Origin of the sequence: Bacillus sp. GMs2/2, from assembly GCF_050172095.1 — a bacterium.
Classification (GTDB): Bacteria; Bacillota; Bacilli; order Bacillales; family Bacillaceae_G; genus Bacillus_A; species Bacillus_A cereus.
Genome location: NZ_JBNLYE010000015.1, coordinates 1 through 43,856, shown reverse-complemented (window position 1 = coordinate 43,856; position 43,856 = coordinate 1). Strand labels below are relative to the sequence as shown.

Here is a 43,856-nt window from a genome sequence, read left to right as displayed (position 1 = left end):
TTCAAAAAATGTTAAGAAATCCTTTGACTTCTTAATAAAAATAATGTAAATTATCCTATGGACGAACATTTTTGATTAATAAAAATAAAATATTCGTATTTTAGGGGTGTAAATGATGGAAAACGTATTCGACTATGAAGATATTCAATTAATTCCTGCAAAATGTATTGTAAATAGCCGCTCTGAATGTGATACAACTGTCACTTTAGGAAAACATAAATTTAAATTACCTGTCGTACCTGCAAATATGCAAACGATTATTGATGAAAGAATTGCAACTTATTTAGCTGAGAACAACTACTTTTATATCATGCATCGTTTCCAACCAGAGAAACGAATCTCATTCATTAGAGATATGCAATCACGTGGATTAATCGCTTCTATCAGCGTTGGTGTAAAAGAGGACGAATATGAATTCGTACAACAATTAGCTGCTGAGCAACTTACACCTGAATATATCACGATTGATATCGCACACGGTCATTCTAATGCTGTGATCAACATGATTCAACATATTAAAAAACATTTACCAGAGAGCTTCGTTATCGCTGGAAACGTTGGAACTCCAGAAGCGGTAAGAGAATTAGAAAATGCTGGTGCCGATGCAACAAAAGTTGGTATTGGACCTGGTAAAGTTTGTATTACTAAAATTAAAACAGGCTTCGGAACTGGTGGTTGGCAGCTAGCTGCACTTCGCTGGTGTGCAAAAGCTGCAAGTAAGCCAATTATCGCTGATGGTGGTATTCGTACACACGGCGACGTAGCTAAATCTATTCGATTTGGGGCAACTATGGTCATGATCGGTTCTCTATTCGCTGGTCACGAAGAGTCTCCAGGGGAAACAATTGAAAGAGATGGCAAACTTTATAAAGAATACTTCGGTTCTGCTTCTGAATTCCAAAAGGGTGAGAAGAAAAACGTTGAAGGTAAGAAAATGTTCGTTGAGCATAAAGGTTCTTTAGAAGATACGTTAATCGAAATGGAACAAGATCTTCAATCTTCTATCTCTTACGCTGGCGGAACAAAATTAGACGCTATTCGTACTGTAGATTATGTTGTCGTGAAAAACTCGATTTTCAATGGTGACAAAGTATATTAATTCTTAAATTAACTCGAAGGACAAGCATTTTCATGCTTGTCCTTCTTTTTTGTATATAAAAATATAAAATATTTTAATTTAACTGAATTTTCTAGTATCATGTGTTTAGATAGTCTTAATAAGGAGGAGATACGACTTGAAAAATGTAATGGAAAATCGCCTTAATCGCGCAGAGGTACCTGCTGAACTAACATGGGATTTATCCGATTTGTATAATTCTGATGCCGAATGGCATGCTGCATTAAACGCATTGGAAAATGATATACAGAAACTTGATTCATTTAAAGGGCATTTACATACTAGCTCCCACACTTTATTAAATTGCCTACTTTTAGAAGAAGAGCTTTTAATGACGTTAACAAAACTATACTCATATGCAAATTTAAAAGAATCTACTGATCGTACAAATCCAAGTATTCAAGCGAACTCTTCCAAAATTTCTGCTTTATGGACGAAAGTACATACTGCACTATCCTTTATTCATAATGAAATCCTCTCATTCGACGAAGGAACAATTGAAAAATATTTAACTGAAGAAACAAAACTCGAACCTTTCCGTAAATCGTTACTAGAAATACTACAAAAAAGACAGCACACACTCTCTCCTGAAACAGAAGAAGCACTTGCTGCACTTGGCGAAGTTCATAGTTCTCCATACAAAATTTACGGCATGACTAAATTGGCCGATATGGATTTCACTTCTATACAAGACGAACAAGGAAACGAACTTCCTGTTTCATTCTCATTAGTTGAAAGCAAATATGAATTTTCTCCAAGCACATATATACGTCGAAAAGCATATTCATCATTTGTTTCCACACTAAAACGATATAAAAATACAATTGCCACAACATATGCTACTGAAGTAAAAAAACAAGTAACACTTTCTCGTTTACGTAAATATGAATCCGTTACCCATATGCTATTAGAACCACAAAAGGTTCCACTTGAAATGTATAACAACCAACTTGATATTATTTATAAAGAACTAGCACCTCATATGCGCCGTTTTGCAGATTTAAAAAGGAAAGTATTAGGACTCGATCAAATGCTTTTCTGTGACTTACATGCACCTTTAGATTCCGAATTTAATCCGTCGATTACTTATGAAGACGCAGGCACGCTCATTCAAGATTCTTTAAAAATATTAGGCGATGAATATAGTTCCATAATCGAAAAAGGATTCAAAGAAAGATGGGTAGATCTTGCAGATAACGTAGGTAAATCAACAGGAGCATTTTGCTCAAGTCCATACGGCTCTCATCCCTATATTTTAATTACATGGCAAAATACGATGCGCGGATGCTTTACATTAGCACATGAATTTGGACATGCTGGTCATTTTTATTTAGCAAATAAAAATCAACGTATTATGAACGTACGCCCATCTATGTACTTTGTTGAAGCACCATCAACTATGAATGAATTACTATTAGCTCAGCATTTACTAGCGACTACTGACGATAAGAGAATGCGCAGATGGGTTATTCTGCAACTACTTGGCACATATTATCACAACTTTGTTACTCACTTACTTGAGGGTGAATATCAACGTAGAGTATATGCTCTAGCAGAAGAAGGACAGGCCCTTACAGCTACAACTTTAACTGAAATCAAAACGAATGTCCTATCGACATTCTGGGGAGATTCTGTAGAAATCGATGAAGGTGCAGGCTTAACTTGGATGCGTCAACCTCATTATTATATGGGTCTATATTCTTATACATATTCCGCAGGCCTCACTGCATCCACTGCAGTAGCTCAAATGATTAAAGAGGAAAGACAACCTGCTATTGATCGCTGGTTAGATGTGCTTCGTGCTGGTGGTACAATGAAACCACTTGAACTAATGAAACATGCCGGAGTAGATATGTCAAAACCAGATGCAATCCGTAAAGCTGTTTCTTACGTTGGTTCATTAATTGATGAATTAGAGCATTCTTATCAAGAATAAAAAAATAAGCCCTCGCTTTAATGAGGGCTTATTTCATATTTACTTCCCAAACCGTTTGCGATATCCACATTTCCTGCAAAGTTCTTCAACCGCAACTCTTTTCGAAAATCCATCGACAATGTTTGTTGCTCTTTCACCTTCAATAATGTTAGAAAATGAATCATTATTAATATTCCCAAGGTTAATAATCCCTTCACCATCTAAACAACAAGGAATAACTGTTCCATTCGCTAAAATACCCGCTTGATTACGAAGTCCATGGCAGAATCCTTTCCCATCATCCTCTTCCTCATGTAATGCTGGCCACTGGAATTCATAGTCTTGATTAATAAAGACACGTTCTGCAATTTTTATACCTTTTCCTGGTGTAAGCTTCTCTTCAATTTGATAAGATAGATCAAATTCATTTTCAATTATAGATAATAACTCTCTATTTTTCTGGATTTCAGCATTTGTTTTATTATCCTGAGTTAAATTCCATAACCTTAACGATACAATTAAATCTGATTGACTTGTCGCTTCCCTAATGAAGGAAAGTATACTCCTTACATAGCCCTCTTTATCTTGCGAACCTGGATGTCCATCAAAACTATGCAGTGAAAAATTCATTTGTCTTAACGCAGGCTTATTTAACAGCCTATGTCTTCTCTTATTAATTAACGTTCCGTTCGTTGTAATATTAACTTTAAACCCTTTTTCATGACTTAAGTCTAATAGTTGATCTATTTTCGGATGGAGCAACGGCTCACCCTTCACGTGCAAATAAATGTAGTCTGTGTGAGGTTTAATTTGGTCTAATCTTTTAGCAAAATCCTCCACAGAAATGAATTGCTTCTGCCTTTCCGTCGGCGGACAAAAGCTACACGCAAGATTACATACACTCGTAATCTCCAAGTAAAACTTCTTAAACTTCTTCACCTTTAATTCCTCACTTCTCTAACTACTTATACTTTTTCCTCTTCATATTACAGCATATTTTTATGGAAATAGAAACATACTTATTTTAGGAAATCTACATACCATCTAATGATATTTAAAAGACCATCGGTAATTTTTGTCCAATGGTCTTTTTATCCTTTTATATGCAAAGAATAAATTTATTTATGATACGGTTCACCGTAACTATTCTAAATAAGGTTATTTTTTATTATTTTCATAATTAAATTTAACAAAAAAGGTAGTGCCTTCCGATCCTGTTTGAATTTCTATTTTTGCATTATGGCGGGCAGCAATGGCATAACATACACCTAGCCCCAATCCAGTTCCATTATCTTTGGTCGTGTAAAACGGCGTACCCAGTTTCTCTAATACTTCAGGCCTTATACCTTTTCCTTGATCCCGCACTGCAAGCACCACACAATTTTGACCTTCCTTGTAAGTGCTAATGGTTAGAACTTTCCCTGTATTCATCGCTTCTAAGCCATTACGATATAGATTCATTAATAATTGCCGTATTTCATTACGATTTAAAAGTAATTCTGGAATGTCATTTGTATCGACTTGAATATATTTATTTTGATTGTACGTATCAATCTTTATTAAAGGAATAATATCGTGGATAATTGAATTTAAATCTAACATCTGCAAATCCGATTTCCTTGTATTACCCATTGAGAGAAATTCAGTAATAATAGAATTGGCACGGTTAAGTTCTTCAATCATTAAATGAAAGTACTTATTATGTTTCTCATAGGTATTCTCTTCTTTTAATAACTGTAAAAATCCTAGTACTGTTGTCATTGGATTTCTAATTTCATGGCTGATACCTGCTGCCATTTGCCCTATTAAATCTATGTTGGATAATCTTTTCAATTCCTGTTCATATTTCTTTTTTTCCGTTATGTTTTTAAAAATACAACAAATACCATCATCATACGGGTATGCAATAACTTCGTGCCAATATTCATCTGCAGTAGAAAGAAATTCGAAATGAACTGTAGTTCGCTCTGACATCGCACGATGAAATTCCTTATACATAACTGTGTCGATTTCACTCGGGAAAACATCCCATATATTCTTTCCTAATACATCTTTTGCTGTTTTTCTTTTCGGAAAATATTGGTGCTTATTTACGTACGTAAATTCCCATTTATTATTTAAAATAAAAAATCCATCCGTAATACATTCAATCACACTTGTAACTTTTTCATTAGCAGCAGCTAGCTCTCTCGTTCGCTCTTCCACTATGCTTTCTAGTTGATCCATATATGACAAATTCGAAAACGTAGGGGCTGTGGCATCAACGATAGATTTTGCTAGTTGAAGTTGAGAATGATCATAATTGTGAGCTTTTCCTTCTTTGCCAACGACGATTACCCCTAATACTTCTCCAATTGAAACCAATGGAATCATCAATAGACCCTTATTATCTATATTTTTTGTTTGAATAACTTCTTGAATCTTGGCTTCATAGCTTTTCTCTGTCCAATGACAGCCCTTACTTAATTTCGTTGTTTTAATTGTTGTTTTATCTAGCGGATCTAGAAGATGGGCAGTCATATTTTTACTCTCTAAAATCTGTTCTAGGTAAAAAAAGCATTTATCAAAACTCTCCTGTATCGAGGAACACATTGATAAATCACGTGTAACATTTAGTAACAGCTGCTTCTCAGCAATAAGGTTTTCCTTTTGTTTTAAATTATTTGTGTTTTGAATTGCAACCGCAGCCATATTTACATAAGCTTCAACACTTTGAATTTCTGAATCTGTTAAGTTCATCGGAATTCCATAATCAAATAAAAAAACTAGACCAAATAACTCTTGCCCAAATGAGATAGGCAGAGCTAATAAGGAATTAATTTTGAATGCATTAACCGGTCTCGGATCTGGTCGATGATCCTTTGAGGTATCAGGAATATAGATGGTTTTTTTCGTTTCAATAACCTCTTTTGCCAGTAAGTCTATTTCAGGATCAATTACTTGAGTATCGAGCGTTACGCCATTTATAGTCTCTGGTTTTCCTGCAAACCCTCTAAATGTTCCATCTTCCTGGGGTAAATAAATTCCAACAGCATCGCACCTAACAATTTCCTCTGATATCGCCATTGTCACACGCTGCAATACGTCACGTAGTTCTAATTTCGTATTTATTATTTTTGTTATATTTGCGAGTCTAGAATATCTCGTCTGATCACTTACCATTCACATAGCCTCCAATTATAGGCATAATAAAATAAATATGATAATATCAGTGTTTTACATAGAATACATTACTTATGATACGGTTCTCCACGATTAATCCGAAACGCTCTATACACTTGCTCAAGCAACACTAATCGCATTAATTGGTGTGGCAATGTCATCTTTGAAAAAGAAAGTGATTCATTTGAACGCTTCATCACTTCTGAGCTTAGTCCAAGTGATCCACCAATTACAAATGCGACTTTACTCTTTCCGTATGTAGCAAGGCGATCTAGACTTACCGCAAATTCTTCTGATGACTTTTGCTTTCCTTCTATAGCTAATGCAATCACATGCGTGTCATCAGAAATTTTATCGAGTATACGTATACCTTCTTTTTCCTTTACAATTAACATTTCTGCTTCACTTAAATTTTCTGGCGCCTTTTCATCAGGTAATTCAATTACTTCTACTTTTGCGTATGCAGATAATCGTTTTAAGTATTCTGCTATACCTTGTTTCAAATATTTTTCTTTTAATTTCCCAATTGAAATAATCGAGATATTCACACGTATCCTCCACCTTACAAACATGTTATCCACAAAACTTATCCACATATCCACAAATACTACCCACATATTGTGTGAGAATCTGTGTTCGATACAACATATGTCGCCTCATTTTGACAAAATTCACATGTTTTTTTCTCTTTCCCTGAGTTATCCACATTGTTGATAACTGGTGCAACTTCACACTCATCCACAATAATATCTAACGCTAATTCAACATGTTCTAAACAACAAGGTAAATTCATTTTCTACACCTCACTTTTCTACAATAGAAAACAGGAGGTAGGCCCTCCTGTTTTTAATACTTTTGAATGCCTAATTTCACTGTTGTTGTTACTCTTTTTGTACCACGATAAAACGTAAGAGTCATTTTATCATTAATTTCCTTATCATATAAGGCCGTACGGAATCCAATAATATCGCGAATCGGTTTTCCATCTACTGCCACAATAACATCATGTTCTCTTAAACCAGCATCCGCACCTGGCGAAGGACTTTTCACATCCAAAATACAAACGCCCTCTGTTACAGTACCTGGTAAATGTAATGTTTTTGACCAATAATAGTTTGGGATTTCATTTAATGACCTAAGTTCAATCCCAACATACGGTCTTCTTACTTTTCCATACTTCTCAAGTTCATTCATAATCGGAACAGCTCTAGTCACCGGAATAGCAAGGCCGATTCCTTCTACTTCTTTTGCAGCAATTTTCATTGAATTAATACCAATTAATTGTCCTGCTGCATTTACAAGCGCACCACCACTATTCCCCGGATTAATCGCTGCATCTGTTTGTAACACTTCTACTTGCCAATCATAATGTCCATCTTGATCTAAATCTACAGGGACAATACGTTCATTAGCTGAAATAATACCTTGTGTAACTGTTCCAGAAAATTGCAGTCCAAGTGGGTTTCCAATCGCAATAACTGGTTCTCCTCTGCGAACAGTATTAGAATCGCCAATTTCAATTATTTTTTTCACATGCTTTGCATCTATTTCTAATACAGCTAAATCTGTGACTACATCGGTTCCTAATACTTTTCCAGGAACCTTCTTACCATCACTTAGACTTACTTCAATACGATTCGCTCCAGCTACAACATGATTATTCGTTACAATATAAGCTTGACCATCTGTCTTTTTATAAATTACTCCTGATCCTGTACCGGCCTCTGAATCTGCCTCTGAAAAATTATCTCGTTGAATGTTAATAACACCCACAACAGCTTCAGATGCACGATCAACAGCATCTACAAAGCTAATCTGTTTAATCCCTTGAGCTTCAGCCATATTACTTCCGCTTGCTTCAGCTTGCGGAAGCGTATCAGCAGAATTCGAAAATAAAGGCGCTCCAAACGCAAATAAAGAAGCTCCTACAATTGTTCCCGCTATACTCGAAAGAACTATACCTTTGTGCTTCTTTTTTCCTGCACGTTTCATACGATAACTTTCTTCATCAATAAAGGACATATTTGTTCACCTATCTTCCTGAAAACAACTATATTCACCTTTATTGTTTACTAAAATGAAGAATTATACGTATTGAATTTTTGTAGGCATTTTTGGATCTGTATCGTGAATTTCAAAGGATTCACCCACTCCAAATCCTTTTTCCTCTAGTACTTGTGATACTGACATACGCGCTAGTTCTTTCATATTATTATCTAAGCTTAAATGAGCTAAATAAATATGCTTTGTCTCATCTGTAATTACATCTGCCATCGCTAATGCAGCATCCTCATTACAAACATGCCCAACGTCACTTAAAATACGTCGTTTAATGCTCCATGGATAACGTCCCATACGAAGCATTTCTACATCATGATTACTTTCAAATACGAAAGCATTAGCTCCCTTAATAACGCCCTTCATACGGTCACTTACGTATCCCGTATCTGTAATAAGCGCTAATTTCCTATTATTGTTATGGAAAGCATAAAACATCGGTTCTGCCGCATCATGAGAAACTCCAAATGACTCGACTTCAATATCACCAAATGTTTTCACATCACCAACTGAGAAAATAAACTTTTGTTCAGTTGGGATATTTCCTATTAAATGTTCCATTGCATTCCATGTTTTCTCATTCGCATAAACAGGTAAATCATATTTACGTGCCAATACACCTAATCCTTTAATATGATCACTATGCTCATGCGTTACAAGAATACCTGATACATCATTTATATTTAGTTCTGCTTGTTTAAATAAAGCCTCTGTTGCTTTACCACTTAAACCTGCGTCGACTAGTAATTTTTTTTCATCGGTTCCTACGTATAGCATATTTCCTGTACTTCCACTTGCAAGTACGCTAAAATGCAACCCCATTCTTTCTCACTCCAGTATGTTCATCAACCACTTGATTTTCCTTTTCTCCTAATTCCATAACTTGTCCTTCAATTGCATTCACAAAGAAGTCCTGCTTCTGCTCCGTTTTTAAATTCCACGTTGGAGCAAGTACTTGGTTATTAGAAGTAGATGCGGTAAGAGTGGCATAACCAATTTGCGCTTCTTTAACATGCGTATTTCCATGAATTTTATTTTTTAAATACAAATTTTCTAAAGCTGTTTGAGCCGTAATAATTTCTTGCTCTTTCGTTTTTTCACCTTCGCCCATTTCTTTTAAATCAGTTAGCATTGTCTGCGTATATGAAACAAGTTCATTTTTTTCATTTAATTCCACAACAATCATCGCCTGATTATTATAGAAAATAGGCTTATCTTTATATTTTTGGAAGAAATAAATTTTAGAGTCTTTCACCGCTCCAAATTCATATTTTTGTCCATCCAATACATAGTTCTTCAAAAATTCATTATACTTATCTTTTGATAATGATTTCGTATTTAAAAAAGGCTCTTTTAGCTTACTTTCTATCTTGTACATATTTTGTATATGCACCGTTTGATTTTTCAAAGACTGTATATCTTCTTCTTTAAAGGCTTTATTTTCCGCTCTAATAAATGACTCTTTTTTCGGTTCTTTAGGGATATTTCCCATCGTAATTTTATTTGCTTTTAATTCTTGATCTATCTTTGTTTCTGCAATAAGCTCCAATTGATTACTATCTTGCTTTTGAATGAATTGGAAAATGAGAAAGAGGTCCAAAACAAAAAAGGTCACAATAAATATGGTTTTAATCCGATCCCAATCCATTTAGTCCTCCCTCACTCCACTCATAGATTTTCTGTTTACCTGTTTCATCTTCAACAAGCTTTACATACCAAATTGGTTGTAGTCGAACCACTTGCCCATCTAGTGATAACTTGTATCCAATGCCAATATCCTTAATTACTTGTTTCTTTATCTCTGGATTATTTTCTAGGGATGCTATTACAACATGCCCTGACGGAAGAGTAACCTTCTGTTCTATACCTTTAGTATTTAAAGACAGCAACGGTCTTTCATATTCCATTACTTCTTCTGATCCCCATACTTGTCTTAATTCCGCTAATCCATCTGCATTGAATACTGGATATCCATCTTCATTTAAGCGAAATACTGTCTCTCCTTTATTCATATAGTCCAAACGATATGAATCCAAACTCCCACTGTGACCACTTACAAATTCAAAGCTTTTTTGTAAAAGCATTAAATTATCTATCGTTTTCTCAGTTAAGACAGAAGAGTTTTTATACTTTAGCATGTGACGATCGTTTTCAATTTCCATGGATCTAATACCATCTGTAAATGTTTCTTTCGACATCTCGGTAATCGGACTTAAATAACGAGGATCACTAAACAGAGCATTCTTAAACGTATCAACTGCTAAATTAGATGAAATATATGTTATATTGCTTAACTCTGTCGTTCCATCTGGTAAAAATAATTTTTTCATATCATTGAGTTGATAATCAAAATAAGGTTTTGCTGATACTATAAATTGATTTTGGGCATTTACAATATCTTTTAAATACAAGCCACTTAATTTTGCCTCGTATATTTTAAAGTTATCACCATCAGAAACAAAGTTAATTTTAATTTCTTGATCCTTACTTCTAGAAGGATCAAGGAGAATACGATTAAAGTGTTTAGGCTTATCTGTACTTTTCTCTTTCATGTTAAACATGGATTTAACTGCATCAAATGGGATATCGGTAGGGAAAACAAGTTCAACTTTCCCTTCACCATGCACATATGAAAGGAAATCACCCTTAGTGATTGATATCTCTCTAAAATCATGTAGTTCCCCTACTTCCAGGGGCTTATAGATTGATTCTATATCTGCCTCTCTTCTGCTCCCATAATGATTTTTATCTTTATGCACGATGATAGAAGTAGGACGGACAACATCGGAAATTTTAGTTTGGTTCATTCCTTCATTCCCCTGTACAAATTTCGCGTTTTGCATGGATGTAGAATCTGGCACATACGTCCATAGATTAAAAGTAAGAAATAGGCTAATTACAACTAGGTTAATTAAAACTATTGTTTTAAAGTTTTCCATACTCATTCCCAATCGTCCTCTTCATCTGCTGCCATTGGTAACGTGAAATAAATAGTTGTCCCTTTTCCTTCTTCACTCTTCGCCCAAATAGAGCCACCATGTGCCTCAATCATTTCTTTTGCAATTGCTAATCCAAGTCCCGTACCACCCATTTGTCTTGAACGAGCTTTATCTACGCGATAAAAACGTTCAAAGATTTTATCAACGTTTTCTTTTGGAATACCCATTCCTTGGTCACTTACACTAATTTCTAATAAATCACCGCGATCACGTAAACGATATGTTACTGTTCCACCTTCTGGTGAATACTTTAATGCGTTAGAAATAATGTTATACAGCACTTGAGTAATTTTGTCAGTATCCATATCAATAAATCTAGATTTCTTAGAGAAAGATCGTTTGAAACTTACATTTTGCTCTTTAGACATTTCAAAGCGATCAATAATATTATTAAAGAAATCAGTAAAGTCGACCCATTCTTTCATTAAACGATGCTCTGTACTATCCAATTTAGATAGCTGTAACAACGCATTTACAAGTCTAATCATTCTTTCTGTTTCTTCTTGTGTAACCGTTAAAAATTGTGGTGCAATATTTGGATCCTGCCATGCTCCATCTGTAAGTGCCTCTAAATAACTGCGCATCGTCGTTAATGGCGTCCTTAATTCATGAGAGACATTTGCCACAAACTCACGGCGTTCCCGTTCTATACGTTCCTGCTCTGTTACATCATATAGTACAGCAATTAAGCCGTTTGCCTTCCCTGTTTCTTTTTGAATAACAGAGAAACTAGCACGTAAAATATATGGTTCATTTCTCGTACTAAAATCTAATAAAACAGAATCTGGCTCTTCATATAAATGATCGAGCGTAAATTCTTCCTGTATCCCTAATACCTCTAAAACAGATTGATCGAGCGCTGTTTCACGAGAAACATTTAACATCTTTTCCGCAGGGTCATTTAGTAAAATAATATCCCCTTTTCGATCAGTAGCAATTACTCCATCTGTCATATGTGATAAAACAGATGATAATTTACGCCTTTCACTTTCTGTAGAAGAACGAGCTTGTTGTAATTTTTTCGATAAATTATTGAAGGATAATGCCAGTTGTCCAATTTCATCATGGCTATGCACTTTTACTTTTCTGGAATAATTTCCTTTTGCCATTTCGATTGCTTGTCTCCGCATATCTGAAATTGGTCTTGTAATTGTTTGAGCCAACAAAATCCCAAGTACGGCCGTTACTAATAAAGCAATTACTGTTCCCGTAGCAAAAATTTGATTTATATCCTTCATTTGTTTATATACATCTTCCATAGATGCCACAATGTAAATAACACCAAGCGCATCCTTACCGTTATCATCTAGAATCGGAGTAAGCATAACTTGAACACGATGACCTGTACTACCATCCTTCTCAATTTTCACTTCTGGCTTTTTTTGTACTAACACTCGCTGAACAGCTATATCAGTTGATGTTCGATTCACCTTATTCTGCTTTGATTCATCTGAAATAGCCAGTAACTTTCTGTGCGAATCAAATACACTTACCTCTTGTATAACTTTCTTCTGATCAGAGGCAAATTTTCGAATTGACGTTTTAATCGTTTCATCTGTTGACTCTGTTTCTGCTTTTGTATAACTTTTTTTAAACTCTTGCTTCAAATTATATGATAATAAGTTTGTTTGCTGCGTTAAAGAATCCCTAAAACCTTGTACTAAGCTCTTCTCTAATTCCCTTACGAAATATACTCCAATAACTTGCATCGCTATTAATATTAATAGCATATATATAAGCACAAATTTTAAATGAATAGATTGAAAAAAACCAACTTTCTTCATATACTATTCCTGCTCTGGGTCACGCAAGTAATACCCTACTCCACGTCTAGTTACAATTAAAGTAGGATGGCTTGGATTATCTTCAATTTTTTCACGCAAACGACGTACTGTAACGTCTACTGTGCGCACATCTCCAAAATAGTCATAACCCCAAACTGTTTGTAATAAATGTTCGCGTGTCATAACTTGTCCTAAATGTTTCGCTAAATAATGTAGCAACTCAAATTCACGATGTGTAAGCTCGATATTTTCCTCGCGCTTCGTTACACTATATGCATTTGGATTAATCACAATTGGTCCAATAACCATTTCTGTATTTTCTTCTTTTTCCGCAGCACCACCTTGTTGATGGCGGCGTAAATTCGCCTTCACACGAGCAAGTAATTCCCTTGTACTAAATGGCTTCGTTACATAATCATCTGCCCCAAGCTCAAGCCCTAATACTTTATCAATCTCAGAGTCCTTTGCTGTAAGCATAATAATCGGCATTTCTGAGCTTTTACGTATTTCACGGCAAACCTCTAAGCCGTCTTTACCTGGTAGCATAATATCTAATAAAACCATATCTGGTTGCTCTTCATTAGCCTTTTCAATTGCTTCATCACCATCATGTGCCATTACTATTTCAAAACCTTCTTTTTCTAAGTTAAACTTCAAAATATCTGCAATCGGCTTTTCATCATCAACTACTAAAATTTTCTTTCCCATCATCGTCTATTTCCTCCTTATAAAAATATGGTCAATAATCCCTAAACATATTGATGTTTACATAGTATGTCCTATATGACCGCATCCTTTGTTTAAGTATTTTCTCCTCTATTCTCATAGACTCATGTATGATCCACTTTTACACGGCATCTTATACGATCTATAGAAAAACCTCTAGCTTCAACTGCTAGAGGCTCCTCGTTCTATTTTAAAATAACTACTCAGTTTTGTAAAATTACATAAATAAAAAGGATATTAAGTGGGCCCACTTAATATCCTGAGAGTGGCTCGGGACGGAATCGAACCGCCGACACGAGGATTTTCAGTCCTCTGCTCTACCGACTGAGCTACCGAGCCAAAACTATATATAAAACCACTAATGGTGGTATAAACAAAAGTGGCGGTCCCGACCGGGGTCGAACCGGCGATCTCCTGCGTGACAGGCAGGCATGTTAACCACTACACCACGGGACCAAAAATAAGCAAAAAAAAACATGACCCGTACGGGATTCGAACCCGTGTTACCGCCGTGAAAGGGCGGTGTCTTAACCACTTGACCAACGGGCCACGAAAAATAAAATGGTGAGCCATGAAGGACTCGAACCTTCGACCCTCTGATTAAAAGTCAGATGCTCTACCAACTGAGCTAATGGCTCATACTCACCAACGTCATATTTTCGTGACGACAAGATGTATCATAACATGTATTCTATATTTATTGCAATACTTTTTTCGTTTTTTTATAAAAGAATAAGAAAAAACTCATGCGGACATGAGTTTTTTCTAAACACTATTAATTAAGCTTCGTATACGTTACGAACAATATTTGTTTGGTTACGATCTGGTCCAACTGAGAACATAGATATTTGAATTCCTGTTAACTCAGAAACACGTTCTACGTATTTTCGTGCATTTTCAGGAAGTTCATCTAATGATTTTACACCAGTAATATCTTCTTCCCAACCTGGAAGCTCTTCATATACAGGCTCACATTTTGCTAAAATGTTTAAGTTAGCTGGAACTTCATCAATAACTTCACCATTGTATTTGTAAGCAACACAAATTTTAAGAGTTGGAATACCTGTTAAAACGTCGATAGAATTTAATGATAGATCCGTTAAACCACTAACACGACGTGCATGTCTTACAACAACGCTATCGAACCAACCTACGCGGCGTGGACGACCAGTTGTCGTTCCATACTCGCGACCAACTTCACGAATTTGATGACCAATTTCATCATGAAGCTCAGTAGGGAATGGACCATCACCAACGCGGCTTGTATATGCTTTACATACACCTACAACGCGAGTAACTTTCGCAGGACCAACTCCAGTTCCAACTGTTACACCACCAGCAATTGGGTTAGAAGATGTAACGAACGGGTACGTACCGTGGTCAATATCAAGCATAACACCTTGCGCACCTTCAAATAATACACGGTGATTATTATCTAATGCATCATTTAATACAACAGATGTATCACATACATATTGCGCGATTTGTTGCCCGTACTCGAAGTACTCTTCGAAAATTTCTTCTACAGTGAAACCTTCTGTATCGTACATTTTTTCAAACAAACGATTTTTTTCTACTAAATTGCGCTCAAGCTTCTCTTTAAATGCTTCACGGTCTAAAAGATCAGCCATACGAATACCAATACGAGCAGCTTTATCCATATATGCAGGACCGATACCTTTTTTCGTTGTACCGATTTTGTTATCACCTTTACTTGCTTCTTCTAACTCATCTTGCTTTAAGTGGTAAGGTAAAATAACATGTGCACGGTTACTTACACGTAAATTATCAGTACTTACACCACGATCGTGTAAGTATTTTAACTCTTCAAGTAATGCTTTTGGATCTACTACTAATCCGTTTCCGATTACACAAATTTTCTCTTTATAGAAAATACCAGATGGAATTAAGTGTAATTTATATTTAACTCCGCCGAAAACAATTGTATGTCCCGCGTTATTTCCACCTTGATATCTTGCAACTACTTCCGCATGCTCAGAAAGAAAATCAGTGATTTTACCTTTTCCTTCGTCGCCCCATTGTGTTCCTACAACTACTACTGAAGACATTATTAAAGCACCTCCGCAATTTTCAAACGATCTATTCAAACAATATAATTGTACCAAAACCGAAAAAGAAGTCAACCGAAAAGCGAACATTTTTTCATAAAAAAACTTTTTCGTTCGTAAGAATTATATATTTAACTTATGAAAGCCTTATCTTTCTTATAAAAAAAAAGAAACACATCTTATTATAAGAAATGTGTTTCTTTTTTATACTGCCTTTATGCCGGCGGAGCATGTCCATCCTCAAAACGACGTTCTAAGTTAACGAACTTATTGAACTCTTTGACGAATGCAAGTTCCACTGAACCTACTGGACCGTTACGCTGTTTTGCAATAATAATTTCAATTGTATTTTTGTTTTCCGTTTCTCGATCATAGTAGTCTTCACGATATAGGAAAGCTACAATATCAGCATCCTGCTCAATACTTCCAGATTCACGAATATCAGACATCATCGGGCGTTTATCTTGACGAGATTCTACACCACGAGATAACTGTGATAAAGCAATAACAGGCACTTGCAATTCACGTGCAATCCCTTTTAAGGTACGAGAAATCTCAGATACTTCCTGCTGACGGTTTTCTCCTGATTTCCCACTTCCTTGAATAAGCTGCAAATAGTCAATCAAAATCATACCAAGACCTTGTTCTTGCTTTAATCTACGACATTTTGCTCGAATCTCATTTACTTTAATACCTGGCGTATCATCAATATATATACCAGCATTTGAGAGACTCCCCATTGCCATTGTTAATTTTGCCCAATCATCGGAAGTTAATGAACCAGTACGAAGTCTTTGTGCATCAATATTCCCTTCTGCACAAAGCATACGCATAACAAGCTGATCAGCACCCATCTCCAAACTAAAAATCGCTACATTTTCATCGGTTTTCGTCGCTACGTTTTGTGCAATATTTAATGAAAATGCCGTTTTCCCTACTGATGGACGTGCTGCCACGATAATTAAATCATTTCGTTGGAAACCTGCTGTCATCTTATCTAATTCAGTAAACCCAGTTGGTATCCCAGTAACTTCACCCTTTTGATTATGCAAAAGTTCAATTTTGTCATAAGCATCTACAAGAACATCTTTAATGTTTTGGAATGCTTTTGCATTCGTTTGATGGGATACTTCTAATATTTTTTTCTCAGCCTCATTTAAAAGACCATCCACATCATCTTCTCTCTCGTATCCATCCGATACAATATGAGTCGCCGTGCGAATTAAACGACGTAAAAGCGCCTTTTCAGCGATGATGCGTGCGTAATATTCTACGTTAGCTGCAGTTGGCACAACTTCTGCTAACTCTGCTAAGTAAGAAACCCCACCAACTTCTTCTAGTAATCCTTGATCAGCCATTGCTGATGTCATCATTACTAAGTCGATCGGCTCTCCCTTATCAGATAGCCCAAGCATGACTTCAAAAATCTTTTGATGTTTCGTTCGATAGAACGAATCAGGTACCAATAACTCTGATGCTGAAGTTAACGCATCTTGATCAATCAATATGGCCCCTAAAACCGCCTGCTCAGCCTCTATATTATGCGGAGGGGTACGATCAGCAAGTACATCACTCATACGCAATCCTCCTTGCTTAATTTATTTTTATTGTTCACTAACATGAACTTTTACTGTTGCTGTTACTTGTGGATGCAATTTCACAGTAACGTTTGTATAACCTAACGCGCGGATTGCATCGTCCATTTCAAATTTACGTTTATCAAGCTTAATCTTGTGTGATTTTTGCATTGCATCTACGATTTGTTTGCTTGTGATAGAACCAAATAAACGGCCACCTTCTCCAGATTTCGCCTTTAATTCTACAGTTAATTTCTCTAAAATCTCTTTTAACTCTTTTGCATTTTCAAGCTCTGCTGCTGCATCTTTTTCTTCTTTACGCTTTTGAGCTTCTAAAGTTTTCATACTGCTATTTGTTGCTTCAGCAGCTAATCCTTGTTTTAATAAGAAGTTATTTGCATAGCCATCTGGTACGTTTTTTACTTCTCCTTTTTTACCTTTACCTTTTACGTCTTTTAGAAAAATTACTTTCATGATTGTGTGCCTCCCTGTAAATAGTCATCAATAACAAATCGAAGCTTCTCCTCAGCTTCATCTACTGTAACATTTTTCATCTGTGTGGCTGCATTCGTCAAATGCCCGCCACCGCCTAAGTTTTCCATAATTAGCTGCACATTCACTTCACCTAAAGACCTGCTGCTAATTCCAATGAGGTTCTCGCCACGTTTCGCAACAACAAATGATGCAATAATCCCTGTCATCGTTAATAACGTGTCTGCCGATTGCGCAATAAGCACTTGATCGTAGTAATCATCACTATCAACTTTAGCAATCGCAATTCCATTTTTATAAATGTACGCATTTTTTATAGCTTTTGCAACCCGTAAATACTGATCCATATCTTCCTTTAAAAGTTCTTGTACAAGTACAGTATCTGCACCATGCGAGCGTAAATAAGAAGCAGCATCAAATGTACGAGCCCCTGTCCGGAATGTGAAACTTTTCGTGTCGACAATAATACCCGCTAACAATGCCGTCGCTTCTAACATTGTCATCTTTAAATTTTTAGGTTGATACTCAAGTAATTCTGTAACCAATTCTGCTGTTGAAGAAGCATATGGTTCCATATAAACTAGCAATGGGTCTTCAATAAAATCTTCTCCACGGCGATGATGATCAATAACTACTACATTTTCAATTTTACGTAACAGTTTTTGCTCCATCACCATCGAAGGTTTATGCGTATCGACAACAACAAGTAACGACTCATCATTTGCAAATTCCATCGCTTGCTCTGGAGTAATAAAACGAGACCATAACTCCTCATTTTGTTTCACTTTGTCCATCAAACGCTTAATTCCTTTATCGGAATCATTTTCATCTAACACAATATATCCTTTACGCTCATTTAATTGAGCTACTTTTAAAATACCAATCGCAGCACCAATTGCGTCCATATCGGGAGCCCTATGCCCCATAATAATGACATTACTACTTTCTAATACTAAATCCTTTAACGCATGCGAAATGACCCTAGCGCGTACACGGGTACGTTTTTCAACCGGATTTGTCTTACCTCCATAGAACTTAACTTTACCTGTCGCTTGTTTAATAGCTACTTGGTCTCCCCCACGCCCAAGCGCAAGATCTAAACCAGATTGAGCCATTGCTCCAAGCTCTGATAAAGGTAAATCACCTGATCCGACACCCACACTTAATGTAAGTGGTATATTCCTTTTAGATGTTTCTTCACGCACCTGATCTAAAATGCTAAATTTCCCTTTCTCCATCTGCGTCAAAATACTTTCATTTAGCACAACGAAGAATCTTTCTGAAGATGCACGTTTTAAATACGCACCATACTTAAGTGCCCATTCATTTAGTCGCGATGTCACAAGACTTGTTATATTCGTACGTAATTGATCATCTAATCCTTGTGTAACTTCATCATAATTATCCAAATAGATGACAGCTAAAACAGTCCTTTGATCCTCGTACATCTTTTCGATTTCTGTTTGTTCCGTTACATCAAAGAAATAAATTAACTTTTCTTCTTTCCTTACAAAAACGCGAAACTTTCGATTATTTAAAGAGACTATATCATCAGAAGTTTCTCCTTTAATGAAAAGAAGTAATGTTTCTGATACATCGTAAAGGTGCCATCCAGCTAATGCATGCTGTCCCAGACATGAAGATAAATAAGGATTTGCCCAATCAATCCCATAATCCTTATTGTATAACAAAATACCAATCGGCATCTGGTTAAATGCTTCATTACTCACTTTCTTTACCCTTGTAATCATATCTGTCGTATGCTTTTCGAAATTCCTTTGAAAATTAAGTTCAAATCGTATAACGATAAAGAATACGATACAAAAAATGACAAAAGCAGCTATCCCCATAATTAAATGAAAATAACAGAGAATTGAAATGAGCACAAACACAAAAAATGCCAATACATAAACAGGATATAAAAACCACTGTTTCTTATCAAATTCAGGCATGTATACAACTCCTATAAAGTAAAACTAACTCACCTTCCAGTTAGTTAAACAGATTAAAATAGTATAAGGAATATTATTTTATCCCCCTATTTTAGAACGCAATGAAATCCCTAAGTCAATTATACCTAAGATTGTCACAAGAGGAAACAGCATCGGAATAAACATGCATGCAATAAAACTAATAATAGGAACCCCTTTAGTAAAACCTTTTCTATACGCTAAAAAGGCGATAAATGTCAGACCTTGCAGTACAAGCAATAGTGCAAATATGACATTTAGGTTAGAAAATACCATATGTAAATATGATGTTGGTTCTACTTTTATAAAAGTTGCTAACAAAATAAACATAACGTAATACCAAATGATACTCTTTGGTAATTGTATATCTTTAAATTTAGGCCAAGATATAACGTCATGTTTTAACTTTTTCAAAACACTACCTGATATTATCACTGTAATCCAAGAAAAACATACTGAAACTAGCAAAAGTATACTCGGAAGTAACGATTGTAATATATCATTCATTTGTGCAAGTAACTCTTTTTGTTCCTTACTAATCGGCATACCTGTAGCACTTACTATCTTTTCGCTTTTCGCCATACTTTCACTAAATATACTTTGCATTTGCTTCATTATATCTATGTTGAAAAACTTTATACTCGCAACATAAATAAGTACAAAACCAATTAAGTATGCAAGCGTCCCAGCTATTAAGATTTCCACTGGCTTTTTTCTTGTTTTATACATATATCCTAAAACAATCCCTATCAATCCAAACATAATTGTCTTCACTAAATTCATCGGTTGACTCACAATAATAGTAACAAAAAGTGCCGCTACAAAAACCACGAGCACATTAGATAGTTTATGTCTTATCATTAATAGTATAAATGGTAACGGCAACGCAAAAGTTACAACTGTACCCAAAATCGGAACATACATAGATATAAGCAATAACATTGCATATATAGCCAACAACGCGGCACCTTCAGTAATAAATCTTGCTTGTTTCACATTTTAACCTCTCTTTCAAAAAAGAAAAGCATAGCAAAATGCACAGTAGAGTCCGACTCTACTGTGCATTTCATACGCTATTATTCACCAACATATGGTAAAAGTGCCATTTGACGAGCACGTTTAATTGCAACTGTAAGTTTGCGTTGGTATTTCGCGCTTGTTCCTGTTACACGACGAGGTAAAATTTTACCACGCTCAGAAACGAAACGTTTTAATAAATCAACATCTTTATAGTCAATGCGAGTGATGCCGTTAGCTGTGAAGAAACACACCTTACGACGTTTCGCACGTCCACCTTTGCGTCCTGCCATGTCTATTTCCCTCCATTCTTTGTTAAAACTAACAAATTTACTGTATTAGAACGGTAAATCGTCGTCGGAAATGTCGATCGGTTGACCTACATTTGAAAATGGATCGTCATTCTTCGTAAATCCAGAGTTACCTTGGTTACCTGAATTACTAGATTGACCAAATGGGTTAGAGCCTTGGTTACCGAAACCAGCTCCTGATGGTTGCTGATTAAATGAACCACGTTGCTCCCCACCGCCATTACGCGGCTCTAAAAATTGCACGCTTTCCGCAAGAACTTCTGTTACGTATACACGTTTACCATCTTGTCCCTCATAATTACGAGTTTGAAGACGTCCATCTACGCCTGCTAAGCTACCTTTTTTCAAATAATTTGCTACGTTTTCTGCTTGTTTACGCCATATTACACAATTAATAAAGTCAGCTTCACGCTCACCTTGTTGATTGGCAAATGCGCGATTCACAGCTAACGTAAAAGTAGCTACTGCAACACCATTGGGCGTGTAACGTAAGTCAGGGTCCTTAGTTAAACGACCAACGAGGATAACACGATTCATCAATCGAACCACTCTCCCTTATATATCAATTATTTTTCTTCTTCTTTAACAACGATATGACGAAGGATGTCTTCGTTGATCTTAGCTAAACGGTCGAATTCATTAATCGCTTCTGCGTTAGATTTCACGTTTAAGATCATGTAGAAACCTTCACGTAAGTCGTTGATTTCGTAAGCTAAACGACGCTTACCCCACTCTTTCGTGTTAATGATTTCTGCACCATTGTTTGTTAAAACACCTGCAAAACGTTCAACTAAAGCTTTTTGAGCTTCTTCTTCAACGCCAGGACGAATGATGTACATAATTTCGTACTTTCTCATTACACTTTCACCTCCTTTTGGTCTAAACGGCCCGTAATGGGCAAGGAGCAATTAATTTATAGTAATTACTCACGAGTTTAGATTATATCATAGTAAGTTATATGAATCAACTCACCAATACATAAAAAACTTGGCAAACATATAATATATTTGCCAAGCTCATATCTTTATTTTTCCTAGGAAATATTAAATTAAACGTTAAAACGGAAGTGCATAACATCTCCGTCTTTTACGATATATTCTTTTCCTTCTAAACGTACTTTTCCAGCTTCTTTTGCAGCTGTCATAGAACCGTTTGTCATTAAGTCATCGTAAGAAACTGTTTCTGCACGAATAAATCCACGCTCAAAGTCTGTATGAATAACACCAGCACATTGCGGTGCCTTCATTCCTTGTTTAAATGTCCAAGCACGTACTTCTTGAACGCCAGCTGTAAAGTAAGTAGCAAGTCCTAATAGGTCATATGCTGCACGAATTAATTGATCTAAACCAGACTCTTCAATTCCTAATTCTTCAAGGAATACTTTTTTCTCTTCTTCGTCTAATTCAGCGATTTCTGATTCGATTTTTGCACATACAACGATTACTTGAGAATTTTCATTTGCTGCAAATTCTTTTACCCTTTGTACGTATTTATTTTCCGAAGGATCGATAACATCGTCTTCACTTACATTCGCTACGTATAACATTTCTTTTGTTGTAAGTAAATGAAGGCCTTTAACAACCTTCATCTGCTCTTCTGTAAATTCAACAGTACGAGCCGGTTTTCCCTCTTCAAAAGCTTCTTTTAAACGAACTAAAATTTCATGCTCATATACCGCTTCTTTATCTTTTTGTCTTGCTAATTTCGCAACACGCTCGATACGCTTATCAACAGACTCTAAGTCCGCTAAAATTAGCTCTAAATTGATTGTTTCAATATCATCAATTGGATCTACTTTCCCTGAAACGTGCGTAATATTTTCGTCTTCAAAACAACGAACAACTTGGCAAATTGCATCTACTTGACGAATATGAGATAAGAATTTATTTCCTAAACCTTCACCTTTACTAGCACCTTTTACGATACCTGCAATATCAGTAAACTCGAATACAGTCGGAACAGTCTTTTTCGGTTCTACTAATTCCGTTAATTTATTTAAACGCTCATCTGGTACTTCTACAATCCCTACGTTTGGATCAATTGTACAGAATGGATAGTTCGCAGATTCTGCTCCTGCTTGTGTAATTGCATTAAATAAAGTGGACTTCCCTACGTTAGGTAATCCAACAATCCCAGCCGTTAATCCCATATTTTTCACTCCTATGTCTCAATCTTTCATCATTATAGATAGTAACGAAAAAAATGACAAGTTTCCGCCAAACGAAAAAAAGTAACAGTTACCTACTGTAACTGTTACTCTCCCTCTATTCTTCGTGCTTCACAAGTATTTTTTTCACCTTACGATCAAACTCTCTTCGAGGAATCATTACTGAATGGTCACACCCCTCGCACTTAATGCGGATATCCATTCCCATACGAATAATTTTCCAACGATTCTCGCCACATGGATGGGCTTTCTTCATTTCCACAACATCATACAAGTTATATTCCTTTTGCTCCACTCTCCAAACTCCTCTCCATACTAAATTGCTTTTCCACTAACTAATTCTTCACGATTATATAAAACCATACGTGGATATGGAATTTCAATTCCATGTAAATCAAGACGATTTTTAATCTCTTTACGAAGTGCCCTTGCAATAACTGCATGTTGCATCGGTTCTACTTCAGCAATAACACGTAATATAACTTCTGATGCAGCTAATGTTTGCACACCTAATAATTGAGGTGTTGTTACCATTTTTTCGTACTTTGAAGGTAATTCTACTAATAAATCTTCAATAACTTGCTCTGCTTTCGCAATATCAGCCTCATATGAAATAGATACATCAACAAACGCTACACTATTACTAACTGAGTAGTTAGTAACTTGAACAATACTTCCATTTGGTAAAGTATGAATTTCACCTGTCCAACTCTTTACTTTCGTTGTACGAAGTCCAATTTCTAAAACGACTCCTTCAAATTGACCGATTTTAACATAATCGCCAACCGAAAACTGATCTTCTAACAAAATAAATAAACCTGTAATAACATCTTTCACTAAACTTTGAGCACCAAATCCGACTGCTAAACCAATTACCCCAGCACCCGCTAATAAACCTGATGCATTAATATCAAACACACCTAAAATAGCAATTAGCATAATGAACATAACAACGTATGCTACAATATTTTCAAGTAATTTCGCTACTGTAACTGTACGACGTTCTGAAATTTGAATTGGAGAACGACTTCCCATGCGAAACGCATTTCGTACAACCGCTCTTGCAATTCGCACAACAACTGCACCAATTGTTAAAATAATACATATTTTTAATGTCGCAACTCCAATATGAGCCCAACGATCAGCATCTAATAAATACTGTTTCATAGAATTAAACCACTTCGCTAATAAATCCATGTACCTCTACCTCTCTAGCTAAAATTTCTTTTTAGTTACCCTTATTATTGTATCAGAAGTCCCCTAATTGCTGAAAAAATTTTATGATTTTAATCCTATTTTATCCCCGACATCCAGGTATAAAATGGAACGAATATATATATACTAGTACTATTATTTCCGTTTTCATTCACATTTTGCAAAAATTATGCACTTATAATTTTCCATTTTCCTCACCATATAACATATATTGAAAATTTATTAAAAGGATGGGTGCTTCATGAATATTGGAAGTTTTCGCTTACCATTTTTTGAGAAAGAAACTCAAAACGTTATGCACCAAGATCTAGAAGCCTCCGAGATAATCAGTAATTTCTTACTTACCCATATTCCTATTAAAACTAATATACCACTCATTCTCGTTTGTATCGGCACAGATCGCTCTACAGGTGACGCACTCGGCCCATTAGTTGGTACAAAACTTGAACAAATAGACATCCAAAACCTCCAAGTATTCGGTACACTAGATGAGCCAGTACATGCGCTAAATTTAGAAGAGAAAATTCAGAATATACAGAAAGAATATCCTACTGCATTTATAATTGCTGTTGATGCATGTTTAGGAAAGTCCCAAAATATCGGATCAATCACTACTGGAAAGGGACCTAGTAAACCTGGAGCTGCCATGAATAAGAAATTACCTGCAGTTGGTGATTTGCACATACACGGTATCGTCAATCTAAATGGGTTTATGGAGTTTTTCGTTCTTCAAAATACAAGATTAAGTTTAGTCATGAAAATGGCTGATGTAATCGCACAAAGTATAAAAGAGACGGATCAAAAATTATCCGCATTAAAAAAAGCAAACCATCTATAAATAATAAGATGGTTTGCTTTTTAATTTTTCTGTGCTAATAGTTCTAAAATACGATTTAAATCTTCTTTATTAAAAAATTCAATTTCGATTTTACCTTTTTCTTTTTTCGTCTCTTTAATTTTCACATCTGTGCCAAACTTTTCTCTTAAGAACGTTTCACGTTCTACGAAAAATATATTTCGCTCTTTTTTCACTTTTTTTGTTTCACGTGAAACGTGTTGATTAATCTCTTGGACGATTTTCTCTAATTGACGAACATTTAATCCTTCTTTTTCAATGCGTTTCAATAAGGACTTCAATTGTTCTTCATTTTTTATCGTAAGTAAAGTTCTCCCATGCGCCATTGAAAGTTGACCATTTGCAATCATATCTTGTACGAAAGAAGGTAGGCTTAATAACCTAGTATAATTTGCAATGTAAGGTCTGCTTTTACCAAGACGTTTCGCTAATTGTTCTTGCGTTACATTTAGCTCATTCATTAACATCTGGTATGCCATTGCCTCTTCCATAGGATTTAAATCTTCTCGTTGTAAGTTTTCTAACAAAGCAAATTCCATCATTTGCTGTTCAGTTAATTGTCTTACAACCGCAGGTACTTTTTCTAAACCAGCCTCTTTTGCAGCACGAAATCGTCTTTCACCTGCAACAATTTCATATCCTTTAATACTCTTCCTAGCAATTAATGGTTGTAGAATACCGTGTTCCTTAATCGAAATTGCTAATTCCTGAATCGCCTCTTTATTAAAGTGTTTACGCGGTTGATATGGATTCGGCCTTAATTCAGTTACAAGAATCTCCTGAATTGTTTCCTCTTCTTTCACATCTAAATCAGGAAAAAACACATTAATTCCTCTTCCTAATCCTTTAGCCACCTGCAATCACTTCCTCTGCTAAATCTATATATACTTCTGCTCCTCTTGATTTAGCGTCATACTGCATAATAGGTTTCCCATGACTTGGAGCCTCGCTCAAGCGTACATTACGCGGAATAATCGAGCGATATACTTTATCCCTAAAATACTTTTTCACTTCATCTATAACTTGGATCCCTAAATTTGTACGGGCATCCAACATTGTTAACAATACACCTTGAATTGCTAAATTTTTATTTAAATGTTTTTGTACAAGTCGAACTGTATTTAATAGCTGACTTAACCCTTCTAGTGCGTAATATTCACACTGTACAGGAATAATAACAGAATCTGCTGCTGTTAATGCATTAATCGTTAATAACCCTAAAGATGGGGGACAGTCGATAATAATATAGTCATATTCATCACGAACTGGCTGTAATGCTCTTTGCAAACGTACTTCCCGGGAAATAGTCGGTACCAATTCAATTTCAGCACCAGCCAATTGAATTGTAGCGGGTAGAACATCTAAGTTTTCAGTTGCGGTTTTCTGTATAACCCCTTGAACATCTGCATCTTCCACAAGAACGTTGTAAATACATTGATCTAATTCAGATTTTTCAATTCCCACACCAGTCGTTGCATTTCCTTGAGCATCAATATCTACAAGAAGGACTTTTTTACCTACTTGCGCCAATCCAGCCCCTAAATTAACAGATGTTGTTGTTTTTCCAACACCGCCTTTTTGATTAGCAATAGCAATGATTTTTCCCATGATGTCACCTACTTTCAACCTTTCTATCTTATTCTAGTAACAATTACGTTTATTGTAACATGAAATAAAACTTTTTCTTTTACGTCCTTTATTAAACTTCAAAATTTATTTCTAAACTCCTTCTTCATTTAACAAGAAAATATAGTAAAAGAGACCTCTCCAATAGGATAAGGTCTCTAGCACGTCATTATTATTTTTTCTTTGGAATTTTAATTGTAATTTGATAGTACTCATCAAATTCTTCTTCCTCAGAATTAACATTCAAACCACTTTCAGTAACCATTTGTAAAGATTGTCTAATTGTATTCATAGCAATCCTCGTATCTCGACTTACTGCTTTTTGCTTTGCCTTACGCTTCGGTTTCGCTTCCTCTAGTAACTTCGCAATTCGTTCTTCTGTTTGCTTTACATTTAGTTGTTTCTCCACAATTTCCTGTAAAACCTTCAGTTGTAATTCCTCATTTTTTAAAGGAATGAGAGCGCGGGCGTGACGTTCTGTAATGCTTTTTTCTAATAATGCACTTTTTATTTCTTCAGGCAACTTTAACAATCGCAACTTATTTGCGATTGTAGATTGTCCTTTTCCAAGTCGTTGTGCCAATGCTTCTTGTGTTAAATTATGTAACTCAATCAGCTTTTGATATGCCACAGCTTCCTCGATTGCCGTTAGTTCCTCACGTTGCAAGTTTTCAATTAAAGCTACAGAAGCTGTCTCTGTATCATTTAAGTTCTTTATAATTGCAGGAACCTTTTCCCAACCTAACTTTGTTGCCGCGCGAAAACGTCGTTCTCCAGCAATAATCTCGTACTTATCATCCTCATATTGCCTTACAACAATCGGCTGAATAAGTCCATGTGTACGAATTGTTAATGCTAGCTCATCAATACGCGCATCATCAAAAACTGTTCTTGGTTGATAACGGTTAGGGGTAATATTTACTATCGGAATTTCTTGTATTTCTTCATATACCTTTTTATCTATCTCTTCATGGCTTTCGTCTTGTAATTCGAATTCGCTCTCTTTATCTCCAAAGCCAAATAAACGAGAAAACGTATTTTTCATACATATTCCACCACCTTTTAGGCCTATTGACTATTCTCCATAAAATGTTTCCTATGAAACATTTACGTTTTCATTTATATAATTTAATCTTACGTCTAATAAGATTTATTTTTCAATAGGTAATTTATTGGGTGTTCCCGGTTTGCGTGGATATTTCTTTGGTGTCTTGCGCTTTTTCTCGATTAATAAAATATTACGTTCACTCTCTTCAAACGGTAATTGAAACGTAGACATCTCTTTTAACTCTCCGCCTAGCACCTCTAAAGCATACTTGCCATTTTCAATTTCTTCGTTTGCTGCTGCACCTTTCATTGCAATGAATGTTCCTCCAACTTTTACAAGCGGTAAACATAGCTCACTTAATACAGAAAGACGCGCAACTGCACGTGCCATTACAATATCGTATGATTCACGTACACCTTCTTTTTTCCCAAACGTTTCAGCACGATCGTGACAAAATGCAACATCACTTAATTCTAACTTTTGTGCTAAGTGATTTAAGAAATTAATACGTTTTTGCAACGAATCTACAATTGTTACTTTTAAATGCGGGAAACAAATTTTTAAAGGAATACTTGGGAATCCAGCCCCTGCACCAACATCGCAAATTGAGAATGGTTTTGAAAAATCATAATAAAAAGCAGCTGTAATGGAATCAAAAAAGTGTTTTAAATATACTTCTTCTTTTTCTGTAATAGCCGTTAAGTTCATTTTTTCATTCCACTCTACTAATGTTTCAAAGTAGATTTTGAACTGCTCTAACTGTCTAGAAGAGAGGGTGATTCCCTTCTCTTCTAGCATAGATTGAAATTGTTCTATGTTCATCTAGCAATATCTCCTTACTATTTATTGGTTCGATACGCGTGCAATTTTTCCTTGTTCTATATACACAAGTAAAATGGAAATATCCGCTGGATTTACGCCAGAAATACGTGAAGCCTGCCCCATTGAAAGTGGACGAACATCTTTCAATTTCTGTCTAGCTTCTGAAGCAATGCTAGAAATCGCATCATAATCAATATCTACAGGGATTTTTTTATTCTCCATTTTCTTCATACGCTCTACTTGCTGTAAAGATTTTTCAATATATCCTTCATACTTAATCTGAATTTCAACTTGTTCTTTAACTTCATCACTTAATTCTACTTCACTTGGTACTAAAAGATGAATATGCTCATATGTCATCTCTGGACGACGTAATAAGTCACTTGCACGTATTCCATCTTTCAATTCACTTCCGCCAATATTGCGAATTAATTCTTGAACTTCAGGACGTGGTTTAATAATAATGCTGCTTAAACGTTCCTTTTCCTGTTCAATTTGTAATTTTTTATTTGTAAATCGCTCATAGCGCTCTTCTTTAATTAATCCAATTTTACGACCAACTTCAGTTAAACGAAGATCAGCATTATCGTGGCGTAATAATAGACGGTATTCTGCACGAGACGTTAATAAACGATATGGTTCATTTGTACCTTTCGTTACAAGATCATCAATTAAGACGCCAATATAAGCATCCTCGCGACCTAAAACAACTTCTTCTTTACCTAAAGAACGGCATGCTGCATTAATTCCAGCCATAAGCCCTTGTCCGGCCGCCTCTTCGTAACCAGAAGTTCCATTAATTTGTCCTGCTGTATATAAATTTTTAATCTTTTTCGTTTCAAGTGTTGGCCATAGTTGTGTTGGCACAATTGCATCATATTCAATTGCATAACCTGTACGCATCATTTCAACATTTTCTAGGCCTGGAATTGTTCTAAGCATGTCACGTTGTACATCTTCTGGCAAGCTTGTGGATAAACCTTGTACATATACTTCTTGTGTATTACGCCCTTCTGGCTCTAAGAAAATTTGATGACGTGGTTTATCATTAAATCTTACTACTTTGTCTTCAATAGAAGGACAGTATCTAGGACCTGTTCCTTTAATCATACCAGAATACATAGCTGAACGATGTAAATTTTCATCTATTAAACGGTGTGTTTCTGTACTTGTATATGTCAACCAACATGGAATTTGATCCATAATAAATTTCGTTGTTTCAAAAGAGAATGCACGTGGCTTATCATCACCTGGTTGAATTTCTGTTTTACTGTAGTCAATTGTATTACTGTTTACACGAGGAGGTGTCCCTGTTTTAAATCTCACAAGATCAAATCCAAGCTCCTCTAAATGCTCAGATAATGTAATAGACGGTTGCTGATTATTTGGACCACTTGAATATTTTAAGTCGCCCATGATAATCTCGCCGCGTAAAAATGTTCCAGTTGTAATTACAACTGTCTTTGCTGTATATTCTGCACCAGCTTGTGTAACTACCCCTTTACATACACCTTCTTCAACGATTAAACGCTCTACCATTCCTTGGAACAACGTTAAGTTTGGTGTTTCTTCAATTGTTTTCTTTAATTCATGTTGGTAAGAGAATTTATCAGCTTGCGCTCGAAGTGCACGTACGGCTGGTCCCTTACCTGTATTTAGCATACGCATTTGAATATGAGTTTTATCAATATTACGTCCCATTTCTCCGCCTAATGCATCAATTTCACGAACAACAATCCCTTTTGCTGGTCCACCAACAGAAGGGTTACATGGCATGAATGCTACCATATCCAAGTTAATTGTTAACATTAATGTTTTTGAGCCCATTCGTGCTGCCGCAAGACCAGCTTCACATCCTGCATGACCTGCACCGATTACTATGACATCGTATGAACCGGCATTGTATCCCATTGTTTATTCCTCCTAATAATCTCTATCTTTCTACAACTTCACTATATTATTTTCCTAAACAAAATTGAGAGAACAACTGGTCAATTAAGCTTTCATGCACTGTGTCCCCAGTAATTTCACCAAGTATTTCCCACGTTCTTGTTAAATCAATTTGTACCATATCAATTGGTACACCATTTTCAATCGCCTCAACTGCATCACCGATTGTTTTTCCTGCTTGTGTTAATAATCCAATATGTCTCGCATTAGAAACATATGTCATATCTGCAGAATCGATTGTTCCTTCAAAGAATAAATCAGCTATTGCCTTTTCGAGTTCATCTATTCCTTGTTCTTCAATTAAGGATGTTGTAATAACACGATTTCCCGCGGCTAACTCTGTAACACGTTCCATATCAATCGCTTGCGGTAAATCAGTCTTATTCACAATAACAATAAATTCTTTTCCTTGTACCGCACGGAATAGATCTTCATCCTCATTTGTTAAAGCCTCGCTATAGTTTACAACAACTAATACTAAATCCGCTTGGCTCATCATTTCTTTTGAACGTTCCACACCAATTCGTTCAACAATATCTTCTGTCTCCCGAATACCGGCTGTATCTATAAGTTTAAGAGGTACACCACGCACGTTAACGTACTCTTCAATAACATCACGAGTTGTTCCTGCAATATCAGTTACAATTGCCTTTTTCTCCTGAACAAGACTATTTAATAACGATGATTTCCCAACGTTAGGTCTACCGATAATTGCCGTAGCAATACCTTCACGTAAAATTTTCCCTTGTTTTGATGTTTCTAATATTTTTTCGATTTCCGAACGAACATGCGTCGCTTTCTCAATTAAAATATTATGTGTCATCTCTTCTACATCATCGTATTCTGGATAATCTATATTTACCTCAACATGAGCTAATGTTTCTAATATTTCTTGACGCAAAAGACCAATTAATTTAGATAATCGCCCTTCCATTTGATTAATTGCTACATTCATCGCACGATCTGTTTTTGCTCGAATCAAATCCATAACCGCTTCTGCTTGTGATAAATCGATACGTCCATTTAAAAAAGCACGTTTTGTAAATTCGCCCGGTTCTGCCAATCGTACTCCTTGTGCTAGAATAAGTTGCAATACTTTATTTACTGAAACAAGTCCACCGTGACAGTTAATTTCCACTATATTTTCACGTGTAAAAGTCCTTGGTGCGCGCATAATAGACACCATAACTTCTTCAATAACTTGATTTGTATCTAAATCAACAATATGACCATAATGAATAGTGTGAGAAGGAACCTCTGTTAAATCCTTTCCCTTAAAAATACGGCCAACTTTCTCAACCGCATCATCCCCACTTACTCGAACAATGGCAATTGCACCCTCTCCAAGCGCTGTGGAAATCGCAGCAATTGTATCAAATTCCATGTCCTTTCACCTCACTTGCTTATTTATCTCTATTTCAACATGATTATTTCTTTCACTAAATTATTAGGATACCATAACGAACCTATCTACAAAAGAAGAATAACTCATTTTATTATATCCCCATGTAAAAAACACTAAACTTATTCACAGTGGATAAGTTTAGTGTTTTTTAGTTATCCACATCTATTTTTCGCTCAAAAAAACCGGCACTCATTTGAGCAACCGGTCATTTAGGAGATATTACAACATGCCGATGTGGTTCATTTCCTTCAGAAGTTGTATTGATACCTTGATGATTTGATAATGCCTGATGAATAATTTTTCGTTCAAAAGATGGCATCGGTTCTAAAATAACTCTTTTTTTCGTATTAAATACTTGTTTCGCTAATCGATAAGAAAGTGATTCTAACGTACTTTTTCTTTTACTACGATAATTTTCAGCATCTAGTGTAATACTGATATACTGCTTCGTGTTACGATTCGCGACAAGTTTTGTTAAATACTGTAAAGAGTTCAATGTATTACCTCTTTTCCCAATTAAAACACCTACATTATCACCAGAAATTGTAAATTCAATTTCGCGTCCTTTTACAATTTTACTAATCTCAACTTCCACACCCATATCGTGAATAACATTTCTTAAATATTCTTCACATTCTTGAATTGGATCTTTCTTCAATACAACTTCTACTACTGCAGGACGATTCCCAAATAAACCTAAGAACCCTCTTTTACCCTCATCGACAATATTTATATCTACTCGATCTTTTGATGTGTTTAATTGCCTTAAAGCATCCTCTACTGCCAGCTCGACTGTTTGTCCTTTAGCAGTAATTATACTCACTTGCTTGAGCCTCCAGCTTTGTTAGCCTTAATCTCTGGCCCTTTGATAAAGTACATTTGAGCAATACCAAAGATATTACCAACAACCCAGTAAAGTGATAATGCGGCTGGGAAGTTAATTGCAAAGATTAAAATCATAATCGGCATAAGCCAAAGCATCATTGCCATTTGCGGATTTTGACCAGCTGTTCCTGCCATTGCAAGCTTTTGCTGAATAAATGTCGTAATTGCCGCAACAACTGGTAAGATATAGAACGGATCTGCCTGTCCTAAATCAAACCATAAAAATGTATGTTCACTAATTGCTGTTGTTCTCATAATCGCATGATAAAACGCGAATAAAATAGGCATCTGAACAAATATCGGTAAACATCCTGCCAATGGATTTACACCATTCTTTTGATATAACTGCATCATTTCTTGTTGTAGTTTTTGCTGTGTTGCTTGATCTTTAGAACTATATTTCTCTTTTAACTTCACCATTTCTGGTTGTAACGCTTGCATTGCCTTTGTACTCTTCGTTTGTTTAATCATTAATGGTAATAATGCAAAACGAATGATAAGAGTTGTAATAACAATTGCTAAACCGTAATTACTGTTAAATAAGTCGGCAAAATACGTGATTAACTGAGAAAGCGGATATACGAAATATTCATTCCAAATCCCAGTACTTTTCGATGTAATCGGCTGACCCGTTTCACTACAACCGGTGGCAATCGCCATTAATGCAACGACCATGGCTAGTAAACCTAATTTCTTTTTCAAAGCCTACTCCTCCTTGTATCGGTATGTATATAGTGTAATTCATTTCCTTACGCTACCTTTTTATTCTTTTCATACCAGAGCGTTTAAAGACATGAATTAAGCTTTTCTTTACTTCTTCATATGTCATCTCTGCACAAGGCTTCCTTGCTATTATAACAAAATCTTTCCCAGAATCTATCTCATCTTTTAACTCTGTAATAGCCTGACGGACCATGCGCTTAATTCGATTACGAACTACTGCATTTCCAATTTTCTTGCTAACAGAAAGGCCGATGCGAAAGTTTGGCTGTTCTTCTTTATCTAATTGGTATACAACAAACTGACGATTCGCATTTGATTTTCCTTTTTGAAAAACCGCCTGGAATTCATCATTCTTCTTTATACGATGTTTTTTCTTCATATCAATTGACACTCCTGTATTTCATCAGCGGAAATTCACTATTATTAGAAAAAAAGACCACTGAACGATCAGTGGTCTACGCAGATAATACTTTTCTTCCTTTACGACGACGAGCTGCTAGCACTTTACGTCCGTTCGCTGTGCTCATACGGCTGCGGAAACCATGTACTTTGCTGCGCTTACGTTTATTTGGTTGGTAAGTTCTTTTCATTATATGACACCTCCCTGAGGAATATCTGTTAAAGACAGTCCTATAAATTATAGTTAATCAACTAGGAAAATGTCAATGGTTCTAGAAATTTTCATCAAATATTCATTTTGAACCTATTCACATACTTTTACACAGCACCTATATTTCCTTGTGGATAAATGTTTTTTCACGTTTTTTATATCCACAAACTTTTTTCGCACTTTTACACAGTATATCGTGTTGTGGACAAGTTTATTCCACAAGGTATTGATTTTGTGGATAACTTTCTTAAATTCATTGCTATAGCCACTTTTTTTTGATATTATAGTTGTGTTTTCACTTTGAATAAGTTTTCCACACCTTTATTTTATCCACAGTTTGTGTATAACATGTGGACAGTTTTAATCACATGTGGGTAAATAGTTGTCCACATTTGCTTTTTTTGTCGAAAACCCTATCTCATATACAAACGACGTTTTTAGGTTTTAAAATACGTTTCGTATAAATATACATTTTATATTTATTGGGTTGTACATTTGTTGCGCAACCTTATTCTTTTACCATCTTAGTAAAGGAGGGACACCTTTGGAAAATATCTCTGATTTATGGAATAGTGCCTTAAAAGAATTAGAAAAAAAGGTAAGCAAGCCTAGTTATGAGACATGGTTAAAATCAACAACGGCTCATAACTTGAAGAAAGACGTATTAACGATTACAGCTCCAAATGAATTTGCTCGTGACTGGCTAGAATCTCATTACTCCGAACTAATTTCAGAAACACTATACGATTTAACAGGGGCAAAATTAGCAATTCGCTTTATTATTCCTCAAAGTCAAGCTGAAGAGGATATTGATCTGCCTCCAGTTAAGCCGAATCCAGCACAAGATGATTCAGCTCATTTACCACAGAGCATGTTAAATCCAAAATATACATTTGATACATTTGTTATCGGCTCTGGTAACCGTTTTGCCCATGCAGCTTCATTAGCTGTAGCCGAGGCGCCAGCTAAAGCGTATAACCCACTCTTTATTTACGGGGGAGTTGGGCTTGGAAAGACGCATTTAATGCACGCAATTGGTCATTATGTAATTGAACATAATCCAAATGCAAAAGTTGTATATTTATCATCAGAAAAATTTACAAATGAATTTATTAACTCTATTCGTGATAATAAGGCTGTTGATTTTCGTAATAAATATCGCAACGTAGATGTTTTATTGATAGATGATATTCAATTTCTTGCTGGAAAAGAACAAACTCAAGAAGAGTTTTTCCATACATTTAATGCATTACACGAAGAAAGTAAACAAATTGTAATTTCTAGTGATCGACCACCAAAAGAAATTCCGACTTTAGAAGATCGTCTTCGTTCCCGCTTTGAATGGGGGCTTATTACAGATATTACGCCGCCAGATTTAGAGACACGAATTGCGATTTTACGCAAAAAAGCAAAAGCTGAAGGGCTTGATATACCAAATGAAGTTATGCTTTATATCGCAAATCAAATTGATTCAAATATTCGTGAATTAGAAGGTGCACTTATCCGAGTTGTAGCTTATTCATCTTTAATTAATAAAGATATTAATGCTGATTTAGCAGCTGAAGCACTTAAAGATATTATTCCAAATTCTAAGCCAAAAATTATCTCTATTTATGATATTCAAAAAGCTGTCGGGGATGTTTATCAAGTGAAATTAGAAGATTTTAAAGCGAAAAAACGTACCAAATCAGTTGCGTTTCCTCGCCAAATTGCAATGTATTTATCGCGCGAGCTTACAGATTCCTCTTTACCAAAAATAGGTGAAGAATTTGGTGGACGTGATCATACAACAGTTATCCATGCCCATGAAAAAATCTCTAAACTACTAAAAACCGATACGCAATTACAAAAGCAAGTTGAAGAAATTAATGGTATTTTAAAGTAGTAGCTGAATAGTGTGAATAACTTACCTTGTTTTACGCACAGTCTATCCACATGTAGATAGACTGTTTTTACATCCTTTATAGGGGTTATCCACATATCCACAAGCCCTATTACTATTACTACTATTTTTTTATCTTTATTAATTAAATAAAATCTTATACTTACCGGAGGTTTTTCTTTATGCGTTTTACAATACAAAAAGACTATCTTGTAAGAGGTGTACAAGATGTAATGAAGGCAGTTTCTTCTCGTACAACAATCCCCATCCTTACGGGAATTAAAGTTGTAGCTACTGAAGAAGGGGTTACATTAACAGGAAGCGATGCTGATATTTCTATTGAATCGTTTATTCCAGTCGAAGAAGATGGAAAAGAAATCGTAGAAATTGCTCAATCAGGAAGCATTGTTTTACAGGCAAAATATTTTAGTGAGATTGTAAAAAAACTACCTAAAGACACTGTCGAAATTTCCGTAGAAAATCATTTTATGACAAAAATAAAATCTGGAAAATCAGAGTTTAACTTAAATGGTTTAGATTCTGCAGAATATCCGTTATTGCCACAGATTGAAGAACATCATGTATTTAAGATACCAACAGATTTACTTAAGCATATGATCAGACAAACTGTATTTGCAGTTTCTACTTCTGAAACAAGACCGATCTTGACAGGTGTAAACTGGAAGGTATATAACAGCGAGTTAACTTGTATTGCAACAGATAGTCATAGACTGGCACTTCGAAAAGCAAAAATTGAAGGACATAACATTGCAGATGAATTCCAAGCTAATGTTGTTATTCCAGGTAAGAGCTTAAATGAATTAAGTAAAATTTTAGATGAGTCTGAAGAAATGGTAGATATCGTTATTACGGAGTATCAAGTATTATTCCGTACAAAACATTTATTATTCTTCTCAAGATTGTTAGAAGGAAATTATCCTGATACGACACGTTTAATTCCAGCAGAGAGTAAAACGGATATTTTTGTAAATACAAAAGAATTCCTACAAGCAATTGATCGTGCTTCACTATTAGCAAGAGATGGCCGCAATAACGTTGTTAAATTATCAACTTTAGAGCAAGAAATGCTAGAGATTTCTTCGAATTCACCAGAAATCGGAAAAGTTGTCGAAGAAGTACAATGCGAAAAAGTAGATGGAGAAGAGTTAAAAATATCTTTTAGTGCAAAATATATGATGGATGCATTAAAAGCTTTGGATAGTACAGAGATTAAAGTTAGCTTTACTGGGGCAATGAGACCGTTCTTAATTCGTACAGTAAATGATGATTCAATTATTCAATTAATTTTACCGGTTCGTACTTACTAGGTAAGGAATAAGGGTTGCTAGTTTAAAGATGCTAGTGGCCCTTATTTGATTTTTGGGTATTACTTTCCTAATGCTAGTTTATTTAGTACAATGAAAGAATGAACACTTTCAGAAAGTGAGCGATTTTATGAAACGTATTAAAATTTCAACAGAGTATATTACACTAGGACAATTTTTAAAGTTAGCTGATGTAATTGATACAGGTGGCGCTGTAAAATGGTTTTTACAAGAATATGAAGTGTACGTGAACAACGAACTTGAAAATAGAAGAGGTCGCAAACTATATGCGAATGATGTTATTGAAATTCCAGGAAGCGGAACTTTCCAAGTTCAGGCATAAAGGGGGAGCCCTTTGTTTATTTCAGAAATACAATTAAAAAACTATCGCAATTATGAAAAATTAGAGCTTTCCTTTGAAGATAAGGTAAATGTAATTATCGGCGAAAATGCACAAGGGAAAACAAATTTGATGGAAGCTATTTATGTTTTAGCGATGGCGAAATCTCATAGAACCTCTAATGATCGCGAACTTATCCGCTGGGATGAAGATTTTGGTCAAATAAAGGGGAAATTACAAAAAAGAAACAATTCTTTGTCTTTGGAATTAAATATTTCGAAAAAAGGTAAAAAGGCAAAATTAAATCAACTTGAACAACAAAAGTTAAGTCAATATATTGGCGTGATGAACGTTGTCATGTTTGCCCCAGAAGATTTAAATCTTGTAAAAGGAAGCCCTCAAGTAAGAAGACGCTTTTTAGATATGGAATTAGGACAAATAGCTCCTGTATATTTGTATGAATTAAGTCAATATCAAAAGGTGCTCACGCAACGAAATCACTTGTTGAAAAAAATGCAAGGGAATAGTAAGAATGAGGAAACGATGTTGGATGTATTTACACTTCAACTAATTGAGCATGGTGCGAAAATACTGCAAAAACGTTTTGAATTTTTGCATTTGCTACAGGAATGGGCAGCTCCAATTCATCGAGGTATAAGCCGTGGATTAGAAGAGTTAGAAATTGTCTATAAACCAAGTGTAGATGTATCAGAATCAATGGATTTGTCGAAAATAAAAGAAGTATACTATGAAAGTTTTCAATCTGTGAAACAACGTGAAATTTTCCGTGGTACGACTTTAATTGGTCCTCATCGTGACGATTTACAATTCTTCGTTAATAGTAAAAATGTTCAAGTCTTTGGTTCGCAAGGACAACAACGAACGACCGCACTATCCCTAAAATTAGCTGAAATTGAATTGATTTATTCAGAGGTTAAAGAATATCCAATCCTTTTGTTGGATGATGTTTTATCAGAATTAGATGATTATCGTCAATCACATCTTTTAAATACAATTCAAGGAAAAGTGCAAACATTTGTTACAACGACGAGTGTCGACGGAATTGAACACGAAACATTAAAAGAAGCGAAAACAATTCATGTAACGAACGGCACTGTAGATTGTGAAATAGATAGGGAATAACCCCTGTTTAAATGGAAAAGTAGGTGATCTTTGTGTCAATGGAACAAAAGCAAATGCAAGAAAATGCATATGATGAAAGTCAGATACAGGTGCTTGAAGGACTAGAGGCAGTTCGGAAACGCCCTGGTATGTATATTGGATCTACAAGTGGAAAAGGGCTTCACCATCTTGTGTGGGAAATCGTAGATAATAGTATTGATGAAGCACTTGCAGGTTATTGTGATGAAATTAATGTTAGTATCGAAGAAGATAATAGTATTCGTGTAACGGATAATGGGCGTGGTATTCCGGTTGGTATACAAGAAAAAATGGGACGTCCAGCTGTAGAAGTTATTATGACTGTTCTCCACGCCGGTGGTAAATTTGGCGGTGGCGGTTATAAAGTTTCTGGTGGTTTACATGGTGTTGGGGCATCGGTTGTAAATGCTCTATCAACAGAATTAGAAGTATTTGTACATCGTGAAGGTAAAATCCATTACCAAAAATACGAAAGAGGTATTCCGGTTGCGGATTTAAAAGTCATTGGTGACACAGATCAAACAGGAACAATAACTCGATTTAAACCAGATCCGGAAATTTTCCAAGAAACAACAGTATACGATTTTGATACGCTAGCAACTCGTATGCGTGAATTAGCGTTTTTAAATCGCAATATTAAATTAACAATTGAAGATAAACGTGAACATAAGCAAAAGAAAGAATTCCATTACGAAGGTGGAATTAAATCATATGTTGAGCATTTAAATCGCTCAAAACAACCGATTCATGAAGAGCCTGTGTACGTAGAAGGTTCAAAAGATGGTATTCAGGTTGAGGTTTCTCTTCAATATAACGAGGGATACACAAATAATATTTACTCATTTACGAATAACATCCATACGTATGAAGGTGGTACACATGAGGTAGGTTTTAAAACAGCTTTAACTCGTGTAATCAACGACTATGGTCGTAAAAATAGCATTTTAAAAGATGCGGACAGTAATTTAACTGGTGAGGATGTTCGTGAAGGTTTAACAGCAATTGTATCAATCAAGCATCCAAATCCACAATTTGAAGGACAAACGAAGACAAAACTTGGGAATAGTGAAGCGAGAACAATTACAGAGTCTGTATTCTCAGAGGCGTTTGAAAAGTTCTTACTAGAAAATCCTAATGTAGCGCGAAAAATTGTAGAAAAAGGTACGATGGCTGCACGTGCACGTGTAGCTGCGAAAAAAGCGCGTGAATTGACACGTCGAAAGAGTGCGTTAGAAGTTTCAAGTTTACCTGGTAAATTAGCTGATTGCTCTTCGAAAGATCCAGCAATTAGTGAAATTTACATCGTAGAGGGTGACTCTGCGGGTGGATCTGCAAAACAAGGACGCGATCGTCATTTCCAAGCAATTTTACCGCTGAAGGGTAAAATTATTAATGTGGAAAAGGCACGCTTAGATAAGATTTTATCAAATGATGAAGTTCGTACAATTATTACGGCGATTGGTACAAATATTGGTGGAGACTTCGATATTGAAAAAGCACGCTATCATAAGGTTATTATTATGACCGATGCCGATGTTGATGGTGCACATATTCGTACCCTATTATTAACGTTCTTCTATCGTTATATGCGTCAAATAATTGAGTGTGGTTATATCTATATTGCACAGCCGCCGTTGTTTAAAATACAACAAGGTAAAAAAATTCAATATGCTTACAACGATAAGGAACTTGAAAAAATCTTAGCAGAATTACCGGCCCAACCTAAGCCAGGGATTCAGCGTTATAAAGGTCTAGGGGAAATGAATCCAACTCAGCTATGGGAGACGACAATGGATCCAGAAGTACGTTCATTACTTCAAGTTTCCCTTCAAGATGCAATTGAAGCAGACGAAACATTTGAAATTTTAATGGGAGATAAAGTAGAGCCGCGTCGTAACTTTATCCAAGAGAATGCAAAATACGTGAAGAACCTTGATATTTAAATGAGTAATGACAGGAATCTAAGTATTCCTGTCTTCTACATATAAATCAATGTATGTGTAACGGAAATGTAAGAGGAGGTGCTCGTTGATGTCAGACAATCAACAACAAGCACGAATTCGAGAAATTAATATTAGTCATGAAATGCGTACCTCATTTTTAGATTACGCAATGAGTGTTATCGTATCTCGTGCATTACCAGATGTTCGTGATGGATTAAAACCTGTGCATCGTAGGGTTTTATATGCGATGAATGATTTAGGAATTACAGCTGATAAAGCGTATAAGAAATCAGCACGTATTGTCGGTGAAGTAATCGGTAAGTATCACCCTCATGGTGATTCAGCCGTTTATGAAACAATGGTACGTATGGCGCAAGATTTTAGTCAACGTTATATGCTTGTAGATGGGCATGGTAACTTCGGTTCTGTAGATGGAGATTCAGCAGCTGCAATGCGTTATACAGAGGCAAGAATGTCTAAGATTTCTATGGAATTAATACGTGATATTTCAAAAAATACAATTGATTATCAAGATAACTATGATGGTTCCGAAAGAGAACCGATAGTACTACCAGCGCGTTTCCCTAATTTATTAGTAAACGGTACAACAGGTATTGCTGTTGGTATGGCAACAAATATACCGCCGCATCAGCTTGGCGAAGTAATTGATGGTGTGTTGGCATTAAGTCATAATCCTGATATTACTATCGCGGAATTAATGGAATATATTCCCGGTCCAGACTTTCCGACGGCAGGTTTAATTTTAGGAAGAAGTGGAATTCGAAGAGCTTATGAAACAGGTCGCGGTTCCATTATGCTTCGTGCTAAGGTTGAAATTGAAGAGAAGTCAAACGGTAAACAATCTATTATCGTAACTGAACTACCTTATCAAGTTAATAAGGCACGATTAATTGAAAAAATCGCAGAATTAGTTCGCGATAAGAAAATTGAAGGTATTACAGATTTACGTGATGAATCAGATCGTAATGGTATGCGTATTGTCATGGAAGTACGTCGTGATGCTAATGCAAACGTACTATTAAACAATCTATATAAACATACAGCGCTTCAAACAAGTTTCGGTATTAATATGTTGTCTCTTGTAAATGGGGAGCCACAAGTACTAAATTTAAAACAAAATCTATATCATTATTTAGAGCATCAGAAGGTAGTAATTCGTAGACGTACTGCTTATGAATTAGAAAAAGCAGAAGCACGTGCTCATATTTTAGAAGGATTACGAATTGCTTTAGATCATCTTGATGAAGTTATTACGTTAATTCGTAGTTCAAAAACGGCAGATATTGCCAAGCAAGGCTTAATGGAACGTTTTGGTTTAAGTGAGAAACAGGCGCAAGCAATTTTAGATATGCGTCTGCAACGCTTAACTGGATTAGAACGTGAAAAAATTGAGCAAGAATATCAAGACTTAATGAAGTTAATTGCTGAATTAAAAGCGATTTTAGCAGATGAAGAAAAAGTTCTTGAGATTATTCGTGAAGAATTAACAGAAGTAAAAGAGCGTTTCAATGATAAGAGACGAACAGAAATTACGATTGGCGGTATGGAATTTATTGAAGATGAAGATTTAATTCCTGAACAAAACATTGCGATTACGTTAACTCATAACGGTTATATTAAGAGGTTACCAGCTTCTACGTACAAAACACAGAACCGTGGGGGACGTGGTGTGCAAGGAATGGGTACGAATGATGATGACTTTGTTGAACATTTATTAACAACGTCTACTCATGATCATATTTTATTCTTTACAAACAAGGGTAAAGTATACCGTACGAAAGGATATGAAATTCCAGAGTATAGTCGTACTGCAAAAGGACTACCAATTATTAACCTATTAGGGGTAGATAAGGGTGAGTGGATTAACGCTATTATTCCGATTCGTGAATTTGGTGACGATCAGTTCTTATTCTTTACGACAAAACAAGGGGTTTCTAAGAGAACGCCACTTTCATCATTTGCAAATATACGTACAAATGGTTTAATTGCAATTTCTCTTCGTGAAGAGGATGAGGTAATATCTGTACGTTTAACATCGGGTGATAAGGATATTATTGTCGGGACAAGTAACGGTATGCTAATTCGTTTCAATGAACAAGATGTTCGTTCTATGGGACGTAATGCTGCAGGTGTTAAAGCTATTACGTTGGGCGATGAAGATCAAGTTGTAGGTATGGAAATTGTCGAAGAGGATGTAAATGTTCTGATTGTAACGAAAAATGGTTACGGAAAGCGTACACCGATTGATGAATACCGTCTGCAAAGTCGCGGTGGTAAAGGTCTGAAAACTTGTAACATTACAGGTAAGAACGGTAAATTAGTAGCTGTTAAATCTGTTACAGGTGAAGAAGATATTATGTTAATTACAGCGGCAGGCGTTATTATTCGTATGCCAGTTGATCAAATCTCTCAAATGGGACGTAATACACAAGGTGTTCGTCTAATTCGATTAGAGGAAGACCAAGAGGTAGCGACGGTAGCAAAAGCACAAAAAGATGAAGAGGAAGAAACGAGTGAAGAGGTTTCTTCAGAAGAATAAGAGAGGGGATTTTCCCTCTCTTTATTTTTTTATAATAATACTTGCATAGGGAAAAGAAAGCCTATATAATAGGCAGAGTCAGCAAATGAGAGATATAACTTATCGAAAAAACTTGTTGACGAAAATAATATACTATGATAT

Annotated in this window: 40 protein-coding genes and 4 tRNA genes; 9 read left to right on the top strand and 35 right to left on the bottom strand. The window is 35.6% G+C overall.

What is annotated here, in order from left to right; translation table 11 throughout:
* The first annotated feature begins 115 nt into the window (after positions 1 to 115).
* Both guaC and pepF read left to right on the top strand, forming a co-directional pair.
* Positions 116 to 1,099, top strand: coding sequence for a GMP reductase (gene guaC / locus ACQGS6_RS04680; RefSeq protein WP_000432447.1), 984 nt, complete (start codon positions 116 to 118; stop codon positions 1,097 to 1,099).
* 136 nt (positions 1,100 to 1,235) lie between these two features.
* Positions 1,236 to 3,053 (top strand): oligoendopeptidase F, encoded by a 1,818-nt coding sequence (pepF, locus tag ACQGS6_RS04675; RefSeq protein WP_426964928.1) that lies wholly within the window; start codon positions 1,236 to 1,238, stop codon positions 3,051 to 3,053.
* Between the two features lie 39 nt (positions 3,054 to 3,092).
* Here pepF and ACQGS6_RS04670 read toward each other — a convergent pair whose 3' ends face one another.
* From ACQGS6_RS04670 to ACQGS6_RS04550, 25 genes are all read right to left on the bottom strand, one after another.
* Positions 3,093 to 3,971 carry a radical SAM/SPASM domain-containing protein gene (locus ACQGS6_RS04670; protein ID WP_000713633.1) on the bottom strand — a complete coding sequence of 293 codons (879 nt, stop codon included), beginning with the start codon at positions 3,969 to 3,971 and terminating at the stop codon, positions 3,093 to 3,095.
* A gap of 219 nt (positions 3,972 to 4,190) precedes the next feature.
* Positions 4,191 to 6,194: a GAF domain-containing sensor histidine kinase gene (locus ACQGS6_RS04665; protein WP_426964927.1), complete on the bottom strand. Its 2,004-nt coding sequence runs from the start codon at positions 6,192 to 6,194 to the stop codon at positions 4,191 to 4,193.
* A 68-nt stretch (positions 6,195 to 6,262) separates the two neighbouring features.
* Complete coding sequence (rlmH, locus tag ACQGS6_RS04660) at positions 6,263 to 6,742, bottom strand: 23S rRNA (pseudouridine(1915)-N(3))-methyltransferase RlmH (protein ID WP_001027003.1); 480 nt, start codon at positions 6,740 to 6,742, stop codon at positions 6,263 to 6,265.
* A gap of 59 nt (positions 6,743 to 6,801) precedes the next feature.
* On the bottom strand, positions 6,802 to 6,987 hold the full coding sequence (locus ACQGS6_RS04655; RefSeq protein WP_001052831.1) for a CxxH/CxxC protein: 186 nt from the start codon (positions 6,985 to 6,987) through the stop codon (positions 6,802 to 6,804).
* Between the two features lie 53 nt (positions 6,988 to 7,040).
* The gene (locus tag ACQGS6_RS04650) at positions 7,041 to 8,216 is read right to left on the bottom strand and encodes a S1C family serine protease (RefSeq protein WP_000008042.1); all 1,176 of its coding nucleotides are present in this window, start codon (positions 8,214 to 8,216) and stop codon (positions 7,041 to 7,043) included.
* Positions 8,217 to 8,279: 63 nt separating this feature from the next.
* Positions 8,280 to 9,074 carry an MBL fold metallo-hydrolase gene (locus ACQGS6_RS04645; protein ID WP_000522837.1) on the bottom strand — a complete coding sequence of 265 codons (795 nt, stop codon included), beginning with the start codon at positions 9,072 to 9,074 and terminating at the stop codon, positions 8,280 to 8,282.
* A complete protein-coding gene (locus ACQGS6_RS04640) occupies positions 9,058 to 9,900 on the bottom strand; it encodes a two-component system regulatory protein YycI (RefSeq protein ID WP_000383740.1) in 843 nt (280 codons plus the stop codon). Before ACQGS6_RS04640 ends, ACQGS6_RS04645 begins: the two co-directional genes overlap by 17 nt.
* Positions 9,881 to 11,197 carry a YycH family regulatory protein gene (locus tag ACQGS6_RS04635; protein ID WP_000061563.1) on the bottom strand — a complete coding sequence of 439 codons (1,317 nt, stop codon included), beginning with the start codon at positions 11,195 to 11,197 and terminating at the stop codon, positions 9,881 to 9,883. The genes ACQGS6_RS04640 and ACQGS6_RS04635 overlap by 20 nt, the downstream gene beginning before the upstream one ends.
* Positions 11,194 to 13,035 (bottom strand): cell wall metabolism sensor histidine kinase WalK, encoded by a 1,842-nt coding sequence (walK, locus tag ACQGS6_RS04630; RefSeq protein WP_000755367.1) that lies wholly within the window; start codon positions 13,033 to 13,035, stop codon positions 11,194 to 11,196. The genes ACQGS6_RS04635 and walK overlap by 4 nt, the downstream gene beginning before the upstream one ends.
* A 3-nt stretch (positions 13,036 to 13,038) precedes the next feature.
* Positions 13,039 to 13,746: a cell wall metabolism DNA-binding response regulator WalR gene (gene walR / locus ACQGS6_RS04625; protein WP_000971865.1), complete on the bottom strand. Its 708-nt coding sequence runs from the start codon at positions 13,744 to 13,746 to the stop codon at positions 13,039 to 13,041.
* A gap of 281 nt (positions 13,747 to 14,027) precedes the next feature.
* Positions 14,028 to 14,100 (bottom strand) — tRNA-Phe (locus ACQGS6_RS04620).
* Between the two features lie 41 nt (positions 14,101 to 14,141).
* Positions 14,142 to 14,217, bottom strand: a tRNA-Asp gene (locus tag ACQGS6_RS04615).
* Between the two features lie 21 nt (positions 14,218 to 14,238).
* Positions 14,239 to 14,310, bottom strand: a tRNA-Glu gene (locus tag ACQGS6_RS04610).
* 13 nt (positions 14,311 to 14,323) lie between these two features.
* A tRNA-Lys gene (locus ACQGS6_RS04605) sits at positions 14,324 to 14,399 on the bottom strand.
* A gap of 141 nt (positions 14,400 to 14,540) precedes the next feature.
* Positions 14,541 to 15,830 carry an adenylosuccinate synthase gene (locus tag ACQGS6_RS04600; protein WP_000100238.1) on the bottom strand — a complete coding sequence of 430 codons (1,290 nt, stop codon included), beginning with the start codon at positions 15,828 to 15,830 and terminating at the stop codon, positions 14,541 to 14,543.
* A gap of 215 nt (positions 15,831 to 16,045) precedes the next feature.
* Positions 16,046 to 17,407: a replicative DNA helicase gene (dnaB, locus tag ACQGS6_RS04595; protein WP_001286148.1), complete on the bottom strand. Its 1,362-nt coding sequence runs from the start codon at positions 17,405 to 17,407 to the stop codon at positions 16,046 to 16,048.
* 27 nt (positions 17,408 to 17,434) lie between these two features.
* Positions 17,435 to 17,881: a 50S ribosomal protein L9 gene (gene rplI / locus ACQGS6_RS04590; RefSeq protein WP_000864227.1), complete on the bottom strand. Its 447-nt coding sequence runs from the start codon at positions 17,879 to 17,881 to the stop codon at positions 17,435 to 17,437.
* Positions 17,878 to 19,851, bottom strand: a complete 1,974-nt coding sequence (locus ACQGS6_RS04585; protein ID WP_001113789.1) for a DHH family phosphoesterase — start codon at positions 19,849 to 19,851, stop codon at positions 17,878 to 17,880. Before ACQGS6_RS04585 ends, rplI begins: the two co-directional genes overlap by 4 nt.
* Before the next feature lie 78 nt (positions 19,852 to 19,929).
* Positions 19,930 to 20,865: a YybS family protein gene (locus tag ACQGS6_RS04580; RefSeq protein WP_025966407.1), complete on the bottom strand. Its 936-nt coding sequence runs from the start codon at positions 20,863 to 20,865 to the stop codon at positions 19,930 to 19,932.
* Positions 20,866 to 20,945: 80 nt separating this feature from the next.
* The gene (rpsR, locus tag ACQGS6_RS04575; RefSeq protein ID WP_000918873.1) at positions 20,946 to 21,179 is read right to left on the bottom strand and encodes a 30S ribosomal protein S18; all 234 of its coding nucleotides are present in this window, start codon (positions 21,177 to 21,179) and stop codon (positions 20,946 to 20,948) included.
* A 45-nt stretch (positions 21,180 to 21,224) separates the two neighbouring features.
* A complete protein-coding gene (ssb, locus tag ACQGS6_RS04570; RefSeq protein ID WP_000981966.1) occupies positions 21,225 to 21,737 on the bottom strand; it encodes a single-stranded DNA-binding protein in 513 nt (170 codons plus the stop codon).
* Between the two features lie 26 nt (positions 21,738 to 21,763).
* Entirely contained in the window at positions 21,764 to 22,054 is a 291-nt protein-coding gene (gene rpsF, locus ACQGS6_RS04565; protein WP_001233778.1) for a 30S ribosomal protein S6, read from the bottom strand.
* Between the two features lie 191 nt (positions 22,055 to 22,245).
* Positions 22,246 to 23,346 carry a redox-regulated ATPase YchF gene (gene ychF / locus ACQGS6_RS04560; RefSeq protein ID WP_426964926.1) on the bottom strand — a complete coding sequence of 367 codons (1,101 nt, stop codon included), beginning with the start codon at positions 23,344 to 23,346 and terminating at the stop codon, positions 22,246 to 22,248.
* A gap of 115 nt (positions 23,347 to 23,461) precedes the next feature.
* Positions 23,462 to 23,659: a DUF951 domain-containing protein gene (locus ACQGS6_RS04555; RefSeq protein WP_000435485.1), complete on the bottom strand. Its 198-nt coding sequence runs from the start codon at positions 23,657 to 23,659 to the stop codon at positions 23,462 to 23,464.
* A gap of 20 nt (positions 23,660 to 23,679) precedes the next feature.
* Positions 23,680 to 24,561, bottom strand: coding sequence for a mechanosensitive ion channel family protein (locus ACQGS6_RS04550; RefSeq protein ID WP_000364815.1), 882 nt, complete (start codon positions 24,559 to 24,561; stop codon positions 23,680 to 23,682).
* A 259-nt stretch (positions 24,562 to 24,820) separates the two neighbouring features.
* Between ACQGS6_RS04550 and yyaC the strand changes: the two genes are divergently transcribed.
* The gene (yyaC, locus tag ACQGS6_RS04545) at positions 24,821 to 25,417 is read left to right on the top strand and encodes a spore protease YyaC (protein WP_001020715.1); all 597 of its coding nucleotides are present in this window, start codon (positions 24,821 to 24,823) and stop codon (positions 25,415 to 25,417) included.
* A 20-nt stretch (positions 25,418 to 25,437) separates the two neighbouring features.
* Here the strand turns inward: yyaC and spo0J are convergent, their stop codons facing one another.
* The 10 genes from spo0J to rpmH all read right to left on the bottom strand — a co-directional run bounded on the left by spo0J (position 25,438) and on the right by rpmH (position 34,484).
* On the bottom strand, positions 25,438 to 26,289 hold the full coding sequence (spo0J, locus tag ACQGS6_RS04540; RefSeq protein ID WP_080473669.1) for a stage 0 sporulation protein Spo0J: 852 nt from the start codon (positions 26,287 to 26,289) through the stop codon (positions 25,438 to 25,440).
* A complete protein-coding gene (gene soj, locus ACQGS6_RS04535) occupies positions 26,282 to 27,043 on the bottom strand; it encodes a sporulation initiation inhibitor protein Soj (RefSeq protein WP_000516114.1) in 762 nt (253 codons plus the stop codon). The genes spo0J and soj overlap by 8 nt, the downstream gene beginning before the upstream one ends.
* 190 nt (positions 27,044 to 27,233) lie before the next feature.
* On the bottom strand, positions 27,234 to 28,106 hold the full coding sequence (noc, locus tag ACQGS6_RS04530; RefSeq protein ID WP_000799016.1) for a nucleoid occlusion protein: 873 nt from the start codon (positions 28,104 to 28,106) through the stop codon (positions 27,234 to 27,236).
* Between the two features lie 105 nt (positions 28,107 to 28,211).
* Positions 28,212 to 28,931 carry a 16S rRNA (guanine(527)-N(7))-methyltransferase RsmG gene (gene rsmG / locus ACQGS6_RS04525; protein ID WP_001019628.1) on the bottom strand — a complete coding sequence of 240 codons (720 nt, stop codon included), beginning with the start codon at positions 28,929 to 28,931 and terminating at the stop codon, positions 28,212 to 28,214.
* A 21-nt stretch (positions 28,932 to 28,952) separates the two neighbouring features.
* Entirely contained in the window at positions 28,953 to 30,842 is a 1,890-nt protein-coding gene (gene mnmG, locus ACQGS6_RS04520) for a tRNA uridine-5-carboxymethylaminomethyl(34) synthesis enzyme MnmG (RefSeq protein WP_000541055.1), read from the bottom strand.
* A gap of 46 nt (positions 30,843 to 30,888) precedes the next feature.
* Complete coding sequence (gene mnmE / locus ACQGS6_RS04515; protein WP_326318388.1) at positions 30,889 to 32,265, bottom strand: tRNA uridine-5-carboxymethylaminomethyl(34) synthesis GTPase MnmE; 1,377 nt, start codon at positions 32,263 to 32,265, stop codon at positions 30,889 to 30,891.
* 226 nt (positions 32,266 to 32,491) lie between these two features.
* On the bottom strand, positions 32,492 to 33,109 hold the full coding sequence (jag, locus tag ACQGS6_RS04510) for an RNA-binding cell elongation regulator Jag/EloR (protein WP_326318387.1): 618 nt from the start codon (positions 33,107 to 33,109) through the stop codon (positions 32,492 to 32,494).
* Positions 33,106 to 33,873: a YidC family membrane integrase SpoIIIJ gene (gene spoIIIJ, locus ACQGS6_RS04505; protein ID WP_000727740.1), complete on the bottom strand. Its 768-nt coding sequence runs from the start codon at positions 33,871 to 33,873 to the stop codon at positions 33,106 to 33,108. Before spoIIIJ ends, jag begins: the two co-directional genes overlap by 4 nt.
* Before the next feature lie 52 nt (positions 33,874 to 33,925).
* Positions 33,926 to 34,273 (bottom strand): ribonuclease P protein component, encoded by a 348-nt coding sequence (rnpA, locus tag ACQGS6_RS04500; RefSeq protein ID WP_000726622.1) that lies wholly within the window; start codon positions 34,271 to 34,273, stop codon positions 33,926 to 33,928.
* A gap of 76 nt (positions 34,274 to 34,349) precedes the next feature.
* Positions 34,350 to 34,484, bottom strand: coding sequence for a 50S ribosomal protein L34 (gene rpmH / locus ACQGS6_RS04495; protein ID WP_000831901.1), 135 nt, complete (start codon positions 34,482 to 34,484; stop codon positions 34,350 to 34,352).
* Positions 34,485 to 35,048: 564 nt separating this feature from the next.
* On the opposite strand from rpmH, the gene dnaA reads away from it, so the two are divergent.
* The 6 genes from dnaA to gyrA all read left to right on the top strand — a co-directional run bounded on the left by dnaA (position 35,049) and on the right by gyrA (position 43,715).
* Entirely contained in the window at positions 35,049 to 36,389 is a 1,341-nt protein-coding gene (gene dnaA, locus ACQGS6_RS04490; protein ID WP_000428017.1) for a chromosomal replication initiator protein DnaA, read from the top strand.
* A gap of 179 nt (positions 36,390 to 36,568) precedes the next feature.
* Complete coding sequence (dnaN, locus tag ACQGS6_RS04485) at positions 36,569 to 37,714, top strand: DNA polymerase III subunit beta (RefSeq protein ID WP_001212884.1); 1,146 nt, start codon at positions 36,569 to 36,571, stop codon at positions 37,712 to 37,714.
* A 127-nt stretch (positions 37,715 to 37,841) separates the two neighbouring features.
* Positions 37,842 to 38,054, top strand: a complete 213-nt coding sequence (yaaA, locus tag ACQGS6_RS04480; protein ID WP_000821364.1) for a S4 domain-containing protein YaaA — start codon at positions 37,842 to 37,844, stop codon at positions 38,052 to 38,054.
* A 12-nt stretch (positions 38,055 to 38,066) separates the two neighbouring features.
* The gene (gene recF, locus ACQGS6_RS04475) at positions 38,067 to 39,194 is read left to right on the top strand and encodes a DNA replication/repair protein RecF (protein ID WP_000470740.1); all 1,128 of its coding nucleotides are present in this window, start codon (positions 38,067 to 38,069) and stop codon (positions 39,192 to 39,194) included.
* Positions 39,195 to 39,232: 38 nt separating this feature from the next.
* Positions 39,233 to 41,155 (top strand): DNA topoisomerase (ATP-hydrolyzing) subunit B, encoded by a 1,923-nt coding sequence (gene gyrB / locus ACQGS6_RS04470; RefSeq protein WP_000435982.1) that lies wholly within the window; start codon positions 39,233 to 39,235, stop codon positions 41,153 to 41,155.
* An 88-nt stretch (positions 41,156 to 41,243) separates the two neighbouring features.
* Positions 41,244 to 43,715: a DNA gyrase subunit A gene (gene gyrA, locus ACQGS6_RS04465; protein ID WP_426964925.1), complete on the top strand. Its 2,472-nt coding sequence runs from the start codon at positions 41,244 to 41,246 to the stop codon at positions 43,713 to 43,715.
* Positions 43,716 to 43,856 lie beyond the last annotated feature (141 nt).

Excerpts from the sequence above, each read along its gene's own strand:
- guaC (WP_000432447.1), top strand. The coding sequence starts at position 116 with ATGGAAAACGTATTCGACTATGAAGATATTCAATTAATTCCTGCAAAA.
- ACQGS6_RS04665 (WP_426964927.1), bottom strand. The coding sequence starts at position 6,194 with ATGGTAAGTGATCAGACGAGATATTCTAGACTCGCAAATATAACAAAA.
- ACQGS6_RS04655 (WP_001052831.1), bottom strand. The coding sequence starts at position 6,987 with ATGAATTTACCTTGTTGTTTAGAACATGTTGAATTAGCGTTAGATATT.
- ACQGS6_RS04650 (WP_000008042.1), bottom strand. The coding sequence starts at position 8,216 with ATGTCCTTTATTGATGAAGAAAGTTATCGTATGAAACGTGCAGGAAAA.
- ACQGS6_RS04645 (WP_000522837.1), bottom strand. The coding sequence starts at position 9,074 with ATGGGGTTGCATTTTAGCGTACTTGCAAGTGGAAGTACAGGAAATATG.
- ACQGS6_RS04640 (WP_000383740.1), bottom strand. The coding sequence starts at position 9,900 with ATGGATTGGGATCGGATTAAAACCATATTTATTGTGACCTTTTTTGTT.
- ACQGS6_RS04635 (WP_000061563.1), bottom strand. The coding sequence starts at position 11,197 with ATGAGTATGGAAAACTTTAAAACAATAGTTTTAATTAACCTAGTTGTA.
- walK (WP_000755367.1), bottom strand. The coding sequence starts at position 13,035 with ATGAAGAAAGTTGGTTTTTTTCAATCTATTCATTTAAAATTTGTGCTT.
- walR (WP_000971865.1), bottom strand. The coding sequence starts at position 13,746 with ATGATGGGAAAGAAAATTTTAGTAGTTGATGATGAAAAGCCGATTGCA.
- ACQGS6_RS04600 (WP_000100238.1), bottom strand. The coding sequence starts at position 15,830 with ATGTCTTCAGTAGTAGTTGTAGGAACACAATGGGGCGACGAAGGAAAA.
- dnaB (WP_001286148.1), bottom strand. The coding sequence starts at position 17,407 with ATGAGTGATGTACTTGCTGATCGTACCCCTCCGCATAATATAGAGGCT.
- rplI (WP_000864227.1), bottom strand. The coding sequence starts at position 17,881 with ATGAAAGTAATTTTTCTAAAAGACGTAAAAGGTAAAGGTAAAAAAGGA.
- ACQGS6_RS04585 (WP_001113789.1), bottom strand. The coding sequence starts at position 19,851 with ATGCCTGAATTTGATAAGAAACAGTGGTTTTTATATCCTGTTTATGTA.
- rpsR (WP_000918873.1), bottom strand. The coding sequence starts at position 21,179 with ATGGCAGGACGCAAAGGTGGACGTGCGAAACGTCGTAAGGTGTGTTTC.
- rpsF (WP_001233778.1), bottom strand. The coding sequence starts at position 22,054 with ATGAGAAAGTACGAAATTATGTACATCATTCGTCCTGGCGTTGAAGAA.
- ychF (WP_426964926.1), bottom strand. The coding sequence starts at position 23,346 with ATGGGATTAACGGCTGGGATTGTTGGATTACCTAACGTAGGGAAGTCC.
- ACQGS6_RS04550 (WP_000364815.1), bottom strand. The coding sequence starts at position 24,561 with ATGGATTTATTAGCGAAGTGGTTTAATTCTATGAAACAGTATTTATTA.
- yyaC (WP_001020715.1), top strand. The coding sequence starts at position 24,821 with ATGAATATTGGAAGTTTTCGCTTACCATTTTTTGAGAAAGAAACTCAA.
- soj (WP_000516114.1), bottom strand. The coding sequence starts at position 27,043 with ATGGGAAAAATCATTGCTATTGCTAATCAAAAAGGCGGTGTTGGAAAA.
- noc (WP_000799016.1), bottom strand. The coding sequence starts at position 28,106 with ATGAAAAATACGTTTTCTCGTTTATTTGGCTTTGGAGATAAAGAGAGC.
- rsmG (WP_001019628.1), bottom strand. The coding sequence starts at position 28,931 with ATGAACATAGAACAATTTCAATCTATGCTAGAAGAGAAGGGAATCACC.
- mnmG (WP_000541055.1), bottom strand. The coding sequence starts at position 30,842 with ATGGGATACAATGCCGGTTCATACGATGTCATAGTAATCGGTGCAGGT.
- mnmE (WP_326318388.1), bottom strand. The coding sequence starts at position 32,265 with ATGGAATTTGATACAATTGCTGCGATTTCCACAGCGCTTGGAGAGGGT.
- rnpA (WP_000726622.1), bottom strand. The coding sequence starts at position 34,273 with ATGAAGAAAAAACATCGTATAAAGAAGAATGATGAATTCCAGGCGGTT.
- rpmH (WP_000831901.1), bottom strand. The coding sequence starts at position 34,484 with ATGAAAAGAACTTACCAACCAAATAAACGTAAGCGCAGCAAAGTACAT.
- dnaN (WP_001212884.1), top strand. The coding sequence starts at position 36,569 with ATGCGTTTTACAATACAAAAAGACTATCTTGTAAGAGGTGTACAAGAT.
- yaaA (WP_000821364.1), top strand. The coding sequence starts at position 37,842 with ATGAAACGTATTAAAATTTCAACAGAGTATATTACACTAGGACAATTT.
- gyrB (WP_000435982.1), top strand. The coding sequence starts at position 39,233 with ATGGAACAAAAGCAAATGCAAGAAAATGCATATGATGAAAGTCAGATA.
- gyrA (WP_426964925.1), top strand. The coding sequence starts at position 41,244 with ATGTCAGACAATCAACAACAAGCACGAATTCGAGAAATTAATATTAGT.